Origin of the sequence: Novosphingobium sp. AP12, from assembly GCF_000281975.1 — a bacterium.
GTDB lineage: Bacteria > Pseudomonadota > Alphaproteobacteria > Sphingomonadales > Sphingomonadaceae > Novosphingobium.
This window is the reverse complement of record NZ_AKKE01000130.1, coordinates 1-47,091: the sequence shown is the minus strand read 5'-3', so window position 1 is coordinate 47,091 and position 47,091 is coordinate 1. Positions and strand designations below refer to the sequence as shown.

52 protein-coding genes, 1 tRNA gene and 1 pseudogene are annotated in these 47,091 nt (G+C 67.1%); 34 read left to right on the top strand and 20 right to left on the bottom strand.

The genetic code is table 11. The features are described 5' to 3' along the window. Positions 1-172: 172 nt before the first annotated feature. From PMI02_RS19225 to PMI02_RS19205, 5 genes are all read left to right on the top strand, one after another. Positions 173-586: an EthD domain-containing protein gene (locus PMI02_RS19225; protein ID WP_007685963.1), complete on the top strand. Its 414-nt coding sequence runs from the start codon at positions 173-175 to the stop codon at positions 584-586. Positions 587-652: 66 nt separating this feature from the next. Next, positions 653-1,900, top strand: a complete 1,248-nt coding sequence (locus PMI02_RS19220; protein WP_007685962.1) for an MFS transporter — start codon at positions 653-655, stop codon at positions 1,898-1,900. 80 nt (positions 1,901-1,980) lie between these two features. Further along, positions 1,981-3,339, top strand: a complete 1,359-nt coding sequence (locus PMI02_RS19215) for an SRPBCC family protein (protein ID WP_007685960.1) — start codon at positions 1,981-1,983, stop codon at positions 3,337-3,339. A 175-nt stretch (positions 3,340-3,514) separates the two neighbouring features. Further along, positions 3,515-4,426, top strand: a complete 912-nt coding sequence (locus tag PMI02_RS19210; RefSeq protein ID WP_007685959.1) for a VOC family protein — start codon at positions 3,515-3,517, stop codon at positions 4,424-4,426. A 193-nt stretch (positions 4,427-4,619) separates the two neighbouring features. Next, a complete protein-coding gene (locus PMI02_RS19205; protein ID WP_007685956.1) occupies positions 4,620-5,270 on the top strand; it encodes a glutathione S-transferase family protein in 651 nt (216 codons plus the stop codon). 137 nt (positions 5,271-5,407) lie between these two features. Here PMI02_RS19205 and PMI02_RS19200 read toward each other — a convergent pair whose 3' ends face one another. Beyond that, entirely contained in the window at positions 5,408-6,010 is a 603-nt protein-coding gene (locus PMI02_RS19200) for a TlpA disulfide reductase family protein (protein ID WP_007685954.1), read from the bottom strand. 19 nt (positions 6,011-6,029) lie between these two features. Here PMI02_RS19200 and argH point away from each other — a divergent pair, with 19 nt between their 5' ends. The 7 genes from argH (at position 6,030) to PMI02_RS19170 (ending at position 12,021) form a co-directional block, all read left to right on the top strand. Continuing rightward, entirely contained in the window at positions 6,030-7,406 is a 1,377-nt protein-coding gene (argH, locus tag PMI02_RS19195) for an argininosuccinate lyase (protein ID WP_007685952.1), read from the top strand. Positions 7,407-7,410: 4 nt separating this feature from the next. After that, on the top strand, positions 7,411-7,665 hold the full coding sequence (locus tag PMI02_RS19190) for a lipoprotein (RefSeq protein WP_007685951.1): 255 nt from the start codon (positions 7,411-7,413) through the stop codon (positions 7,663-7,665). A 14-nt stretch (positions 7,666-7,679) separates the two neighbouring features. After that, the gene (lysA, locus tag PMI02_RS19185; RefSeq protein ID WP_007685950.1) at positions 7,680-8,939 is read left to right on the top strand and encodes a diaminopimelate decarboxylase; all 1,260 of its coding nucleotides are present in this window, start codon (positions 7,680-7,682) and stop codon (positions 8,937-8,939) included. Between the two features lie 4 nt (positions 8,940-8,943). Then, a complete protein-coding gene (locus PMI02_RS19180; RefSeq protein ID WP_007685948.1) occupies positions 8,944-9,732 on the top strand; it encodes a bifunctional precorrin-2 dehydrogenase/sirohydrochlorin ferrochelatase in 789 nt (262 codons plus the stop codon). A gap of 246 nt (positions 9,733-9,978) precedes the next feature. After that, positions 9,979-10,125 (top strand): hypothetical protein, encoded by a 147-nt coding sequence (locus PMI02_RS27315; protein ID WP_157222600.1) that lies wholly within the window; start codon positions 9,979-9,981, stop codon positions 10,123-10,125. A 10-nt stretch (positions 10,126-10,135) separates the two neighbouring features. After that, positions 10,136-11,113 carry a hypothetical protein gene (locus PMI02_RS19175; protein WP_007685943.1) on the top strand — a complete coding sequence of 326 codons (978 nt, stop codon included), beginning with the start codon at positions 10,136-10,138 and terminating at the stop codon, positions 11,111-11,113. Continuing rightward, positions 11,101-12,021 (top strand): hypothetical protein, encoded by a 921-nt coding sequence (locus PMI02_RS19170; RefSeq protein WP_007685941.1) that lies wholly within the window; start codon positions 11,101-11,103, stop codon positions 12,019-12,021. The genes PMI02_RS19175 and PMI02_RS19170 overlap by 13 nt, the downstream gene beginning before the upstream one ends. Positions 12,022-12,027: 6 nt before the next feature. On the opposite strand, the gene ruvX is transcribed toward PMI02_RS19170, so the two are convergent. Genes ruvX through pyrE form a run of 7 tightly spaced genes read right to left on the bottom strand, consistent with a single transcriptional unit; the run spans position 12,028 to position 17,496 of the window. After that, positions 12,028-12,537 (bottom strand): Holliday junction resolvase RuvX, encoded by a 510-nt coding sequence (gene ruvX, locus PMI02_RS19165; protein WP_007685938.1) that lies wholly within the window; start codon positions 12,535-12,537, stop codon positions 12,028-12,030. Continuing rightward, a complete protein-coding gene (locus PMI02_RS19160; protein ID WP_007685936.1) occupies positions 12,507-13,637 on the bottom strand; it encodes a DUF3089 domain-containing protein in 1,131 nt (376 codons plus the stop codon). Before PMI02_RS19160 ends, ruvX begins: the two co-directional genes overlap by 31 nt. Then, a complete protein-coding gene (locus PMI02_RS19155; protein ID WP_007685933.1) occupies positions 13,638-14,753 on the bottom strand; it encodes an AI-2E family transporter in 1,116 nt (371 codons plus the stop codon). After that, on the bottom strand, positions 14,753-15,694 hold the full coding sequence (gene lepB, locus PMI02_RS19150) for a signal peptidase I (RefSeq protein WP_007685930.1): 942 nt from the start codon (positions 15,692-15,694) through the stop codon (positions 14,753-14,755). Before lepB ends, PMI02_RS19155 begins: the two co-directional genes overlap by 1 nt. Before the next feature lie 20 nt (positions 15,695-15,714). Next, a complete protein-coding gene (gene acpS, locus PMI02_RS19145; protein WP_007685928.1) occupies positions 15,715-16,125 on the bottom strand; it encodes a holo-ACP synthase in 411 nt (136 codons plus the stop codon). Between the two features lie 14 nt (positions 16,126-16,139). Next, positions 16,140-16,895: a pyridoxine 5'-phosphate synthase gene (locus PMI02_RS19140; protein WP_007685925.1), complete on the bottom strand. Its 756-nt coding sequence runs from the start codon at positions 16,893-16,895 to the stop codon at positions 16,140-16,142. Positions 16,896-16,911: 16 nt separating this feature from the next. Beyond that, positions 16,912-17,496, bottom strand: a complete 585-nt coding sequence (pyrE, locus tag PMI02_RS19135; RefSeq protein ID WP_007685923.1) for an orotate phosphoribosyltransferase — start codon at positions 17,494-17,496, stop codon at positions 16,912-16,914. Between the two features lie 206 nt (positions 17,497-17,702). Between pyrE and coxB the strand changes: the two genes are divergently transcribed. The 7 genes from coxB (at position 17,703) to PMI02_RS19105 (ending at position 23,897) form a co-directional block, all read left to right on the top strand. After that, complete coding sequence (gene coxB / locus PMI02_RS19130; RefSeq protein WP_007685921.1) at positions 17,703-18,776, top strand: cytochrome c oxidase subunit II; 1,074 nt, start codon at positions 17,703-17,705, stop codon at positions 18,774-18,776. A gap of 27 nt (positions 18,777-18,803) precedes the next feature. Beyond that, the gene (gene ctaD, locus PMI02_RS19125; protein ID WP_007685918.1) at positions 18,804-20,489 is read left to right on the top strand and encodes a cytochrome c oxidase subunit I; all 1,686 of its coding nucleotides are present in this window, start codon (positions 18,804-18,806) and stop codon (positions 20,487-20,489) included. A gap of 204 nt (positions 20,490-20,693) precedes the next feature. Then, positions 20,694-21,584, top strand: coding sequence for a heme o synthase (locus PMI02_RS19120; RefSeq protein WP_036504559.1), 891 nt, complete (start codon positions 20,694-20,696; stop codon positions 21,582-21,584). A gap of 11 nt (positions 21,585-21,595) precedes the next feature. After that, positions 21,596-21,718, top strand: a complete 123-nt coding sequence (locus PMI02_RS28205; protein WP_007685915.1) for a hypothetical protein — start codon at positions 21,596-21,598, stop codon at positions 21,716-21,718. 4 nt (positions 21,719-21,722) lie between these two features. Beyond that, on the top strand, positions 21,723-22,325 hold the full coding sequence (locus PMI02_RS19115; protein ID WP_007685913.1) for a cytochrome c oxidase assembly protein: 603 nt from the start codon (positions 21,723-21,725) through the stop codon (positions 22,323-22,325). A gap of 86 nt (positions 22,326-22,411) precedes the next feature. Then, positions 22,412-23,233, top strand: a complete 822-nt coding sequence (locus PMI02_RS19110) for a cytochrome c oxidase subunit 3 (RefSeq protein ID WP_036504563.1) — start codon at positions 22,412-22,414, stop codon at positions 23,231-23,233. 91 nt (positions 23,234-23,324) lie between these two features. Beyond that, the gene (locus PMI02_RS19105) at positions 23,325-23,897 is read left to right on the top strand and encodes an SURF1 family cytochrome oxidase biogenesis protein (protein WP_007685909.1); all 573 of its coding nucleotides are present in this window, start codon (positions 23,325-23,327) and stop codon (positions 23,895-23,897) included. Here the strand turns inward: PMI02_RS19105 and PMI02_RS19100 are convergent. Then, positions 23,894-24,781: a LysR family transcriptional regulator gene (locus PMI02_RS19100; protein ID WP_007685908.1), complete on the bottom strand. Its 888-nt coding sequence runs from the start codon at positions 24,779-24,781 to the stop codon at positions 23,894-23,896. The two genes, PMI02_RS19105 and PMI02_RS19100, sit on opposite strands and share 4 nt — an antisense overlap. A 98-nt stretch (positions 24,782-24,879) precedes the next feature. Between PMI02_RS19100 and PMI02_RS19095 the strand changes: the two genes are divergently transcribed. The 4 genes from PMI02_RS19095 to PMI02_RS19080 are packed head-to-tail and all read left to right on the top strand — an operon-like array spanning position 24,880 to position 29,082. Then, positions 24,880-26,481 (top strand): carboxyl transferase domain-containing protein, encoded by a 1,602-nt coding sequence (locus tag PMI02_RS19095; RefSeq protein ID WP_007685906.1) that lies wholly within the window; start codon positions 24,880-24,882, stop codon positions 26,479-26,481. A 2-nt stretch (positions 26,482-26,483) separates the two neighbouring features. After that, positions 26,484-26,795: a DUF3088 family protein gene (locus PMI02_RS19090; RefSeq protein ID WP_007685904.1), complete on the top strand. Its 312-nt coding sequence runs from the start codon at positions 26,484-26,486 to the stop codon at positions 26,793-26,795. Continuing rightward, positions 26,792-28,633, top strand: coding sequence for an acetyl/propionyl/methylcrotonyl-CoA carboxylase subunit alpha (locus PMI02_RS19085; protein ID WP_007685901.1), 1,842 nt, complete (start codon positions 26,792-26,794; stop codon positions 28,631-28,633). The genes PMI02_RS19090 and PMI02_RS19085 overlap by 4 nt, the downstream gene beginning before the upstream one ends. Then, on the top strand, positions 28,633-29,082 hold the full coding sequence (locus PMI02_RS19080) for a MaoC family dehydratase (RefSeq protein ID WP_007685899.1): 450 nt from the start codon (positions 28,633-28,635) through the stop codon (positions 29,080-29,082). The genes PMI02_RS19085 and PMI02_RS19080 overlap by 1 nt, the downstream gene beginning before the upstream one ends. Before the next feature lie 51 nt (positions 29,083-29,133). On the opposite strand, the gene PMI02_RS19075 is transcribed toward PMI02_RS19080, so the two are convergent. Beyond that, positions 29,134-29,916, bottom strand: a complete 783-nt coding sequence (locus PMI02_RS19075) for an IclR family transcriptional regulator (RefSeq protein ID WP_007685897.1) — start codon at positions 29,914-29,916, stop codon at positions 29,134-29,136. A gap of 115 nt (positions 29,917-30,031) precedes the next feature. Between PMI02_RS19075 and PMI02_RS19070 the strand changes: the two genes are divergently transcribed. The 5 genes from PMI02_RS19070 (at position 30,032) to PMI02_RS19050 (ending at position 36,095) form a co-directional block, all read left to right on the top strand. Beyond that, positions 30,032-31,618, top strand: coding sequence for an acyl-CoA synthetase (locus PMI02_RS19070; protein ID WP_007685895.1), 1,587 nt, complete (start codon positions 30,032-30,034; stop codon positions 31,616-31,618). A gap of 29 nt (positions 31,619-31,647) precedes the next feature. Beyond that, complete coding sequence (locus PMI02_RS19065) at positions 31,648-32,790, top strand: MaoC family dehydratase N-terminal domain-containing protein (protein ID WP_007685892.1); 1,143 nt, start codon at positions 31,648-31,650, stop codon at positions 32,788-32,790. 99 nt (positions 32,791-32,889) lie between these two features. Continuing rightward, positions 32,890-33,900, top strand: a complete 1,011-nt coding sequence (locus PMI02_RS19060) for an alpha/beta hydrolase (protein WP_007685890.1) — start codon at positions 32,890-32,892, stop codon at positions 33,898-33,900. Positions 33,901-33,904: 4 nt separating this feature from the next. Beyond that, positions 33,905-35,119 (top strand): CaiB/BaiF CoA-transferase family protein, encoded by a 1,215-nt coding sequence (locus tag PMI02_RS19055; protein ID WP_007685888.1) that lies wholly within the window; start codon positions 33,905-33,907, stop codon positions 35,117-35,119. A gap of 55 nt (positions 35,120-35,174) precedes the next feature. Next, positions 35,175-36,095 (top strand): SDR family NAD(P)-dependent oxidoreductase, encoded by a 921-nt coding sequence (locus PMI02_RS19050; RefSeq protein WP_007685886.1) that lies wholly within the window; start codon positions 35,175-35,177, stop codon positions 36,093-36,095. Positions 36,096-36,099: 4 nt separating this feature from the next. On the opposite strand, the gene PMI02_RS19045 is transcribed toward PMI02_RS19050, so the two are convergent. Both PMI02_RS19045 and PMI02_RS19040 read right to left on the bottom strand, forming a co-directional pair. After that, positions 36,100-37,197, bottom strand: coding sequence for a GGDEF domain-containing protein (locus tag PMI02_RS19045; protein ID WP_007685884.1), 1,098 nt, complete (start codon positions 37,195-37,197; stop codon positions 36,100-36,102). Positions 37,198-37,703: 506 nt separating this feature from the next. Continuing rightward, positions 37,704-37,773 (bottom strand) — tRNA-Ser (locus tag PMI02_RS19040). A gap of 38 nt (positions 37,774-37,811) precedes the next feature. On the opposite strand from PMI02_RS19040, the gene PMI02_RS27750 reads away from it, so the two are divergent. The 6 genes from PMI02_RS27750 to PMI02_RS19020 all read left to right on the top strand — a co-directional run bounded on the left by PMI02_RS27750 (position 37,812) and on the right by PMI02_RS19020 (position 40,325). Beyond that, on the top strand, positions 37,812-38,441 hold the full coding sequence (locus tag PMI02_RS27750; RefSeq protein ID WP_007685879.1) for a hypothetical protein: 630 nt from the start codon (positions 37,812-37,814) through the stop codon (positions 38,439-38,441). Positions 38,442-38,458: 17 nt separating this feature from the next. Then, positions 38,459-38,794 carry a hypothetical protein gene (locus PMI02_RS26000; protein ID WP_052025667.1) on the top strand — a complete coding sequence of 112 codons (336 nt, stop codon included), beginning with the start codon at positions 38,459-38,461 and terminating at the stop codon, positions 38,792-38,794. 103 nt (positions 38,795-38,897) lie between these two features. Next, positions 38,898-39,443, top strand: a complete 546-nt coding sequence (locus tag PMI02_RS19030; protein WP_007685876.1) for a hypothetical protein — start codon at positions 38,898-38,900, stop codon at positions 39,441-39,443. Between the two features lie 15 nt (positions 39,444-39,458). Continuing rightward, complete coding sequence (locus PMI02_RS27310) at positions 39,459-39,605, top strand: hypothetical protein (protein ID WP_007685874.1); 147 nt, start codon at positions 39,459-39,461, stop codon at positions 39,603-39,605. Between the two features lie 118 nt (positions 39,606-39,723). After that, the gene (locus PMI02_RS19025) at positions 39,724-39,918 is read left to right on the top strand and encodes a hypothetical protein (protein WP_007685872.1); all 195 of its coding nucleotides are present in this window, start codon (positions 39,724-39,726) and stop codon (positions 39,916-39,918) included. Positions 39,919-40,001: 83 nt separating this feature from the next. Continuing rightward, entirely contained in the window at positions 40,002-40,325 is a 324-nt protein-coding gene (locus tag PMI02_RS19020) for a hypothetical protein (RefSeq protein WP_007685870.1), read from the top strand. 278 nt (positions 40,326-40,603) lie between these two features. Here PMI02_RS19020 and PMI02_RS19015 read toward each other — a convergent pair whose 3' ends face one another. From PMI02_RS19015 to PMI02_RS18980, 8 genes and pseudogenes are all read right to left on the bottom strand, one after another. Next, entirely contained in the window at positions 40,604-40,996 is a 393-nt protein-coding gene (locus PMI02_RS19015; RefSeq protein ID WP_007685868.1) for a hypothetical protein, read from the bottom strand. Next, entirely contained in the window at positions 40,993-41,460 is a 468-nt protein-coding gene (locus PMI02_RS19010) for a lysozyme (RefSeq protein ID WP_007685866.1), read from the bottom strand. The genes PMI02_RS19015 and PMI02_RS19010 overlap by 4 nt, the downstream gene beginning before the upstream one ends. A gap of 42 nt (positions 41,461-41,502) precedes the next feature. Continuing rightward, a complete protein-coding gene (locus PMI02_RS19005; RefSeq protein WP_238539114.1) occupies positions 41,503-41,841 on the bottom strand; it encodes a hypothetical protein in 339 nt (112 codons plus the stop codon). A 41-nt stretch (positions 41,842-41,882) separates the two neighbouring features. Beyond that, positions 41,883-42,434 carry a hypothetical protein gene (locus tag PMI02_RS19000; RefSeq protein ID WP_007685862.1) on the bottom strand — a complete coding sequence of 184 codons (552 nt, stop codon included), beginning with the start codon at positions 42,432-42,434 and terminating at the stop codon, positions 41,883-41,885. A 49-nt stretch (positions 42,435-42,483) separates the two neighbouring features. Further along, positions 42,484-44,526, bottom strand: coding sequence for a hypothetical protein (locus tag PMI02_RS18995; RefSeq protein WP_007685861.1), 2,043 nt, complete (start codon positions 44,524-44,526; stop codon positions 42,484-42,486). Between the two features lie 14 nt (positions 44,527-44,540). Continuing rightward, the gene (locus PMI02_RS18990; RefSeq protein ID WP_007685858.1) at positions 44,541-44,813 is read right to left on the bottom strand and encodes a hypothetical protein; all 273 of its coding nucleotides are present in this window, start codon (positions 44,811-44,813) and stop codon (positions 44,541-44,543) included. Positions 44,814-44,816: 3 nt separating this feature from the next. Beyond that, complete coding sequence (locus PMI02_RS18985) at positions 44,817-44,996, bottom strand: hypothetical protein (protein ID WP_007685855.1); 180 nt, start codon at positions 44,994-44,996, stop codon at positions 44,817-44,819. Then, positions 44,993-47,091, bottom strand: a pseudogene (locus PMI02_RS18980) (hypothetical protein); the annotation flags it as partial. The gene PMI02_RS18985 and the pseudogene PMI02_RS18980, both read right to left, overlap by 4 nt.

Here is a 47,091-nt window from a genome sequence, read left to right as displayed (position 1 = left end):
GCGGGCCCGGCGGCGCGCAGCCGATCCAGCTGGGCGGCGTGGGCGACATGTGCGGGCCGATGAACACCTTCAACGGCGTGGCCGTCGCTCCGGACGGCACCGTCTACCTCTCCGCCGACGCCGAGGGCTCCGTCCTCGCGCTGCGCCGCGTCTGATCCGGGAGACACCCAAGATGCTCAAGCAGATCTGCTTCTTCCGCAAGCGCCCCGACATGACCATGGACGAGTTCATGGACTACTACGAAAACCAGCACTCGCAGCTCGCCAAGAAGATGGGCGCATCCCCTGCGATCCCGGGCGCGGTACGCTACGTGCGGCGCTACCTCGTGCCCGAGAAGAACCCGGTCACCGGGCAGGTCCACGACAGCGGCTACGACTGCATCATGGAAATCTGGTGGAACAGCCGCGAGGATTTCGAGCGCTCGCAGGCGATCATCTCCTCGCCCGAGCGCCTGCCGATGACGAAGGCGGACGAGGAACGGCTGTTCGCCGGGCACGAGAACCCGGTGGCGACCTGCATCGAATACGATTCGCCGATGGGCCCGAACGGCGAGGCCACGCAGGTCGAGCTGCGGTACGGGGACTAGGACCATCCTCCCGCCGCTGCGCGTTCGGGCGCAGTTGGCTCTCAGTTGAACGGAAATCGTATTAACATGCATGCCCCCGCCCCCCCCACCGCCCGCGAGGAATGGCGCGCGAACCCGTTGCTGCCGGTGGCGGCGGGGCTGGGCTATGCTACCAGCGTCATCCACATCTACGGCATCGGCCCGTTCTACGGCCCCACCGCCGCCGAATTCGGCTGGAGCCGCACCGAGGTCACTTTCGGCCTCACCATCGCCACCCTGGTGCAGGCGGTGGGCGGGGTGTGCATCGGCCTCGCGGTCGACCGCTTCGGCCCGCGCCGCTTCGGGGTGATCGGGCTGGTGCTGCTCGGCCTCGCCTTCGCGCTGCTGGGGAGCGCCAATGGATCGCTGCTCAACTGGTATCTGCTGTGGGGCCTGATCGCGCTGGCAGCGCTGCCGGTGCAGGCCTCGGTCTGGACGAGCGCGGTGGCTTCGCGCTTCACCGCCTCGCGCGGGATGGCCTTCGCGGTGACGCTGTGCGGCGCCTCGATCGCGGCAGGCGTGTTCCCGCCGATGGCGACCGCGCTGATCGGCGCGCTCGGCTGGCGCGCGGCCTTCCCGGCACAGGCCGCGATCTGGCTGGCGGTGGCCTTCCCGGTAATCTTCGTGTTCTTCCACGGCAAGTACGACAAGGGACGCCGCCAGAAGGTCGAGGACCTCGGCACCAGACCCGCCGACCTACCCGGCGCGAGCCTGAAGGAAGGCCTGCGCTCCAGCGTCTACCACCGCCTGTTCGTCGCCAGCCTGCTGTTCACCTTCACCATCATCGCGCTGGTGGTCCACTTCACCGCGATCCTCGGCGATGCCGGGGCGAGCCCGATGGCGGCGGCGGGGATCGCCTCGTTCATCGGCTGGTTCTCGCTCGCCGGGCGGCTGGGGACGGGCATGCTGCTCGACCGCCTGCCCGCCTCGCTGGTGGGCGCGGCGGTGTTCATGCTGCCGGTCGCGGGCTGCCTGCTGCTCCTGCTCGGCGGCGGGTCGTTCATGGCGATGGCCGGAGCCTCGGCGCTGATCGGACTGACGCTGGGGGCGGAGATCGACGTCGTCGTCTACCTCCTCACCCGCCATTTCGGCCTCCGCAACTTCGGCGGCCTCTACGGGGGCCTGCTCGCGGCGCTGTCGATCGGCACCGCCATCGGGCCGCTCGCCGCCGCGCAGTTCTACGACCGGACCGGCAGTTACTCGGGCTTCCTGTGGCTCGCGCTCGGCTTCATGGCGGCGAGCAGCGTGGCGATCGGCACCCTGCCGAGGGGGCGCGCCGCCTACGCGGCCCATTGACGGAACCGCACCGGCGATTTGCCCCTCCATGCCAATAATGAGATAACGACCGCAAATCGGTACAAGGATGCGAGGATACCATGGGTGAGTTTGGCAAGATCGTTCAGGCGCCGGAAGAGCTGGTCGCCCCGGTCAACGTGCCCCCCGAGGCATACATCTCCCGCGAATATGCCGAGGCGGAACGCAGCAAGCTGTGGCGCAAGGTCTGGCTCCAGGCCGGGCGGATGGAAGACATCGAGAAGGTCGGGTCCTACATCACCTTCGACATCCTCGACGATTCGGTGATCATCGTGCGCGCCTCGGAAAGCGAGATCCGTGCCTTCCACAATGTCTGCCCGCATCGCGGCCGCAAGCTGGTCGACACGCCCAAGGGCATGCGCAACGCGCGCGGCAGCCGCCCGAACTTCATCTGCGGCTACCACGGCTGGACCTTCGGCCTCGACGGCAAGAACACCTACGTCGAGCACCAGGACGACTGGCAGGGCCATTTGTGCGACGGTCTCGCCGACCTCGGCAAGGTCAAGGTCGAGAGCTGGGGCGGGTGGATATGGATCAACCTCGATCCCGAGGCCGGGCCGCTCGCCGAATATCTCCACCCCGCCGCCGGGATGCTCGATCCCTACGGGCTGGAGAAGATGCGCCCGCGCTGGCGCAAGTGGGTGGTGTTCGAATGCAACTGGAAGGTCGCGATGGAGGCCTTCTGCGAGACCTACCACGTCTCCTCCACCCACCCCGAGTTCATGGAATTCGGCCAGTTCCGGGGCTGGGCGCGCAACCAGGGGCTGCACTCCAACATCGGCTACGAAGCGCCCAAGGGCCAGGAGGAGGACTCGGGCAAGCTGCGCCTCGGCGCCGGCGAGGACCCGCGCGTGACCACGGCGGACATGCAGAACTTCACCTGGGCCAACGCCAACACCAACACCACCACCACGCTGGTGGCGGTGGCGAACCGCCTCAAGGACGAACTGCCCGAAGGCACCCCGCCCGCCGAAGTCTCCGCCTACTGGATCAGCACCGCGCGCAAGGAGGACGAGGCGCGCGGCGTGGTCTGGGCGCAGGTCGACCCGCAGCACACCGCGCAGGCCGGCACCGCCTGGCAGATCTTCCCGAACTTCCAGATCGGCCACGCCGTCAACAACATGCTCTGCTACCAGGCGCGCCCCTACAAGGGCGACCCGGACATGTGCATCTTCGAGGCGGCGGTCTACGAACTCTACCCCGAGGGCGAGGCGCCGGAAACGGAGTGGGAGTACACCGAGCCCGGCGACTGGCCGCCGGTGCTGCAGCAGGACTTCAACAACATGGCGGCGGTCCAGCAGGGCATGAAGAACGTCGGCTTCCGCGGCGCGCAGCCCAATCCCTACATGGAACGCTCGGTCGGCTCGCTGCATATGAACCTCGCGAAGTTCATGGGAACGGGCTCGCCCAAGACGTATTAAGCGGGCGGCCCGTCAACAGCGTCGTCCCAGCGAAGGCTGGGACCGCCGGGTACTCTTGAGGAGAGAGTTTGCCGACAGCCGCAGGGAGGCTGGCGCCCGGCCGCCCGTTGGGCGCGGCGTTGCCAGCGATCCCGGCCTGCACTGCGATGACGACACGAAACGGAGAGGCCGGTCCATGCAATTTCCGCTCGTCCACGTAAGCTGGGCGCTCGCCGACAACGCGGGTCGCCAGGAATGCGACGCTTTCTTCCAGGACGTGCTGGGCGCGCAGACTGCCTACGAGATCCTCGTCACGCCCGAGACGGCCGCGCTCGGCCTCGACCGCGAGGAATCGCTGATGATGGTCGGCGACACCATGGTCATTCCGATCGCCCCTGCCGGCCGGGGCGCGCAAGACGGCAATCCGCTGGGCGACATGCTGCGCCGCTCGGCCGCGCCGATGCGCTGGATCGGGCTGGCGCTCAAGACCACCGACCTCGCCGCCGCCGACGCCTGGTTCGCGAGCCGCGGCTTCAAGCGGCACTACGATCCGGGCATGGAGGCGCACTATTTCCTCGTGCCGCGCGGACAGGCGCTCGGCATGCGGCTGGAAGTCGTGCGCCAGGACATGCCGAACGACCCGCGCCGCGATCCCGAGTGGACGCCCGCCTGGTGGCGCGACGCGCACCCGCTCGGCATCGAGGGCCTGCAGGCGATCGGTGTGAGCACGCCCTCGCTGGCCGAGGCGCGGGCGTTGTTCGCGGGCAAGCTCGAATGGCCTGAACTCGGCGAGCGCGACCTTCCCGATGCGCGCGTTGCCGCCTTCGCCATGGGCGACACCGTGATCGAGGCGCTGGAAGGCGAGGAGGGCTCGCCCATCGCCGATCATGCGCGGGACGCGAAGGGCCTCCACCACCTCGTGTTCAAGGTCCGCGACGCCGCCTCCGCCGCGACGTGGCTGCGCACCAAGGGGCTGCCGCTGATCGGCGATGCCGAGGATCGCTTCGCCATCCACCCGGACAAAGCCCACGGGAGGCTGATCTGGTTCACCGAGGTCACGCCGCAGGGCTATCCGCAGGTGGGCTCGAAGCTGGGCGCGGGAGCGTAACGTCGTCGCAGCGAAGGCTGGCAGCGCCGCGCCCACCTATCGGCAGGGCGCGCTCCGCCGGTCGTCCGACGGAAAGCCATCGCATCGAGAGTACCAGGCGGTCCCAGCCTTCGCGGGGACGACGGTATCGGCTTGACACCGCCCCTCGAAACGCCTGCTTTGAATGCCATCGCGTAACCGGCCGGAGCCTGCCATGACGCCCACGATCACCGCATTCGAAGCCTCTCCCGACGGCGGCCACGGGCTCGCGCGGGACATGCCGGTGCGCTGGGCTCTGGAGGAAGTCGGCCAGCCCTACGACGTGCGCCTGGTCTCGTTCGCCGCGATGAAGGAGCCAGCGCACCTGCGCCTCCATCCCTTCGGCCAGATCCCGACATACGAGGAAGGCGGCCTCGCCTTGTTCGAATCGGGCGCGATCGTGTTCCATCTCGCTGCGCATCACGGCGGCCTGTTCCCGGACGATGCGGACGGCCGGGCACGGGCGATCATGTGGATGTTCGCGGCGCTCAATACCGTAGAGCCGCCGGTGGTGGAACACGACATGGCGCCGTTCCTCGACGCCGGCAAACCCTGGTATGACGAGCGCCTGTCCATGCTGGAAGACCGCGTCCGCGTCCGGCTGGGCGAACTGTCCGCCCGGCTCGGCGCGGCGGACTGGCTCGATGGCGAGTTCAGCGCGGGCGACCTGCTGATGGTGTCGGTGCTGCGCCGGCTGGCGGGTTCGGGCCTCGTCGAGGAATACCCCAACCTCGCCGCTTACGTCGCTCGCGGCGAAGCGCGGCCGGCGTTCCAGCGGGCCTTCGCGGCGCAACTGGCGGTGTTCAACGCCTCGTCCGGCGGATGACGGGCATCGGCGCGCCCGATTTTCCTACATCGCCGACGCCTGCTACCATCGCGGCGGCTCTTTGCATCGTCGATTCACCCACCGCCCGGCGGCCTTACAGGAAGGCCGCCGCACGCATGTGCTTCATCAACTAAACCCTACTTAGCCTCGGCGATCAGCTTCAGCGCCTCGGGCGAGGTCCAGTCGTTGCCGCCGGTGTAACGCCAGACTTCCTTGCCCTGCGCGTCGAACAGCACCGTCACCGGCAGGTTGCCGCCGTACTGGAAGCCGAGGTCGCCCTGCTCGTCGATCCACGGCTGGATCTGCTCCAGCTCGCGGCGGCGCAGGATTTCGACGACCTTGTCGGCCTGGCCGGTATCCTGCGAGATCGGCAGGACCGTCACGCCCAGTTCCGGCTCGCGCGCGATCAGCTTGGCGAGCGTGGGCATCTCGGCGATGCACGGCGCGCACCAGGTCGCCCACAGGTTGATGAGCAGCGGCTTGCCCTTGAACGAGGACAGGTCGAGGCTTTCGCCGGTATTGTCGACGAGGCTGACGGTCGGCATCGCCTCGCCCTTGTGCGAACGGTCGAGCTTGTCGGACTTGGCGGGAGCTTGCGCCGGACCCGCCTGCTGCGCGCCTTCGGAAGCCTGCGGTTGCGCCTGCTTGTCGCTTTGCCTATCGCAGCCCGCGATCAGGAGGGCCGAGGCCCCGGCGAGCGAACACAGGACGAGCGACTTGAGCGATGTGAATGACGGCAAGGCTGGGGGCTCCAATGCAATGTGGGGCGGGCGGTTCGCGCAGGGACCGTCGGCGATCATGCGCGAGATAAACGCCTCGATTCCCTTCGACAAGGCATTGTGGCGGCAGGACATCGCGGCGAGCAAGGCGCACGTCGCGATGCTGGGCGCCTGCGGCGTTGTTTCGGGCGAGGACGCGGTGACCATCCGCGACGGCCTCGACGCGGTCGCGGCCGAGTACGAAGCCAACGGCGTGCCCGAGGACTGGGACCTCGAGGACATCCACATGACCACCGAATCGCGCCTCGCGCAGTTGATCGGGCCGGTCGCCGGACGCCTCCACACCGCGCGCTCGCGTAACGACCAGGTCGCCACCGACTTCCGCCTCTGGGTCCGCGACGCCATGGACCAGGCATTGTCGGGTCTGGAGGCCCTTCAGGTCGCCCTCGTCACCCGCGCCGGCGAGCATGCGGACAGCATCATGCCCGGCTTCACCCATCTGCAGACCGCGCAGCCCGTCACGCTCGGCCATCACCTTATGGCCTATTACGAGATGGTCGGCCGAGATCGCTCCCGCTTCACCGACGCCCGCAAGCGCATGAACCGCAGCCCGCTGGGTGCGGCGGCGCTGGCCGGCACCGGCTTCCCGATCGACCGGACGATGACCGCGCAGGCGCTCGGCTTCGACGGGCCGACCGACAACAGCCTTGATTCGGTGTCCGACCGCGACTTCGCACTCGACTACCTGATGGCCGCCGCGCAGTGCTCGCTGCACCTCTCGCGCCTCGCCGAGGAGTTCATCATCTGGGCCAGCCAGCCGTTCGGCTTCGTGACGCTGCCCGATGCGCTGTCGACCGGCAGCTCGATCATGCCGCAGAAGAAGAACCCCGATGCCGCCGAACTGGTGCGCGGCCATGCCGGGCGCATTTCGGGCTGCCTCGTCTCGCTGATGATGACGATGAAGGGCCTGCCGCTCGCCTATTCGAAGGACATGCAGGACGACAAGCCGCCGGTGTTCGAAGCCGCCAGCCTGCTGGCTCTGTCGATCGCGGCGATGACCGGCATGGTCGCCGAGACCGGGTTCCGCACCGACCGGATGCGCGGCGCTGCCGAACTCGGCTTCGCCACCGCCACCGACCTCGCCGACTGGCTGGTGCGCGAGGGCGACATTCCCTTCCGCGAGGCGCACCACATCACCGGCGCCGCAGTCAAGCTGGCCGAGGGCCGGGGCGTCGCGCTCGACCAATTGCCGCTGGGCGACCTCAAGGCCATCGACAGCCGCATCGACGAGCGCGTATTCAAGGCGCTCTCGGTCGAGGCATCGGTCGCCGCGCGCAAGTCGCACGGCGGTACCGCGCCCGACCAGGTGCGACTGCGCGTGGCCGAGGCCCGCGCGGCGCTCGGTCTGGAGAAGTAGTTTGATGCGCAAGATGGCGGTTATCGTGATGGTCCTGGCGCTCGCCGCCTGCGGGCAGCGCTCGCCGCTGGCGCTCAGACCCGGGCAGCAACTGCCGCCCGCGCCTTATGGCCGGGCGGACAAACCCACGGCGACCGAACTCCTGACGGCCTCGCCCGTAGCCATTCCCGAGCGCAGCGTCGAGCTGCGCACCCGCTCCGAGGAGCGCGCGGACGATCCCTTCGATCTGCCGCCGCCCGAAGCGCCCCAGCCCCAGTAAGGCAGCGAAAATTCATGGATCATTTCGGAATCGTAGACGGCGAACTCCACGCCGAGCAGGTGCCGCTCGGCCGGATCGCGCGTGAGGTCGGCACGCCGGTCTACGTCTATTCCCGCGCCACGCTCTCGCGTCATGCCAAGGTATTCCGCGAGGCGCTGTCGGCGCTGCCCAAGGTTCACATCGCGTTCGCGGTGAAGTCGAACCCCAATCTCGCAGTGCTGCGCCTGCTCGCCAGGGAAGGCTACGGCGCCGATGTCGTCTCCGAGGGCGAGATGAACCGTGCGCTGGCTGCGGGCATGAGGCCTGAAGACGTCGTCTTCTCCGGCGTCGGCAAGACCCGGATCGAGCTGGTTGCCGCCCTGCGCGCGGGGATCGGCCAGTTCAACCTCGAGAGCGAGGAAGAGGGCGTAGAGCTGGCCGAGCTCGCCAGTGACATGGGCGTCCGGGCGACTTGCACCCTTCGCGTGAACCCGGACGTCGATGCGAAGACCCACGCCAAGATCTCCACCGGCAAGGCGGAGAACAAGTTCGGTGTCGCCTACGACCGCGCCGCGGGCATCTATGCTCGCCTCTCGGCGCTGCCGGGGCTGGAGATGCGGGGGCTGGCCGTCCACATCGGCAGCCAGATCACCGACCTCGAACCCTCGCGACAAGCCTTCCTCAAGATGGGTGCGCTGATGGGCGACCTGCGCGCCCAGGGCCACAACGTCACTCACATGGACCTCGGCGGCGGTCTCGGCGTGCCCTACAAGGCCGGCGACAACCTCCCGACACCCGCCGACTACGGCCGCCTCGTCAGTGAAGTGGCGCAGGACTGGGACGTCACGCTGATGTTCGAACCCGGCCGGGTCATCACCGGAAACTCGGGCGTGCTCGTGACCGAAGTGGTGCGGGTCAAGCAGGGCACCGGCAATCCGTGGATCGTGGTGGATGCCGCCATGAATGACCTCGCCCGCCCCGCCATGTATGACGCCTGGCACGACTTCGCCGCTGTGAATCCCACGGGCGAGGCCATGGTCGCCAACATCGTCGGGCCCATCTGCGAAAGCTCGGACACCTTCGCCATGGGCCGGGACATAGACGCAGTGAAGGCCGGCGACCTCGCCGTGTTCCGCACCGCCGGGGCCTACGGCGCGACGATGGCCAACACCTACAACAGCCGCGCGCTGGTGCCCGAGGTCATGGTCGACGGCGAGAAGTGGGCAATCGTCGCCAGCCGCATCGAACCCGCCGCCATCCTCGCCGCCGAGCAGGTGCCGGACTGGCTGGATTGAACGCATGATCGAAACCCTCCCCCTGTTCCATCGCATCGCCGGACGCCCGGTCGTGGTGCTGGGCGAGGGCGAGGGCGCCGAGGCCAAGCGGCGGCTGGTCGAGCGGGCGGGCGCGGTGGTAATCACCGAGCTTGCCGAAGGTATCACCGCGGGTGCGCGCCTCGCCTTCATCGCGCATGAGGACGCATCTGCCGCCGAAACCGACGTGGCGCGCGCACGCGCGGCGGGGATGCTGGTGAACGCCACCGACCGCCCGGCGCTCTGCGACTTCACCGTCCCCTCGATTCTCGACCGCTCGCCGGTGCTGGTGGCGATGGGCACGGGAGGCGCGTCGGCCGGGCTGGCCAAGCAGCTTCGGCTGCGGCTCGAGGCCCTGCTGCCTCAGTCGCTCGGCGCGTTGGCGACGGCGCTGGGAACCGGGCGGGCCTCTCTCCGTCGGCGCTTCCCCGAGGCCGGCGAGCGTCGCCGCGCGCTCGACGATGCGCTGACGGCGGGCGGCGCGCTCGATCCGCTGGTCGAAGGTAGCGCCGCGGCCGTCCCGGCATGGCTGGAGGGCGCGTCTTCCGGCGAGGCGGGCGTGGTGGAGATCAAGCTGCGCAGCCAGGACCCTGATGACCTCAGCCTGCGCGAGGCGCGGCTGCTCGGCGCTGCCGACGTGGTGGTGCACGATTCGCGAATCGGCACCGCCGTGCTCGATCGGGCCCGTGCCGACGCCGTGCGGATGGTCGGCGGGCTGGCGCCAGCAGGCGAGAGGGCCAGCAGCCTCACGGTGATCCTAAAGGCGCCTGCCTGAGGCGTTAACCCTCGGGCACCGCAGCGAAACCGTGATGACGGCGTCATCATGGGGGCTGCATCAACCAAGTACTTCCTGTCTCCGTAATGCAACTATTTGTCGAAACCGGGTTACTTCGACTCAGAGGTTGTCGATGACATTTTTTTAATTCAGCATATGGCTCGAGGATGCGGCAGGAGTCTCGGGATGGGACCTTCGAGCACGGCAGTAATACACGCAGATGCAGTGGCGGAGTGGCGACGGGTGATGCCCGTCGATCGCGCCGCGCTTCCGGATCTCGCCCTGCCGATGGGCGTGTTCGGCAGCCAGAGCGATCGCGCCCGGATCGACGCCAACGACGACAACCACGCCGAACTCATGTCGTGCCTCTATCCTTTCCACCGGGAGGGCTGACGCCGTCCTTATGGAACTGCGCGGCGCGCTGGCCAGTCTTCGACAGGACGACGTCGAATGGGAACGCGGACAGCACGCTCTCGCCAAGACGCTCGGCGCCTGGCAGGTAGAGCCTGTGGTCGCGCCCGTGCTGGCGGCGATGAAGCGCTTCGGCGCCGGCGTCCCACTCGATCGGTGCAACGCCCTCGCGCAGCTGTTCGAGGGGCCGGCGGCGCGGGCCCAGGCCTTCGCGGATAGCCTTGTCGCTGCGGGACTGGCGGCGCTGGACGGGCATCCGCTCGGCCAGTTACCTTTACGCCATGGCGACCGCGACGCCGCGCCGCTGCTGGTCCTCGCCGAGACGGGCGGCGCCACGCTGGCGCTCGCCGCCTACGATGGCGTCCCGCTCGCCGCTCTACCGCGTCCGCGGACCGCCCGCTTCCGACCGGCCGAGACGTGGAGCCGCGTGCTCGCCGGCACAGGCGCGGCCGACCATGTCCAGCGCGGCGAGGGACAGGCGGGAGGCGCCCCGCTGGAGACCCGGCGCGTTATCCTCGCGCCGGGTACGACGCATTACTGCTTCGGTCCGCGCGAAATGGTCGAGATGCGCCAAGTCGACGGCGCGATGGTGGCGCTTCGGCTGGAGCGCCGGCTCGACGAGCATGGGCCGGTGCGCGAATATGCGCTGGCCGATGGCGCGCTGGTCCACCAGGCCAGCGCACGCCGCGACGACAGCCGCGACGAACTTGTCGTGGCCCTGCTCGGCCGGATGGAGCGGATCGACGCAGTGCTACAGATGGCGCGCGTGGCGCTTGGCGGCGGGGGTGATGCGCTGCGCTGGCAGGCGCTGCGAGAAGTGATCGCGCTCGACGCATTGGCGGGGGTGGAACTGCTCGCACAGGTCGCCGCCGACCCGGAGGATTCGCTGGCCGAACAGGCGGGCTCGCTGTTTGCGGCGCTGCTCGCGGCGCGGCCGGATCTGGGAGGCGCGACGTCATGGCTCACCTGATTGCTGCCCCAGACCCAACCTCCGCCACTCTCGCCGAAGTGTGCGATGCCCTTGCCGTCTGGGGTTTCGATCCCGCCGAGGACGAAAGCGTCGCCCATGCCGCCAACTGGCTGCGGCGGCTGGGCAATGACCGCGATTTTCTCGGCGACGTGCTCATCGATCTGCTGTCCGGCCGTGCGCCTGCGGGCGGCGTGGGTGAACTTTCGGGCATTGGCGGCGGCGGGGGCGCAAGCAACCGCGTCATCCTGGCCGCACCGGGCCGGGGGCACTACTCGATCAGCGCCAGCATCTGGCCGTCGGCGGACGAGCAGGCTCTGCGTGCCAGCGGCCCCGACGTCTTCGGCTACGGGCTGGCACGAGACTATAACCACGATTTCCTGACGCTCGGCTACTTCGGGCCGGGCGCGACGTTCGACGAGTACGAATATCTCTACCCTGCGGTCGCAGGCTGGAGCGGAGAACCGGTCGAACTGCGCGAACTCGGCCGCTCGCAGTTGGAGCCTTGCCAGATGATCCACTGCCGCGCGCACCGGGACATCAACGTGGTGCATCCGCCGGCTTCGCTCTCGGTCGCGCTGACGCTGTCGCACGAGCACGCGGCGAACGGATGGATGGACCACTACCTGTTCGACCTGGGGCAGGGCCGCGTCGCGCGGGTGCTGGGCCACGGGCCGAGCGAGACTTTCCTGCGGATCGCCGTCGCGCTGGGCGGGGAGGAGGCCGTCGATCTCGCCACTCGTTTCGGGCGCCATCACCCGAGCGACCGCATGCGCCTCGTCGCCTGGCGCGCGCTGGCGGGAGCGGCGCGGGGGGGCGAGGCGGAGGAGCGTGTCTGGCGTGAGGCGGAGCGCAGCGGCAGCCGCGTCGTCGCGGCAACGGCGGCAAGGCGGCGCGAGATGCTGGCCTGATCGTCCCTAGAACATGCCCCCGGCGAGCGCGTCGACCGCGCCCTGGAGGATCACCGCCGCGGCCGCCGAATCGATGCGCGTGGCCCGCTTGGCGCGGCTCATGTCCTGGTCGATGAGGCCCCGCTCGGCGCTGGTGGTGGACCAGCGCTCGTCCCACAGCAGGATCGGCAGGCCCAGCACCGCGAGGTTGCGGGCATAGGCGCGGCTCGACTGCGCGCGCGGGCCTTCGGAGCCGTCCATGTTGAGCGGCAGGCCGATGACGATACCCTTGATCGAGCGCTCCCGGATCAGCTCCTGCATGAGTGCCTTGTCCGCGCCGAACTTGCCGCGCTTGAGCGTCTTGCCAGGTGAGGCGATGCGCCAGCCGGCATCGGCGAAGGCAGTGCCGATGGTCTGGGTGCCGAGGTCTAGACCCATGAGCCCGCCGCGTTCCGGCAGCATGTCGCGGAACGCGGGCGCGCCGGTCGTGATCAGGGCTGCGGCCCCTACTTTGGCGGGTTGTGTGCTTTCTGCCATGCGGCCACGCGTCTTTCGAAATCGGCCCGGAGATTGGCCCAGAACAGCGTCACGTCATAGAGGTGGTAGTTGTTTCCGGGAAGCACGTAGGGCCCCATGTCGAGCTTGGGCGGCTCGCCGATGTGGAGAAAATGGTCGGGTCCGCAGGCAGCCGGGACGACGGCAGGCGCCAGCGTGCCGCCGCCCGCCTTGAAGTCGGGGACGAGAGTGCCGAGATTCGCACTCGCGTCTGAGCCGGCGTTGGACGTGCCGGTGAGCGGGTTGGTGCACAGGAACGCGCTGCCTGCCACTGACTGCCCGTCGAGCCCGGTGCGGCGGCCGTAGGCGCGCATCAGCATCTCGGTGTCGGCAGGGTCGGCGACGGTGAGCCAGCTGACGACGCAGCCCGCCTGGTCCGCGCGCTCGCAGGCGGGCACGCCCATGCGCGGAAGGTCGTGGTCCAGCGAGACCGGCCAGCCGATCACCCAGGCACCGACCAACCGGTCGGCCAGAGGCGTACCGGCGACGCGGTCGCGCAGCAGGCGGCGCAGCAGGAACGCTCCCTGGCTGTGCCCGGCGAGCGCAAAGGGGCGGCCCTCGGGAAGGCTGCGCGTGAACACCTCGAAGGCGGCGAGAACGTCGCGGTAGGCGAGGTCGATCGCCTGCGTCGCCTCGGGCTTTGCGGTGAGGAAGGCGCCGACCGCCGATTGCCGGTAGCGCGGGGCCCACAGCGCTTCGGCCCCGTTGAATGGGCTCGCCATGCCTTGCACGAACAGGGCGGCGCGGTCACGGCTGGTCTTGTCGCCCAGCGAGGCGTTCCAGGCGTCGCGGGCGATGTAGCTGGTGGGGTGGATGAAGAACACTGCGACCGGCAGCTTCTGCGCGGGCGGGGTGACGCCGGGCGGGAGCCAGGACGCCGGGTCGTTCTTCAGGCCGGGGCGCGAGACCCACATTGCCGGGTCGTCCCAGGCGCTGGACACCATGGCGCTTTGCGGGGTGAAGGAGACGCTCGGCACGAAGGCCATCTCGGTCAGGTCGTCGGACCAGACGCGCAGGGCGACCATGAGGAGCAGGAGCGCGAGGGTGACGCCCGCGATCAGGTACAGAAACTTGCGCGCCACTCAGGCCTTCTCCAGCTTTCCGACGTCCTCGGCCGGTTCGCCCCCGCCGTTGCGCGCAGCTTCGCGTTCGAGCCAGATTTTGATCATGGCCACCAGCGGATCGGCGAGCGCGAGGCCGAGCAGGCCGAACAGCACGCCCATGATGAGCTGCGCGGCCAGCACCAGCGCGGGCGGCAGGTCCACGGTCTTGCGGGCGATGTAGGGGACGATCAGGTAGCCGTCGATCAGGTGGATCAGCAGGTAGACGAAGATCGTGTAGACCCCCATCTCGGCGCTGACCGAGAAGCCCACGAGCACCATGATCGCGCCCGAGATCGGCGCGCCGAGGTTGGGGAGGAAGGCGAGCAGACCGGTGATGAGGCCCAGCAACACGGCCATCGGTACGCCGAACAGCTGGAGCATGAACCAGGTGAACAGGCCCTCGACCGTCATGCCGATGACGCGGCCGAACAGCAGTCGGCGCAGCGCGCGGCCCATGACCTGCGCGGTCGTCTCAAAGTGGTCGCGCCGGTCGACCGGAAGCATCCAGCCCACGCCCCTGCGGTAGAGGCGCGGCTCCATCGCGATGTAGATGCCCAGCACCAGGATCAGGAACAGCGTCGTGATGCCGCCGAGCAGGCCGCCCAGCACGGCGGTCACCTGACCGATGCCGCCCATCGCCTCCTGCGCGATCGAGCGCACGTCGCGCACCCGGATTTCCATGCCATGGCGCGAGAGCCAGGCGAGCCCGCGATGGAACTGGCTTTCGATGGTGTTGGGCAGCTCGGCCGCCTGCTGGGTGATCTGGCTGCCGGCGAAGCGTCCCAGCCAGAGCATGAACAGCATCGCCGCCAGCAGCACCAATGCTACCCGCCAGCCGCGCCCGATCGGGAGGACTCGGCCGATCATGCGAGCGCCGCCGTCGATCAGCGCGGCGAAGACGATGCCGCCGAAGATCACCAGCAGCGACTGCGACAGGAACACGCCGAGCGCGAAGAGCGCGACCATCCCGATCCACACGAAGGCCTTGCGCGCCTCGTGCCGGATCAGCGGATCGGAAATGTCGGTCGGGCCGGGGCGGGTCGGAGTTGCCGTCTCTTCCCCCGCTTCGTGGTCGGGGCCGCCCGTGCTGGCCATCAGCGCGCGGCCTCGGGCTGGATGCGGGTACGGTCGATCGGCGGGCGCAGGCTGGTGAAGGCGCGACCGTCACGCAGCGCGCTCCACCAGGTCAACGGGTTCCAGCTCTGGGTGCCGTCGAGCGAGAAGGTGATGAATTCCGCGCGCCCGCCGATATCGGAGAGCGGCACCGGACCGCCGAGCCCGCCATCGCCCTCGCCCCGAGCGTTGACGTAGAACGGAGTGCGGCTGTCGGCCGAACGATCGCGGTCGTCGCCCATCAGGAAGACATGACCTTCGGGCACGGTGATCTCCGCATAGTTGTCGAGGTCCTGCGTGATATAGTCGATCACCTGATAACTCGCGCCGTTGGGCAGGGTTTCACGGTAGGTCGGCAGTTCGTAGACCTCGCGGCCGCTGGGCAGGCGGGTGCGGTATTGGCCGAAGCCGTCGTAGCAGTGGCCGGGCTCCTGCCCCTCGCAGGTGAGCGCGTCGTCGGCGGCGATCTGCACGGGCGGTTCGATCTCGCGGGGGATGAACCTGCCGTTGAGCCGGATGCGCCCGTCGATCACGGCGATGCGGTCGCCGGGGCGGGCGACAACGCGCTTGATGAGGTCGGCCTTGCGGTTGCCGGGCACGACGATGACGATGTCGCCGTACTCGGGTACCTGGCCGAGAATGCGCCAGGTCGCGCGGGGCAGCAGGTGGAAGCTCAGCGACGACCAGTTCCAGCCGTAGGGGTATTTCGACACCACCAGCCGGTCGCCCACCAGCAGCCCCGGCATCATCGAGATCGAGGGGATGTAGAACGGCTTGGCCACGAACGAGTGGAACGCCAGCACGCCCAGCAGCATCAGGAACAGGCCGCGCAGTTCCTGCAGCCAGTTGGTCCCCGGCTTGGCGTCGCCCGCGGGGGTGGGTGCGGGGGCGTTGCCCGGTAGCGGGGCGGTCTGGTCGGTCATGGTGAGGGATGGAACTCGGTTCAGGCGGGAGCGGAAGGGCGGGCTTCGATGATGACGAAGGCCTGCGCCCAGGGATGATCGTCGGTGAGCGTCAGGTGGACGACCGCCTCGTGCCCGGCGGGGACCATCGAGTCCAGCCGCGCTTTCGCCCCGCCGGTGAGCGCCAGCGTCGGCGCGCCCGAGGGGGCGTTGACGACGCCGATGTCCTTCATGAACACGCCCGCCTTGAAGCCCGTGCCGACCGCCTTGGAGAAAGCCTCCTTGGCGGCGAAGCGCTTGGCCAGCGTGCCCGCGACCGTGTGCGGACGGCGTGCGGCCTTGGCCTGCTCGACCTCGGTGAAGACGCGCTTGATGAACCGCTCGCCGAAGCGGTCGAGCGAATTCTGGATCCGCTCGATGTTGCACAGGTCCGAGCCGAGGCCGATGATCATGCCGTCTTATCCATTCACCGAACCTCGTCCATCAGCGCGCGCATCTTCTTCACGCTGGTTTCCAGCCCGGTGAAGATCGCCTCGCCGATGAGGTAGTGTCCGATGTTGAGTTCCGCCAGCTGCGGAATGGCCGCGATCGGCTGGACGTTCTCGTAAGTGAGGCCGTGGCCGGCGTGGGGCTCGATACCGTTCTTGGCGGCGAGCGCGGCCATGTCGACGATGCGGCGCAGTTCGTGGGCAACCTGATCGTCATCGGCATGGGCGTATTCGCCGGTGTGGAATTCGACGACAGGCGCGCCGAGCTGCATCGCCGCTTCGATCTGGCGCGGCTCGGGAGCGATGAACAGGCTCACGCGGATGCCCGCGTCGGTCAGGCGCGCGACGATCGGGGCGAGCCGGTTGTGCTGGCCGGCGGCATCGAGCCCGCCCTCGGTCGTGCGCTCCTCGCGCCGCTCGGGCACGATGCAGGCGGCGTGGGGCTTGTGGCGTAGCGCGATCGCCAGCATCTCGTCGGTCGCCGCCATCTCGAGGTTGATCGGCAGGCCGGTGGCATCGAATACCCGCTGCAGGTCCTCGTCGCGGATGTGGCGGCGATCCTCGCGCAGGTGGACGGTGATGCCGTCGCCGCCCGCGCGCGCCACGATCTGGGCGGCGCGCGCGGGATCGGGATGCTCGCCGCCGCGCGCGTTGCGGATCGTCGCGACGTGGTCGATGTTGACGCCCAAACGAAGGCGGCCAGGACTGTGGACGTTGTTGTGCACGCTGCTCACATTCGCGCCTTTCGAATTACGCCTGCGCCCGGCTGCCTGGCTTGATCGCAGGGCTGGCGGCGAGCTCGGCGGGCAGCTCGTCGGGCGCATAGGTCGGGAAGTTCAGCGCCACGAGCGGGAAGAACGGCACGCCGAGGTCAACCGATCCGGCCGAACGGTCGACCAGCGAGGCGGCCGCGATCACCTGCCCGCCCGCTTCCTCGATAGCCTTGATCGCCTCGCGGCTGGACAAGCCGGTGGTGACCACGTCCTCGACCATCAGCACCTTGTCGCCCGGCTCCAAAGAGAAGCCGCGGCGCAGTTCGAACGTGCCGGTGGGGCGCTCGACGAACATGGCGTCTACCTGCAGCGCGCGGCCCATCTCCTGCCCGATGATGACACCGCCCATCGCGGGCGAGACGACCTTGTCGATCTGCTTGCGGATGTCGTGCGGGAGGTTCGCGGCAATCGCCACGGCGAGCCGCGCGGCGCGGGCCGGGTTCATCAAGACACGGGCGCACTGAAGGTAGTGCGCGCTGTGCCGGCCCGAGGAGAGCAGGAAGTGTCCTTCCAGCAATGCCTTGCTGGCACGGAACTCGGCGAGGACCTCTTCTTCGGTCATTACGGACAATACCTCCGGAGCGATTTGCTTTGATCTGACGCACTTCGGTTGCGCCTTGCTTCAAAATTTCCCCTAGAGGCGCTTGAGACACGCGGCAAGCGCGCGTATACGCCCGGCCAAAGGGGGCGAAAGCCTCCAAAACAGGGGTGCGCGCGAGCCGAGGCGAATCGGCTGCGCGTTCGAAGGAAGTGGAAGCGCAAAAAACCATGACATTCGGTAAAACTATTCATGGCCTGGGGCAGGCAATCGGAGGTCTCGGGCTATCCGTGGCCGGTCTCCTGACTGCCGTTGTCCCCGCTTTTGCGCAGGATGCGGCGTCTTCCGCGCCGGCAGCGCCTTCCGCTCTCGCCACCGGCGCCGCGCAAGGCGCGGCAGTCGCCTCGGGCGCGGGCAGCTACACTCCGATGAAGCCGGTCGAGGGTATCGGCATGCCGATCGACGGCGCCTACGGCCTGCAGACCCAGTTCTCCAAGACCGGCGAATATGGCGAGTGGATCCACGACATCATCCTGATGCCGATCATCACCGCGATCTGCGTGCTGGTGCTGGCGCTGCTGGTGGTCATCGCGGTGCGCTTCAACCGCCGCCGCAACCCGGTCGCCTCGAAGACCAGCCACAACACCCTGCTCGAAGTGGTGTGGACGCTGGTCCCGGTGCTGATCCTGATCGGTATCGCGGTTCCCTCGATCGACCTCATCGCGAAGCAGTACAAGCCCGCCCCCGAAGGCGCGCTGACCATCAAGGTCACCGGCAACCAGTGGTTCTGGACCTACGGCTACCCGGATAACGGCGACTTCGAGGTCATCTCGAACATGCTCAACATCCCCGGCCAGCCGGTGATCAACAACGGCGTGCGCGAAGTCGGCTCCAAGCCCTGGGACGGCCCTTCGCACCTCGAAGTGGACAACCGCATGGTCGTGCCGGTGGGTGAACCCATCCGCCTGCAGATCACCGCCGCCGACGTGATCCACTCGTTCGCCGTGCCCTCGCTGTGGTTCAAGCTCGACGCCGTGCCGGGCCGCATCAACGAGAAGGTCCTCGTCGTCGAAAAGCCGGGCGTCTATTACGGCCAGTGCTCCGAGCTTTGCGGCGCGAAGCACGGCTACATGCCGATCGCGGTCGAGGCCCTGCCGCGCGCGCAGTACAACGCCTGGGTCCTGACCCACGCCGGCGGCGCCATCGACACCGGCAAGAAGCCGGCGGCGGCCGCGGCAACACCGGCTCCGGCAGCGGACGCGTCGGAGGCTCCGGCCCCTGACGCCACCGCCGAAGCCGAATAATAGAAAATTCCAGGACAGGGCCCCACCATGGCAACCACTGCTGATCACTTCCAGGCTCACTCGGAAGACCACGGCCACCACGACCATGACCACAAGCCGGCGTTCTTCGCCCGCTGGTTCATGTCGACCAACCACAAGGACATCGGCACGATGTACCTGATCTTCGCGATCATCGCGGGGATCGTGGGCGGCGCCATCTCGGGCATGATGCGTGTCGAGCTGGCCCATCCGGGCATCCAGTACCTCGATACCTTCGCGCGCTGGTTCGGCGCGGTGAACCCGGACTTCAACACGACGCTGCACACCTGGAACGTGCTGATCACCGCCCACGGCCTGATCATGGTGTTCTTCATGGTCATGCCGGCGATGATCGGCGGCTTCGGCAACTGGTTCGTGCCGCTCATGATCGGCGCGCCCGACATGGCGTTCCCACGCATGAACAACATCTCGTTCTGGCTGACCGTCGCGGGCTTCTTCTCGCTGATGTGCTCGGCCTTCGTGCCCGGCGGCACCGGCAACGGCGCCGGCACCGGCTGGACCGTCTACGCCCCGCTGTCGACCAGCGGCTCTCCTGGACCCGCCGTCGACTTCGGCATCTTCTCGCTCCACCTTGCTGGCGCGGGCTCGATCATGGGCGCGATCAACTTCATCACCACCATCCTCAACATGCGCGCGCCGGGCATGACCCTCCACAAGATGCCGTTGTTCGTGTGGTCGATGCTCGTCACCGCCTTCCTGCTGCTGCTGTCGCTGCCGGTCCTCGCCGCCGCGATCACCATGCTGCTGACCGACCGCAACTTCGGCACCACCTTCTTCGACGCCTCGGGCGGCGGTGACCCGATCCTCTACCAGCACCTGTTCTGGTTCTTCGGACACCCCGAAGTCTACATCATGATCCTGCCGGGCTTCGGCATCATCTCGCAGATCGTCTCGACCTTCTCGAAGAAGCCGGTGTTCGGCTACCTCGGCATGGCATACGCGATGGTCGCCATCGGCGTGGTCGGCTTCATCGTGTGGGCGCACCACATGTATGCGACCGGCCTTTCGGTGAACACCAAGATGTACTTCACCGCCGCCACCATGGTCATCGCGGTGCCGACCGGCATCAAGATCTTCTCGTGGATCGCGACGATGTGGGGCGGCTCGGTGACGTTCAAGTCGCCGATGGTCTGGGCGCTGGGCTTCATCTTCCTGTTCACCGTGGGCGGCGTCACCGGCGTCGTGCTGGCGAACGGCGGCGTCGACGACGTGATGCACGACACCTACTACGTCGTCGCGCACTTCCACTACGTGCTGTCGCTGGGTGCGGTCACCGCTCTGTTCGCCGGGTTCTACTACTGGTTCCCGAAGATGAGCGGCCGGATGCACTCGGAATTCCTGGCCCATGTCCACTTCGTGATCTTCTTCATCGGCGTGAACATGATCTTCTTCCCGATGCACTTCCTGGGTCTCCAGGGAATGCCGCGCCGCTACCCCGACTATGCCGAGGCCTACGAGCACTGGAACCACGTCGCCACGATCGGCTACATGGTGATGGCGACCAGCCTGGTGGTGTGGTTCATCAACATCATCTACGCCTACACCGCCGGCAAGAAGGCCGAAGACAACTACTGGGGCGAAGGCGCGACCACGCTCGAGTGGACGCTGACCAGCCCGCCGCCGTACCACCAGTTCGAGACGCTTCCCGTCATCGGCGATACGGTCCACCACTGATGGATCGGGCCCGTCCCGAAGGGGCCGGGCTCCACGATCTCCCCTCCCGCTTGCGGGAGGGGTCGGGGGAGGGCATGTCGCTCTCCCCTCTGTATTTGAAGTAACCCATTGGCTGACGATCGCGACATGGAACAGGCCCTCCCCCAACCCCTCCCGCTGGCGGGAGGGGAGCTGAAAGCCGCCCACCTGGCGGGGGCGACGCCCATGCCCGCCGACTGGCGCGACCTCTTCGCGCTGACCAAGCCGCGCGTTATGAGCCTGGTGATCTTCACCGGACTGTGCGGGCTCCTCGCCGCGCCGCAGAACATCCACCCCGTGCTCGGTTTCACCGCGATCCTGTGCATCGCCATGGGAGCGGGCGGTGCCGCCGCGCTCAACCAGTGGTGGGAGGCCGACCTCGACGCCGGGATGAAGCGCACCGCGCAGCGCCCGATCCCGCAGGGACGCCTCGACCGCACCACCGCGCGTGACTTCGCGGGCGTCCTCTGCGCCGCCTCGGTTTTCCTCATGGGCGTCGCGATCAGCTGGCTGGCGGCCGCCATCCTCGCGATCTCGATCGTCTACTACGCCGTCGTCTATACGATCTGGCTGAAGCCCCGCACTCCGCAGAACATCGTCATCGGCGGCGGCGCCGGGGCCTTCCCGCCGCTGATCGGCTGGGTCGCGGCCACCGGCCATATCTCGCTGATGCCGGTGGTGCTGTTCGCGATCATCTTCATGTGGACCCCGCCGCACTTCTGGGCGCTCGCGCTGTTCGTGAAGACCGACTACGCGAAGGTCGGCATCCCGATGATGCCGGTGGTCGCGGGCGAGCGTTCGACCCGGCGCCAGATCCTCGTCTATGCCGTCCTGTTGCTGCCGCTCAGCGCACTGCCCTGGTGGCTGCCGGGCGACGAGCACACCGGCGCAATCTACGGCGTCTCGGCGCTGGTGCTGTCGAGCGTGTTCCTCGGCTTCGCGGTCCGCGTCGGCCTGCGCGAGCGGACCGGCCCGGACGATGCCATGAAGCCCGAGAAGCAGCTGTTCGCCTATTCGATCCTCTACCTCTTCGCGCTATTCGCGGCGCTCGTCGCCGACCGCTTCATCGCCATCTGATCGGAACCCCGATGCCGGACCACAAGCCCCAGACCGCGGAGCAGATCCGCCGCAGCCGCAACCGCGTGCTGGCGCTCAGCCTGGCCGCGTTCGTCGTGCTGATCTTCTTCGTGTCGATCGCCAAGATGAGCTGACGCGATGACGACTGCCGCCGATCTCCAGCCCGCCCGCAAGGCCCGCAACCGCAAGGTCGGGCTGATGGCGCTGTCGGCCGCGCTCGCCATGCTCGGGCTGGGCTATGCCTCGGTCCCGCTCTACCGCATGTTCTGCGAGGCGACCGGGTTCGGCGGCACCACCAAACGCGTCGACGAGGCGCAGGCGGCGACGGTGCAGGACAGCGGCCGGACGATCTCCATCCGCTTCGACGCCAACGTCGAGCGGGGCATGCCCTGGCAGTTCAAGCCGCTTCAGCGCACCGACACCGTGTCGATCGGGGCGCGCGACATGGCGCTTTTCTGGGCCAGGAACACTTCGGACAAGACGGTGACCGGCACCGCCAGCTTCAACGTCGAGCCCGAACAGGCGGCGCCCTACTTCAACAAGATCCAGTGCTTCTGCTTCACCGAGCAGGTGCTGAAACCTGGCGAGGAAGTGCGCATGCCGGTATTGTACTACATCGATCCGGCGATCCTTGACGATCCGGACAACAAGGACGTCCAGCAGATCACGCTGAGCTACACTTTCCACGTCACCTCTACAGGCGACGCAAAGACACTGGACCGAACTCAAGCAGGCGGTTAAGGCCGCCACGGGAACCGTTTGCGTGATAATCCGCCAAGGCGCGGCGCAGACGGAAGACAGATTGGATGAACGGGGACGAAGGCACCATGGCTGGCACGAAGAACCACGATTACCACATCCTGCCGCCGGACATCGCGCCGCTCGCGACCACCGTCGGCGCCTTCACGTTCACCACCGGCATGGTCCTGTTCATGCACGACATGGCCGGCGGCAAGTTCGTGCCGTGGCTGGGCATGGCGATCCTGCTCGCCTCGATGTTCATGTGGTTCTCCAAGATCGTCCACGAAGCCCACGCGGGCGACCACACGCCGGTCGTCCAGCTCCACCAGCGCTACGGCATGATCCTGTTCATCGCTTCGGAAGTGATGTTCTTCGTCGGCTGGTTCTGGGCCTTCTTCGACTTCTCGCTGTTCCCTTCGGACCTTGCCGAGGTGGTCGGTGGCCAGTGGCCGCCCAAGGCGATCGAGGCGGTCATGGACCCCTTCGCGCTGCCGCTGCTCAACACGCTGATCCTGCTGTGCTCGGGCACTACGGTCACCTGGGCGCACCACTCGCTGATCCACGGCGACCGTGACGGCCTCAAGAAGGGCCTCTGGGCGACGATCCTGCTGGGCGTGTTCTTCTCGTTCATCCAGGGCTACGAGTACCTGCACGCGCCCTTCGGCTTCGGCGGCAACACCTACGGTTCGGCCTTCTACATGGCGACCGGCTTCCACGGCTTCCACGTCATCGTCGGCACGATCATGCTGATCGTGTGCCTCGTGCGCACCTACAAGGGCGACTTCACGCCGCGCCAGCACTTCGGCTTCGAAGCCGCCGCCTGGTACTGGCACTTCGTCGACGTCGTGTGGCTGTTCCTCTTCGTCGCGGTCTACATCTGGGGCGGCTGGGGCTACCCGACGCACTGATCGTTCGACCCGGTCGATACGCAAACGAAAGGGCAGCCGGACTTCGCTTCGGCTGCCCTTTTCGTATCCACTCTCCAGCGCCAGGAACCCCATGCGCCGCATTCCGATCTTCGCCACCATCGTCGTCCTCGCCGCCGTCGGCCTGATGGTCGCCCTCGGCTTCTGGCAGTTGCGGCGGCTGCACCAGAAGGAGGGGCTGCTGGCGCACTATGCGGCGGCCAAGGGCAATCCGGCGCCGGTGGCCTGGACGGCCCGGGGGCCGGGCGACGACCTGCTCTACCGCCGATCGCAACTCGAGTGCGCCAGCGTGGGCGCGCGCAGCGGGATCGCCGGACGCAATGCTGCGGGCGAATCGGGCATCGCGCAGACGGCCCGGTGCACGCTGCCGGGCGGCGGCACGGCGCTGGTGGTGATGGGCTGGTCGCAGCAGCCGCTGGCGGGCGAGGGCTGGAGGGGCGGCCCGGTCAGCGGCGTGATCGCGCCGGGTCCGCGCCTCGTCGCCGACCCGCCGGTCGCCGGGCTCCAGGCCAACGCGATCCCTGACCCGTCGGAACTGCCGAACAACCACCTCTCCTACGCAGGCCAGTGGTTCCTTTTCGCCGCGACCGCGCTGGTGATCTACGTGCTGGCGCTCAGGCGCGGAAAGACGGCGACCAAGGCCTAACCCCTGTTGTAATGCGCCCGGACCAGGCCGACGAACGGGCTGGCCAGCGCCTCGGCGATATGGGCCTCGCTGGCGTGGAGCAGGCCGATCTCGCGCACCAGTTCGAAGTCGCGCACTGGGACGAAGTGTTCGGGCCCGGAGGCGAAGCACTCGGGCATCATGCCCACCCCGGCACCGCTGCGCACGACGGCCAGAACCCGCTCGTCGCTGGTGGTCTTGAGCACGAAGCGAGGGCGCACCCCGCGTTCGACGAAGAAGCGGTTGATCTCGGGCAGGGCCTCGCAGTGGCGGCGCAGCGCCATGCGGTCGCGCGCGAGTTGCTCGGCCTCGACCTCGCTTTCGCCCGCGAGCGGGTGGTCGGGGGGGAGCACCATCATGTAGCGTTCGCGCGCCAGGACCTCGGGATGGAAACGCGCGTGGTGGGGGCGCACGGCGGTGAGCGCCATGTCGATCCTGCCGCGCTCCAGGCGATCGGCTATGTCACGTTCGGTGCCGTCAAGGATTTCGAGTGTTTCGCCCGATCCGAGCGCACGGTGGAGGGCCAGCCAGGCCTCGATCCACGGCGTCGGGATGGTGTTCAGCACGCCGATGCGCAGCAGGGTCGGGTCGGTCACCTCGCTCAGTTCGACCAGCGCGTGCTCGTATTCCGCCGCGATCCGCCGCGCGCGGACGAGGAAACGACTGCCGGCCGGGGTGAGGGCGACGCCTTGCCCCGCCGTTCGCCCCCTGTCGCGGTCGAACAGGCGGGCGCCCAATTCGCGCTCCAGCTTGGCGATCCCGGAGGACAGCGTCGGCTGCGTCACGCTCACTCGCTTGGCGGCGCGGCTGAAGCTGCCGGTCTCGGCGACCGCGAGGAAGTAGCGCAGGAGGTACTGGTCGATCATAGACCGTGTCTATGGCAAGCAGCGGAAACTTTCAATTTCCGCTCGCGTTCGCAGGTCGTTAGATAGACGCGATAAATCGAAATAGAGAAGGAAGAGGCATGAGCGCGCCGGTCCTGCAGACCAATGTCAACCTCGACAGTCCCGAGGCCAAGGCGCGCGATGCCCACAACCGCGCCCTCGCCGCCGAACTGCGCGAGCGCGTCGCCAAGGCCGCGCTGGGCGGCGACGAGCGTTCGCGCGAGCGCCACCTGTCGCGCGGCAAGCTGCTCCCGCGTGACCGGGTGGAACGACTGCTCGATGCGGGCTCCGCCTTCCTCGAGATCGGCCAGCTTGCCGCCAATGGCCTCTATGGCGACGAGGTGCCGGGCGCGGGCCTGATCGCCGGGATCGGGCGCGTCTCGGGCCGCCAGTGCATGATCTTCGCCAACGACGCGACGGTGAAGGGTGGCACCTACTTCCCGCTCACCGTCAAGAAGCACATCCGCGCGCAGGAGATCGCGCAGGCCAACAGCCTCCCTTGCGTCTACCTCGTCGACAGCGGCGGCGCCAACCTGCCCAACCAGGCAGAGGTCTTCCCCGACCGCGACCACTTCGGCCGCTTCTTCTTCAACCAGGCGCAGATGAGCGCGGCGGGCATCCCGCAGATCGCCAGCGTCATGGGCAGCTGCACCGCCGGCGGCGCGTACGTGCCGGCGATGAGCGACGAGAGCGTGATCGTGAAGGAGCAGGGCACGATCTTCCTCGCCGGGCCGCCGCTGGTGCAGGCCGCAACGGGCGAGGTAATCTCGGCGGAAGACCTTGGCGGCGGCGACCTGCACAGCCGCAAGTCCGGCGTCACCGACCACCTCGCCGAGGACGACGAGCACGCGCTGACCATCGTGCGCGACATCGTCAGCCACCTCGGACCGGCGCACCGCCACGACCTCGTCCAGCAGGAATCCCGCCCGCCGAAGTATGCGGCGGAGGAGTTGTACGCCATCGTCCCCGAGGACGTGCGCGCGCCCTACGACGTCCACGAGGTGATCGCCCGCATCGTCGATGCATCCGAGTTTCACGAGTTCAAGGCGCTCTACGGGACGACGCTGGTCTGCGGCTTTGCGCATATCCACGGGCTGCCGGTGGCGATCCTCGCCAACAATGGCGTGCTGTTCTCGGAGAGCGCACAGAAGGGCGCCCACTTCGTCGAACTGGCCTGCCAGCGCCGTATCCCATTGTTGTTCCTGCAGAACATCTCGGGCTTCATGGTTGGCGGAAAGTACGAGGCGGAGGGCATCGCCAAGCACGGCGCCAAGCTGGTCACCGCCGTCGCGACGGCGCAGGTGCCCAAGCTGACGGTGCTGATCGGCGGCTCGTTCGGCGCCGGCAACTACGGCATGTGCGGCCGCGCCTACGACCCGCGCTTCCTGTTCACCTGGCCCAACGCGCGCATCTCGGTGATGGGCGGCGAACAGGCGGCGAGCGTGCTGGCGACGGTCCACCGCGACGCCGCAAAGTGGTCGGCCGAGGACGCCGAGGCGTTCAAGGCGCCGATCCGCCAGAAGTACGAGGACGAGGGCAATCCCTACTACGCCACCGCGCGCCTGTGGGACGACGGCGTGATCGACCCGGTCCAGACCCGCGACGTGCTCGGCCTCGCGCTGGAGGCGTGCCTTGAAGCGCCGATTGCCGACAAGCCGCAGTTCGGCGTGTTCAGGATGTGATGATGGCCGCGAAAGACCGCCTTTTCGTCCTCGACATCGACTACGCCGATCCTGCGTTCGCGCCGCGCAGGTTCTATTGCAAGGACTCCGTCACGGTGGAGGGCCTGCTCGCCCTGTTCCCCGAGCGCGCCGGCCACATCGAACTGGTCCGCGTACCTTGGCCGCGCCCGCGCGCCGCGGTGGTCGAGGCGCTGGGCGAGGCGAATCAGAACCTGCCCGCGCTGGCCTTCGCCGAGGGCGGGTTCGCCAACGACATCGAGGCGGTGCTCGCAGCGCTGCATACCCGACACGGCTTTCCGGAGCGTCATCCATGATCCAGTCATTGCTCATCGCCAATCGCGGCGAGATCGCCTGCCGTGTCATCCGCACCGCGCGCGAACTCGGCATCCGCACCATCGCCGTATACTCCGACGCGGACGCGCAGGCGCTGCACGTGCGCGAGGCGGATGAGGCGGTCCACATCGGCCCCTCGCCGACCCGCGAGAGCTATCTGGTGGGCGAAAAGATCCTCGCCGCTGCCAGGCAGACCGGGGCCGAGGCCATCCACCCCGGCTATGGCTTCCTTTCGGAGAACGCCGAGTTCGCGCAGGCCGTGATCGACGCCGGCATCGTCTGGGTCGGGCCGAACCCTTCGTCCATCACCGCGATGGGGCTGAAGGACGCCGCCAAGACACTCATGGCCGAGGCCGGCGTGCCGGTGACCCCCGGCTACATGGGCGCCAACCAGGAGCCCGACTTCCTCGCCGCCGAGGCCGCCAAGATCGGCTATCCGGTGCTCATCAAGGCGGTGGCGGGCGGCGGCGGCAAGGGCATGCGGCTGGTCGAGGACCCGGGCGATTTCATCGACGCGCTTGCCTCGTGCAAGCGCGAGGCGGCGGCCTCGTTCGGCAACGCTCACGTGCTGATCGAGAAGTACATCGCCAGCCCACGCCACATCGAGGTGCAAGTCTTCGGCGACAAGCACGGCAACGTCCTCCACCTGTTCGAGCGCGACTGCTCGCTCCAGCGCCGCCACCAGAAGGTGATCGAGGAAGCCCCTGCGCCCGGCATGGATGCCGCGACGCGCGAGGCGCTCTGCGCGGCTGCCGTGCGGGCCGCCAAGGCGGTCGACTACGTCGGCGCCGGCACCATCGAGTTCATCGCCGACGGTTCGGGCGCGCTCGACGCGGAGCGCATCTGGTTCATGGAAATGAACACCCGCCTGCAGGTCGAGCACCCGGTCACCGAGGAGATCACCGGCGTCGACCTCGTCGAATGGCAGCTGCGCGTCGCCAGCGGCGAGGCGCTGCCGCTGTCGCAGGAGGACCTGACGATCGACGGCTGGGCGATGGAAGCGCGCCTCTATGCAGAGGACCCGGCCAAGGGATTCCTGCCGAGTATCGGCCGCCTCGAACTCCTGCAGTTCGGCGAGGCCGAGGGCGGCCGCATCGACACCGGCGTCTACGAGGGCGCGGAAGTCTCGCCCTTCTACGACCCGATGATCGCCAAGGTCATCGCCTGGGGCGAAGACCGCGAGGAAGCGCGCGAACGCCTCGGCGAGATGCTGGAGGACAGCGCGGTCTGGCCGGTGCGCACCAACGCCTCGTTCCTCGTCAAGGCGCTGCAGCACCCCGACTTCGCGGCGGGCAAGGTCGATACCGGCCTGATCGGCCGCGACGGCGAGGCACTGGCCGAGCCGCCCGTGCCCTCCGCCGACGTGCTGCAGGCTGCGGCGCAGGCGCTGGTCCCTGTGACGCTGGCGCCGGGTCTGAGGCTCAATGCCCCGGCCGCGCGCTCGGCATGGTTCGTGCTGGACGGCGAGAAGGTCGAGATCGAACTGGTCGGTGAAGGCAGCGACGAGCCGGCCACCGGCGTCCTCGTCACCGAGCAGGGGCAGGCCTGGCTGCTCGCGCCCTGGCGGCGCGACGGCGCGCACGGGGCGGCTGCCGGATCGGGCGCCATCCTCGCGCCGATGCCGGGCAAGGTCATCGCCGTGGATGTCGCGCAGGGACAGGCCGTGACCAAGGGCCAGAAACTGCTCACGCTCGAGGCGATGAAGATGGAACACACCCTGACCGCGCCGTTCGACGGCGTGGTGGCAGAACTCAACGCCAGCGCGGGCCAGCAGGTGCAGGTCGATGCGTTGCTGGTGAAGATCGAGGAGACGGAATAATGCCGGGACGCTTCTTCGACGAATGGCAGCTGGGCGACCGGATCACCCACCAGCCCAGCCGCACCGTCACCGAGACCGACAACCTGCTGTTCTCGGCGATGACGCACAACATGCAGCCGCTGCACCTCGACGCCGAGGCGGCCAAGGCCAGCGAGTTCGGGCAGATCCTGGTCAACTCGACCTTCACCTTCAGCCTCGCGGTGGGCCTCTCGATCGCGGACACCACGGTCGGCACGCTCGTCGCAAACCTCGGCTTCGACAAGGTGGTAACGCCCAAGCCGACCTTCATCGGCGACACTGTCACGTGCTCGAGCGAGGTGGTCGAAATGCGCGAAAGCAAGTCACGGCCGGGGCAGGGGATCGTCGTGTTCAAGCACGAGCTGACCAACCAGCGCGGAGAGACCGCGTTGTCGATGCTGCGGACGGTGTTGTTGAAGAAGAAGGGGTAGGCCGGATTCGCCGATAGCCGTCGTCCCCAGGTTCGAGGGGACGACGGTTCGTTACCCCTCCAGCTGCTCGCCCAGGGACCGCGCCGCGCCCTTCAGCGCCTCCTTCAGCCGCGGCAGTTCGCTCCGCAACGCCGCCCCGATCCCGATCGCGACCAAGGCATGCCCGGGCCGGCGCGTGTCGTCGCGGCCACCTTTCCAGACCGGCGCGGCGATCACGGTGACGCCGGCGATGTAGTGTCCGGCATCTACCGCCACGCCGCTCAGGCGCGCTTCCTCGACCTGGGCGAGCCATTCTTGCCAACTCGGCGCCTCGTCCCAGCGCAAGTGCTCGAAGCGCGGCTCCAGCTCGCTTACCGGGTAGTTACCAAACGCGGCGATGCAGCGACCCGTGGCCGAAACGAGAGCCGGGAACCGGCTGCCGACCTGGGTGGAGAGCTGGAAGTTCTGCCCCGACTGCGACATCGCGGTCACGATGATATGGTCGAGCCCGAAGACCTGTACTCCCAGCGTGGTGATCCCGAACTCCCGCGCCAGGCGGTCCAGCGGGGCCTGTGCGAGGTCGTTGAACTGGTCCCGCCGCAGCCACGCACGGGCGAGCGTGAGCACGCCCGCGTCGAGAGTGTAGCGCTTGGTGTCGGCGTCGAAAGCCACCAGTTCCTCGGCCACCAGCGCGCGCAGCACATAGAGGCAGGTGCTGGGGACGAGGCCGAGTTCGCGCGCGATCGCCTGCACGCCCATCGGTACGCCCCGCTTGCCGAGCAGGCGCAGCACCGCCGCGGCGCGGGCGATGGCGGGGGCCTTGCTGGCCTTCATGGTGTCGCCAAGTTCCGTCATTCAATATACAGAATAACATTCAATATTTACAAAAACAACCGCGCCGTGCCACACCGTGCTGAACACAAGAACAATCTGCGGCGGGCGCGAGTCGGCCGAACGAATGGGACGGTCGATGGCCAAGGTTATTACGGGTCTTACCGACTACACGCGCTATGCCGATGCGCAGGCGCACGCCTCGTCGGCGGCGCTGTGGGAGCTGTTCGACGGCGACCGCGAGCATCTCAACATCGCGCACGAATGCGTGACGCGCCATGCCGACGGGTCGGGCCGCGCGGCGGTGCGCATAGCTCACGGCGACGGTGCCGACGAGATCATCAGCTTTGACACCATATCTTCGGGCGCGGCGCAGTTCGCGCACTGGCTCGACGCCGAGGGCATCCAGCCGGGCGAACGCATCGCCTTCATGCTCGAGCCCTCGCTGCCGTTCTACGTCTGCCTGTTCGGGGCGATGCAGACCGGCGCGATCTCGGTACCGCTGTTCACCCTGTTCGGCCCCGACGCACTGCGGTTGCGGGTAGGCGACTGCGAGCCTTCGGTGCTGATCACCAATGCCGAGAAGGCGGACCTTGCCCGCTCGGTCGCGGTCGATGGCAAACCCCGTGTGGTCGTCGCCGACGAGGCGTTCCTCGCCTCGCTGTCGAACCTGCCGACCACGTACACGCCGAAGACCCGTGCCAACGACATGGCCGTCTTCCAGTACACCAGCGGCACAACGCGCGAGCTGCCCGAGGCGGTCAAGCACTCGCACCGCACGCTGGTGACGCTGATGTTCGCGGCGCTCTACGGCACCGGCATCCGGCCCGGCGACGAGTTCTTCTGCCCCTCCAGCCCCGCCTGGGGCCACGGACTGTGGCATGGCACGCTCGCGCCGCTGGCGATGGGCGTGACGACCGGGACCTTCGCGGGCCGCTTCGATCCGGTGCGGCTGATGAAGGCGCTGGACGACTTCGGCATCACCAACATGTCGGCAGCGGCGACGCACTACCGCATGATGAAGAACAGCGGCGCGGCCGCAGAATTCAATTTCCATTTCGACAAGCTGTCGTTCACCGGCGAGCCGATCGACCCCTCGACGCTGGAGTGGATCGACCAGTGGTTCAAGGTGCCCGCCTGCTCGATGTACGGCACCACCGAGATCGGCGTCGTGCTGGTGAATTACCCCGGCGCGGACGATTTCACGGTCAAGCCCGGCACGCTGGGCAAGGCGGTTCCGGGGCAGAAGCTGGAGGTCCACCGCGTCGACGGCACGGTCTGCGATCCGGGCGAGATCGGCGAGCTGATGCTCTGGCGGGGCGGCGGGTGGATGACCACCAAGGATCGCGCCAAGACGGATGAAGACGGCTACTTCTACCACTGCGGCCGCGCCGACGACGTCATCATCTCCGCCGGCTGGACGATGTCCGCGGTCGAGATCGAGAACACCATGCTGCGCCACGACAACGTGATGGAGTGCGGCGTGATCGGCGTGCCCGACGAGCAGCGCGGGCAGGTGGTGAAGGCCTTCGTCGTCGCCAACTGCGAAGGCTCGGACGCGCTGGTGCGTGAACTGCAGGACTTCACCCGCGAGCGCCTCGCCCAGCATGAATTCCCGCGCATCGTCGAATTCGTCGACGAGCTGCCCAAGAATCCCGCCGGCAAGGTCCACCGCAAGATGCTGCGCGACCGCGAGGCCGCGAAGGCGGCCGAGGCCATGGCCTGACCCAATTCGAAAGTTTGAGGAGTAGAGAAATGGCTACCACAGCAGAACCGAAGAACAAGTTCCCCAAGATCACCGAGGAAGGCCTCGACGACCTGCGCAAGCGCATCGGCGTCAAGATCGAGAACACCGTCGAGCCGTGGAACTACGAAGCCACCCGCGACGCCATCCGCCACTACGCGCACGGCATCGGCGACGACAACCCGCTCTGGTGCGATCCCGAGTACGCGGCGAAGACCAAGTACGGCACGATCGTCGCGCTGCCTTCGTTCCTGTTCACCACCAGCCGTATCATCTCGGGCTACTGCGGCGGCCTGTCGGGCGTCCACGCCATGTGGGCGGGTGCCGACTGGACCTGGCACAAGCCGGTGCTGCGTAACGACACGATCAGCGCGGTCGCCTCGCTCAAGGACCTGGTCGAGCATCAGACCAAGTTCGCCGGCCGCTCGTTCCAGCAGATCTACCACGTCGACTTCTACAACCAGCACGGCGACCAGGTTGCCGGCGCCGACAGCTGGGTGTTCCGCACCGACCGCGACGAAGCGCGCGAGCGCGGTACCAAGTACACCGAGGCGCGCGGCCGCGTTGAGCCCTTCACCCAGGAACAGCTCGACGAGTTCTACGAGATCTACGACCAGGAAGAGCATCGCGGCGCGATCCCGCGCTACTTCGAGGACGTGAACGTCGGCGACAAGCTGCCGCCGATGATGAAGGGCCCGATGACCGTCACTGGCTTCATCTGCTACGCGCAGGGCTGGGGCGGCCTCTACATCCGCGCCAACAAGCTGGCGTACAAGATGCAGAAGGCGCACCCGGGTCTGGGCATCCGCAACCGCTTCAACGTGCCGGACTGCCCCGAGCGCGTCCACTGGGACGAGGCCTTCGCGCTCGAAGTCGGCGCGCCGGGCGCCTACGACTACGGCCCGGAGCGCTGCTCGTGGCTGACCCACCACATGACCGACTGGATCGGCGACGACGGCTTCCTCCACAAGTCGAGCTGCCAGATCCGCCGCCACAACCCGGACGGCGACGCGATGATCCTCACCGGCGAGGTGACGCGCAAGTTCGTCGAGAACGGCAAGAGCTACGTCGAGGTCGCGCAGAAGGCGACCACGCACCGCGGCGAGCTGTCGGCGTTCGGCACCTCGGTGGCGGAACTGCCGACCAAGGGCTGACGTTGCGTTTCCCCTGCCGCCGGGCCTAGTCTCGGCGGCAGGGGACGCCAGTTTGCGGCACCGGGCGAAGATCCGTGGCCGCATGAACCGGAGAGATGCGTGGACGGCAGCAGACCGACATTACAGCCCGACGGCACCGTCCGCGTGCCCGGCTTCGACCTGCCCGTCTCCGCCCTCGTCAGCGCGGAGGCTGCGGCGGCGCAGCGCGCGCGCGCCGATATTCCGGCCTTCGATGCAGCGGGCCAGGAGCCCGATATCGCGGTCCGGCGCGACGAGATCAACGCCTACGCGGCCCAGTCCCTGCCCCGCCTGCGCGAGAGTTTTCCGGTCGAAATCCTCGCCACCGAGATCGGCGGTGTCGAGGTGCTCGACGTCACCCCGGCGGATGGCAGCCATGACCCGACCCGCGTCCTCATCAACCTACACGGCGGCGCCTTCACCGTCGGCTGGGACGGCATCGCGCTGATCGAGGCGATCCCGATGGCCGTGCTGGGCGGCTACCGCGTCGTGACCGTCAACTACCGCATGGCGCCCGAGCACAGGCACCCGGCCGGGGTCGAGGACGTCGCCGCTGTCTACAAGGCGCTGCTCGCAGATTATGCGCCAGGCCGGATCGGCATCTACGGCGGCTCGGCGGGCGGAGCGCTGACGGCGCAGGCCGCCGCCTGGCTTCCCGCGCATGGACTGCCCCAGGCGGGTGCGATCGGTGTGTTCGGAGCGGGCGGCGTACCGTTCGGCGTCGGCGAATCCGCCTATCTCGCCGGCTACATCGACGCCTCGTTCCCGCCGCCGCCTGCCGACGGCAGCGCCCCCATCGACATTACCCGGGGCTATTTCGAAGGGTGCGACGCCAAGGATCCGAGCGCCTGGCCGGCCTACGACCTCGCCGTCATGGCGACCTTCCCGCCCACGCTCATCATCACCGGCACCCGCTCGATGGACCTGAGCCCGGCAATCTACACCAACTCGCAGCTGCTCAAGGCCGGCGTTTCCTCGACGCTGATCGTCGGCGAGGGCATGGGTCACTGCTACTACTACAACCTTGGCCTTCCCGAGGCGCGGGACGCCTACGACCAGATCGTGGCGTTCTTCCGCCGGAACCTGGTGTGAAACGATGAACGAGCCCGCAGCTTCCACCTGGGCGGGACCGCTCGCCGGAGTCCGCGTGATCGACTTCACGCGCGTCCTCGCCGGGCCCGCCGCCAGCCTAGCCCTGGCCGACATGGGCGCGGAGGTGTTCAAGATCGAACCTCCCGGCACCGGCGACGAGACCCGCACGTTTCCGCCGACCCGCGACGGAGAGAGCCACTATTACCTCGCCGTCAATCGCGGCAAGAAGTCGATCGTCGTCGACCTCAAGAGCGCGGAGGGACTGGCGCTGGTCAAGGACCTCGCCGCGCGCTGTGACGTGCTGGTGGAAAACTACCGCCCCGGCGTGATGGAGCGGCTGGGGCTGGGCTGGGAGGAACTGCGCGCGATCAACCCGCGCCTGATCTACTGCTCCATCTCGGGCTACGGGCAGACCGGGCCGCTCAAGGACCGGCCGAGCTTCGACATCGTGCTCCAGGCCATGTCCGGCGCCCTGTCGATGAACGGCGAGCCGGGCGGACTGCCGACCAAGCTGGGCATCCCGCTCGGCGACCTCGTCGGCGGCATCAACGGGCCGATCGGCATTATCTCCGCGCTCTACGAGCGCGAGCGCACCGGCGTGGGCCGCCACATCGACGTCAGCCTGATGGACGGCATGATGGGCATGCTCGGCTACATCGCGCAGCTCGCCTTCTTCAACGGCACCGACCCGCAGCGCGTCGGATCGCAGCACCCCAACCTCGTGCCCTACGGCATCTTCCCGGCGCGCGAGGGCTCGATCGTCATCGCCTGCCTGACGCCCGGTTTCTGGGGCCGCGTCTGCCGCTCGATCGGCCGGGGCGAGCTTTGCGACGACCCGCGCTACGACACGCTGGAAAAGCGCCGCGACGCGCGCGAGGAGGTCAACGCGATCGTCTCCGCCTTCACCTCGCAGCACAGCGTCGACGAACTGGTCGCGATCTTCACCGAGCACGAAGTGCCGCACGCCCCGATCCTCGGCGTGACCGAGGCGCTGGCGCAGCCGCAGGCGGTCGCGCGCGGAATGGTGGTCGAGACGCAGCACGCGGCGCTCGGGCCGATTCCCATCGTCAATCGCCCGATCCGCTTCACCGACGCCGAGCAGCCCGTGCCCGAGGCGCCGCCGGTCCTCGGCCAGCACACCGACGCGGTCCTCGCCGAGGTGCTCGATCTATCGCCCGAGCGGATCGCGGCGCTCCGGGCCTCGGGCATCGTTGCCTGAGCGCGCGGCGTCGGTAAGGTCGCGCGTACAAGCCAAGTCACCGGGATAGCCAGCCATGCCAGACCTTCGTTTCGATGGGCGGGTCGCCGTGATCACCGGCGGCGGGCGGGGTCTCGGCCGCGCCCATGCATTGCTGCTGGCCAGCCGGGGCTGCAAGGTCGTGGTCAACGATCCCGGCGTCTCGATGGCGGGCGACGTCACGGCGGAAGGCCCGGCCGAAGCGCTCGCCGCCGAGATCCGCGCCGCCGGGGGAGAGGCGATCGCCAACACCGACAGCGTCGCCACGCCCGAGGGCGGCAAGGCGATCATCGACGCCGCGATCGGCGCCTTCGGGCGGATCGACATCCTCATCCACTCGGCCGGCAACGTGCGGCGGGGATCGCTGAGCGAACTCGCCTACGAGGACTTCACGGCGGTGCTCGATGTCCATCTCAAGGGCGCCTACCACGTCGTGCGCGAGGCGTTCCCGCACATGATGGCGCAGGGGTACGGGCGCATCGTCCTGACCAGCTCGATCAACGGGCTCTACGGCAAGTCGGACAATGTCACGTACTCGATGTGCAAGGCCGGCTTCATGGGCCTGTCCAACACCGCGGCGATCGAGGGGCAGCACAGCAACGTCCGCTCGAACCTCATCGTCCCCGCCGCCGTCACCCGCATGTCCGAAGGGATCGACACCAGCAAGTTCCCGCCGATGGAGCCCGAGCAGGTCGCGCCCATGGTGGCTTACCTGTGCCATGAAGACTGCCAGGCCACCGGCGAGATGTACGTGGCCATGGGCGGGCGACTTGCCCGCGCCTGGGTGGCCGAGAACGCCGGGATCTACCGCCCCGAATGGTCGCTGGAGGACGTGGCCGACGAGATCGGGGCCATCCGCGAGAGCGGAGAGACGCTGGCCTTCCCCCCGGTCCCCGACGGCCAGCTCGAGCATCTGCTCCACGGCTTCGGCATGATCCGCGCAGGCGCCGCCGGCTGACCGCCTAGAGCGCGATCGCCGAGGGAGGCCGGTTGCGCTTGGCCTGGTAGAGCCTGGCGTCGGCGCTGCGCAGCAGGGTCTCGAGGTCGGTCCCGCTCTCGCTGGAGAGGACCGTGCCGACGCAGGCGGATATCTCGATGACGTCCTCGCCCCGCCGGAAGGGCTGGGCAATGGCCGCGACGATGCGCCGCGCGAGCAGGTCCGCCTCCTCGTTGCGGTTGAGGCCGAACTGGACGATGCCGAACTCGTCGCCGCCAAGGCGCGCCACGATGTCGCCGCTGCGCACAGCGCCGCGCAGGCGCTCGGCGACGGCGGCGAGGAGTTCGTCGCCGGCGGCATGGCCGTAGCGGTCGTTGACCGGCTTGAAGCCATCTAGGTCGAGGTAGTGGACCGCGACCACGCTGCCCGGGCCCAGCAGCATGGCGTTCTCGTCGAAGTACTCGCGCAGAGCGAGGCGGTTGGGCAGCGCGGTCAGTCCGTCGCGGCGGGCGAGCGAGACCGAGGTGAGCTGCTTGCCGATCTCGGTCTTTATCAGCCGGTGCTGCGCGAGCACGGATTGCGAACCGCCGACGAGGAAGGCCAGTGCGATGAGGCTCATGCCTGCGTGGATCGGCTCGAGGCGCAGCGCGGAGGCGGCGATGGCGGGGCCGATCGCCATGACCATGCTGGGAATCGCGATCCGAGGCCTGAGCCCCGTCCCGGTGGCAACGCCCGCGCAGTAGCCGACCAGCACGCAGATCGTCAGCATCTCGGTCGCGTTATTGCCGCGGAGGAACACGTAGCCGCCGAGCATGCCCAGCAGTATGGAAAACAGGTAGTAGGGGCCTGCGAAGCTCAGTTCCAGCCGGCGTGCAGCCGCACGGTCGAGCGCGGCAGTCATAGCCTTGCCGCGCAGGGCAAGGGCGACGCTCACGCGGAGCAGACAGGCGGTGAACGCGGCGATGCCGATCACCCAGAGCAGTCCATCGTGGGCGCTGCGGCCGATCAGCGCCACATAGAGCCCGGTAATCCCCAGCATGATCTTCGACGGGAGGACGTTCGCATAAAGACTGCGAACCAACTCGACGTAGACTTTTTCGGCAAGGGCGTCGGTTGGCGTCATGTCTCACGCGTCGTAACCAGTAAACGCGCAGCAATACACGAAATTTCCCGGCATGCGAGAAGTCGCAGAGGCTATGTCACCTCGGTGTACGATTGTGGGCCGGGTGGTGCGGGACTGCATCAACGCACTTGCGCGATCGAAGAAACGCGCATTCGGAACTTCCCGAACGATTCGCTGTTGTATTGTTCGAGAGGTTGCCAAAAGCGACGCAGAAAAACAGGTTCGTCATGCTTAACGCCCATGAAGTCGTCATCGAAGTCCCGAAATTCGACGTGCCGGTGATACTGGCCTTCAACGCGGCCCTGTGGGTGGTCGTCATCGGGATGGTCGCCGCCGTCATCTGATGATGGAGGTTACTGTTCTGCGTGGCGCTCGATCCGCCGGTGTACGATCTTAGCGCCTGAGGCGAACAGCATCGCTGACCGTGGCTGACCAAAAACCCGCCCACGCCAAACCCGAGTCGATGCCCTGACTGCCATTCAATGGCGACAATGCCGTCGTTTGAATGGTGGGCGGTGAGGGGCTCGAACCCCCGACCCTCTCGGTGTAAACGAGAGGAAGCCGTCTGAAACGCACGTTTTACGTCAACCGACGATAGAACGGAGCGCGAACCGATGACGAACAATAAGGCATCCGCTGACCATTTGCTGACCACTTCTGTTCCGGAGGTGTTCCCCGAATGCTCGAAGTGCGACGACACCGGCTATAAGGATCACGCGGGCTTCGCGCTAGATCCATGTCCCCATGGCGACCCAACCGAGCCCCTAGAACAGATCGTCGCCGAGGCGCTGACCAGCCGCGAGCACGGCCCGGTGACGGCCAGCGAGATTGCCAAGACGATTCGCGCGGCTGGTGTCGACGCTGATTTCCAGAGCGGCGTGGATCGGTGGATGGACGCGTGCTTCGGTGCGGCGATCAAGGCTGACCAGTTGGAGCGCGCCGACCGCTTTATCGAGGAAGCGCTGGAACTCTCTCAGACCTTCCCCGCCTTCACGGCCGAGCGCGCCCATGCTCTGGTCGACTACGTCTTCGCCCGAAGCGTCGGAGAGCCGCACCAAGAGGTGGGCGGCGTCATGGTTACCCTCGCCGCCCTCTGCAACACCGCCGGGCTGAGCATCCACTCTGCTGCCTATGACGAGCTGGCGCGCGTCTGGACGAAGGTCGAGGCGATTCGCGCGAAGCAGCGGCGAAGCCGACCGGGAGCGCCCTACCGGTGGCGGCACCCGCCGCGCCCGACGCAATAACTCGTGACGATCGCCTGATGGCCGCCAAAGCCCTCGGGTACCGCTCCATCGAGGACGCCACAGACTATAGGAATTCGAGCAAGCAGGACCGCGAGTTTGCGGACATGTGCGAGTGGTTCTCTCTGCATCGAATGCGGCACCAGGCTCCCCGCGTGCCAGCCGCGGCCCGATGGAGGCACAAGAAGCGGGGCACCGAGTACGAAGTAGTAGCGGTCGGCGAGCTGCAGATGAGCAGCAACATGCTCGTCGATGGGTCAAGTGTGGTGATCTACCGCGGCGACGACGACCGGCACTGGGTCCGCTGCGAAGACGAATTCCACGACGGCCGGTTCGAAAAAGTCGAGACTACATGATGCCGGTCAGCGAAATGATTTCCGCGGCGATGGCGGCGCGCCCACAACCTACTGCGACAGAATCAACTTTTGAAACTGTCCGTGGCCTGATAGTCGCGACGGCATGAGCGAATTTTCCTTCGAAACGATCAGCGAAAAAGACGGTAGCTGGCAGGCGCTATGCGCCGACTGGAAAAACCAGTGCGAGGAGGCAGGCGAATGCTACGAGGACTACGCGCCAGATAGCTTTGGCGTACTTTCGAAGATCGCAGATGGGAGCCTAGTCCACGCAGACGGGCCCGGGACGGTTACCGCCGCAGCTACGTTGAAGCATGTCGAATCAGGGCAATATTACCTAGCCTGCATGCTGAATTTGGCTCGGTTGCCGCGCACTGACGGCATGACGTTGCGTGTTCGCCACCTCTTGGTTTCACCCTCCCTGGATTTCGGACAGGCGAGTTTGAAACTCTATTCCCAGGTGTTGGTTCATACACTGATGGGTGTTGTTAACACTTCCGAAAGTTCTATGGGAGCTAATAACATCCGGTTTCATTTGCGCAGCCCCAACGACGCTGAATTTTTTGCAGCGGTTGGCGCAGCGCTTGACGGCGAAAAGATTTTTCGCTCTGTGGAAATGAAGGGTTCGTGGTTATATATCACGAAGGTCTGAGCTGAGGAGAAACACATGCTGGCCAACGAACCGAAGGTTCTCGCTGCGATTGAGAGGGCTGTGAACGCCGCCATCGACCAGGTCGGTGTCGAAGGCGTGCGCGCTTTGTCGATGTTTCCGTCATCGCAGAAGCAGCCGGTAGTTTTCAAACTCGCTGCTTAAATAACGGAATTCAGAAGGCCTCGCCGGTTCGCCGAGCGAGGCCTTTCTGTGTCTGCCACCCTATCCACCTCTCGAATGGGAGCGTAGGCTAGGCGTTGCATCACATTGGATCGCGCCGATGACCGAACTTGAATCCCTCCGCTGCGCCACCGAAGACGAAGTGATCGCCGCACTGGAGGGCGCTTACGTCAGCCTACCGATCACGACGCCAGCCGCGCTGCTCGAGGCGTTCAACCTGATCATCGATCAGAAGCTCGGCCAGACGGCCGGCGATGGGGTTATGTGGCCGGGGCTGCGCAGGCCGGCGAACTGATCCACAGGCCTGCCCACAGTATTAGAACGTAGCGAGAACATTGCACGTTGACCCGACTCGTGGAGAGGGCGCCATGATCGCGGATGGGCTACGCATTCATCGATACGGTCGGCATCCTCGGCAACATCCTCAGCACGGGCCGCGAGATCCAGGTGGAGTGCGCCGAGTGCAAGGGGCTGCATCGCTTTACGGCGGCCGAGATCGCCGGGCTCGCTGAGAAGGTGGGGCGCGAGTTCAATCTCTTGAACCGCCGCTGCCGGTGTCGCCTGACGCCCGGATGCACCGGGTGGAACCGCTTCTTCTTCCGCTCCGGGGTCTATCGGCCGCTGTTCACGCCGGAGCAGTCTGGGCGCTGGAGCGATGAGGCACGGGCCGCGAGGATGAGCTTGCCGCCCACAACCTTGTGATCTACCGTTGCTCATCTGTGGCTGGGGCAGCGGCCACGGCAAGCGCATCCCCTAAGCAGTCTGGGCCGCTGCAGCGCGAAAGGCCCACCTGATTACGCGCCCTCGGCTGCAACCGGGTCGGGGCCGCTCAGGGCCGGCGGTGCGCGCAAAGGCCCATTCTACCTCGCAATGATCGTTACGGCTTGAGCGTGGCTCGCGCGTCCACCGACCGGTGATGTCGGTTCGCGCAATCCCCGTACTGCGTCACCAACCGCATTTCCCAGAGCAGGCGCTCCGGATCAACGAACGGCAACGGGCGCGCTTCCACCGGCGGGCAGTCCGCTTCCAGATTGGCCTGAGCGACGGGCGTTGGCGGCGCCGATGGCGTCGTCGAGCACGCTGCCAGCAGCATCAGGCACAGCGCAGTCGGCAGGGACCGCGACGTCGCGATAGATCGTGCTGATGCGGCTTTCCCGCACCATGGACTGGCTTTGGTCATCCTGTCGGTCTTTCTCGTAAAGGTCGCCCTGGGCGCGCATGTGCTGGGCCGCTTCGTTGGTGGCCTTCGTGGCATCCGCGAGCGCGTCGAGGGCTTTGCTGTCGTGGCGCCAGTCGCTGACGGTCCAGCCACCCCATGCACCGAGCGCGAGCAGCGCCGCGCCGATGCCAGCAAGCCAGGGGAGGCGGATCATGACTTCGTGCCGTACAGCTTGGCCTCGTCTGCGCGCCGCTTCGTCAGACCCGCCATCACCCGACCCGCCGCCTTGTTCCAGCGCGAGAATTCGCCTGCAGCGCCGGCATAGTCGCGCGCGCGGTGCTTGCGGAGCAGGGTCGAGGCCGCGAAGTTTGTAGCGCCGACATTGTAGGCGAGCGACACCATGGCATCGAACTGGTTTTGCGTCGTGGGGGTGGTAGCGAGCAGCTTGGACACCTGGGCAGCGAACTCCCCGACATGAGCGGTGAACCGCGCCTGCGCCTTCTCCCGGGTCCAAATGGTGCCCTTGCGAATGTCCGCGCCAGTCGAGCCCCAGCCGATGGTCCAGGGCGCTCCGCCCGTCGCTGGGTCCGGATAGGCCTGGACCCGGCCGTCGCCGAGGTCCTTGGAGTACCCCTCCCATTTTTTGATCAGAGCTTCGCCCTTGGGTCCAAGCTGCATAGCTACGCCTCCTTCGATGTCGGGATGCGCACGACGGCGCGGTCAGGCTTTCGGGGCGGTCCCGAGGAAAGCATCGATCGCCGCCTTCGCGCGGCCCATGACTGCGCTCTTGGCAAAGCCGATCAGGCCCGCTCCCGCCGAGCCTATGCCGATGCCGGTGATACCCGCCTTGAGCAGATCGAGCTGGTGCGCCTGGACCCACAGCACGGTGACCAGCAGGCACAGCGCGGTGATGGCGAAATCGAGCGCCCACTGCGCCCGGCCCTCCGCCTGCAGGCCGATGACCAAGCGGGTGATGATCACGGCGAGAATGCAGACCACCATCGGGCCTGCCGGAAAGGGATAGCCAGCGATCCACCAGACCACCGGCTCGCGAGACACGACACCGCCCATAGCTGCGGCCCCCAGCACCGCGATCAATCTTAGCGCAGACATACGGCTGACAGCGCAGCTACGAAGCTTAGGATAACGACACCGCCGGCTCGGGCGAGCTGCGGCCAGCGGCTCCACATGTCGACAGGAAGCGGAGCCTTGCGCAGCTGATGCTCGACGCCCGGCTCGCCGAGGATGGCCAGGCCCATCCACGCCATGCCGCATGCGACGGCGATCGGATCAATCCAGCGCTTGGCCATCATGACGCGGGCGATCGTCACCGGGTTATCTGGGTTCCACCCCCACAGCTCCATGGCGGCGGCACCGCATCGAAGCGTCAGACCAGCTGCGGCGAAAAGCAGGATGATCCGGTATATGGAAACAGGGTCTTTCGGATGATCCCACCGGCGCTGCATCCAGATCCGGCGCGCCTGCTTTCCCGTCATCATCGCGCCTAGGAACGTGGCAGAGGTCATGACGAACAGGTTGAATAGGAACAGCGACGTGCCGTCATTGAAGCTGGGCGGGATGGCCGTGGCCGGCCCCGCCTCGACGGATTGCGCGACCAGGCTGGTTGCCGCGCCGAGTGCAGTTAGGTTCATAGTCCGCGCCTTGCTCTGGTCTGCATATTGCTGACGGCCCTGTTGGCGATCACGAGGCGAATCTCGCCACCATCACGCGCATGGCGAAAGTCCCGCTGGCCACACTGGCGGCGCTGTGATTGGTCCTGGTGATCGTCAGCGTGTTTGCAGCGGTCAGGGAAACGGTAATTTGCACCCCGCCTGGCATGCCGGCGACATGCACGGACGGTACGAAATCGGTATCGCCGGCCGCGATGCCCAAGGCTGAGCTGGCATAGTTCCAGCTATCCGTCGCGCCGGCTGCCAACGTCGGCAGCGCCTGGTTGACGGTGACGCTATAGATTTTCTTGACCGGCGTTCCGTCCCCGATCAGCAGCTTGCTTACCCGCTCGCCGCTGCGAACCGAGTAGTCTTTCACGGGGCCGAAGACGTTGCCGCCGTGGCTGGCCACTGCTGCCGCACCGGTGCCATCGCCGGTGATGGTGACGACGATCGGAGCGCCAGGCAGTTCCGGGAAGCCTGGCGATGCAGGGCGACCAGCGTAACCCGAACCGCCATTCGTGATCGTGATGCCGACTACCTTGCCATCGACCACGGTTGCCGCTGCGGTCGCACCAGATCCCGAAGCGGCGCCGGTAATTGCGACATTGGCAAAGGTGTAGCCGGACCCTTCGCTCGTCACTCGGATGTAGCGGATGACACCGTCGCGCGCGGAAGTTGGGGTGTCATAATCGACCTGCGCCTCGACCCCTTCCAAACCGACGATGAGACCGTACGTTTGGGGTGACCGACCAGCGTCGGCGCCATCGGTGTTGTTCCCAGTGAGCAGACCTCTGGCCGAGCAGCCTTGCGCCGCCCCCGCAAAGAAGACGCCGGAGCGAAGGTCCGTGGCGTAGCCGACGGCGAGCAGATCGAGGCCATTGCGAAGCACCTTCGATCCGTCAAGATTGACGCCGATCCGTGCGCCATTCACGTAAATGCCGCAGCGGTTATTGTCGTAGGCAGAGGCCTGCACGCGCATCCAATCGCCCTCGATGTAGATGCCATCGACGCCGTTGTTCCAGGCCAGCGCGCCCAACAACTCGGTTACTGCGCTGATGTTAAAGCCCGAGGCAGTGTTAGCACCGGCAATCAGCCCGAAAGCGGCGGTGTCCGGGCAAGCCAGGATGTAGCCATTCCCGCGATTATACAACGAGACGAGTTGCCGCAGGCGGGTGTTTGATTGCGTCGCGCCCTGGGCGCCGCCTGTCTGGGTCCGGAAGCCTGCCCCTGCATGCTGTAGAAAGATGCAATCATCGGCCTGGGCATAGCGAGCACCGTGAAGCACGAGGCCGTCGGCATGACTGTCGAGGTTTCCCTTGTTGCCGAAGAAGGCGAAGCCTGAGACCCGCGCGGCAAGGCGGCTATCTCGCTGCGCCCCCTGATACAGGATGCGCATGAGGGCCTTACCGACTGGGAGAGACGCATCATCCTTGAGCTTCCAGTAAGCCCCCCGAGGGATCGCGCCGTAATTCTCGAAATAGCCCCCCGGGCCGATCAGGTGCAGCGGCGTCGTGATCCGGATTTCGTCAGAGACGACAATCGGTCCAGCATCCCGGAAGTCGATGACGCCCATGCCCACCGAAGCAAAGCGCGCGCGGATCTTGTCTGTCTGATCGACCTCGCTGGGAACGATACCGAGCTTCCGTGCGGTCACCTTTTCCTTAAGGAGATTTTCAAGGTCAGTGGCCACAGGAACGCCAGCGAGCAGGCTGAAGCCGACTTTTTGCGACCCCGACGGATCGGCCAGCTCTTGCCTGCCAACCAGCGCCTCGGCTTGTGGGTCGCTGACAGGAAGCTGACTAGAGTCGGTAGGATAGCCGATCAGCCCCACATCGCCCGGCTCTACGAACGGCCCTTCATCGACGAAGCCAGGCGCGGCGTCGATCCGCCGATACCGACGCCGCAGGCCGGTCAGCGGATCAATGCTGTTGAAACGTGCATCTATGGGCAGGTCGGCTCCCGCTTCAGGCGTGTCCCGCCGATACTCGACGCCGTTCTGGATCGGCTCCATGCCGGCGAATAGCGCGGCATTGCGCTCTAGAAGTGTCGCCAGCTGATCTTCGTATGCCACGGCAAGCCCTCCTTTCAGTCGACCAGCTTGCGCAGGCGGGCCAGTTCGATGTCGCCAATCTTGACCATGGCCGTGCGGGCGCTAGCCCACTGCGTGACCTGGCGCCGCGTGCGTTCCTCGAGGGGGCTGGCAGCCGAAGCAAGGCGATCAAGGAACTCTGTGATCTCGTCGCTGCCCAGCAGCGCGAGGAATTCCTGCATCGGCGCGATCGTGGCTTGAGCCAGTTGGCGTTCAATCTCGTCGCGCTGGGTGCGCATGGTCTCGATCGACGGGTTGTCGTCCTTCATGGCTCAATCCTTCGGCTTGCGGGTGACATGGCCATCGACAACGATGTGCGTGGCATCCCAGTCGGGACGGAATTCTGGGACTTCGACGAAGGGACGGCCATCGACCTGTGCCCACTCGATCGGCCCCGTGGCGCACTCGCTGATGACGCCGGTGGCTGGATCGAAGAAGACGACCGCCGTCATGAGTAGACGATCGTCGTAGCGAGGTTGCGGCCTATGATGGTCATATTGGAAGGTCCTTCAAAGGCGACTTCGACGCTGTAGGTACCCGCCGCCAAAGTGTTCGAGCCGGCGAGAACCGCCGAGATTTCACTGGTCGCGCCGCCGACCGAGAAGACCTGAACGCCGCCGATCCGAAGCGTCAGGTTCGAGTTGGAAACTGAACCGGCGTAACTGATCGCCAGTGCGGCGAGGGCTTGGATGGAGCCAGGCGCAAGGAGCGTGACGGTGCGCGTGAGCACTGTCAGCTTAGTGCCCATACCGGCGCCGGGTACCGGCGTTGAGGCAGCGACCGCAGCGAATTGCGCACTGTTGCCCGATCCAGCCTTCAGCCGGTCCACCTCAACGTTCGGCATCTTCACGGTGTCGCCGTCGATCTCGAACACGGCCTGGCTGAAGGTGCCAGCCGCATCCCAAACCCGGAAGTAGTCGGCGACAAAGTCGAAGCCGCCTTCGACCCCGTCATTATTGGCAAGGAAGCCGATGACATGGCCGTTGCTATCCAGCTTGACGCCGTAGCGCAGGAACAATCCGTCAACGGATTCTGCCAGGATCACGATCTCGGCGGTCTGGCCTTCGAACGTGGTCTCGAGCGCGAACAGCTGGGAGGCCAGCGCCTCATCCTCGCTCACACGCGCAGTTTGCTCTTCCAACACGAGGGCGCTGACATCGGCAATGCCGCCAGAGAGAGTTGCTGCCAGCGCGGCCCGCGCCGTCGCCTCGGCTTCGTCTGCGGTAACGCGCGCGTTTTGCTCGACCAATATCGCTGCATTCAGGTCGTTCACGGCGCCGTCTAAAGTGGCCGCAAGGGCCTGACGTAGATCGGCCTCGGCGCTGTCAGCGTCGGCCCGGGTCGAAGCCTCGCTGACGATCGCTGCCTGCAGGTCAGAGACCAAGCCGCCGACATCGGACTGAAATAGCGAGATGGCCAATTCCCGTGCAGCCGTTTCGGCCGAGTCTGCAGAAGCGCGAACGACCTGCTCCAGTTCGATCGCCGCCATGGCCGCATCAATACCGTCGGTGGCGGTTGCCTCGATCGAGGTCAGCATCTCTATGAGCGCCTCGCCCTGTTCGGTGCGTTCGCTGATCTCCTGCCGGACGCGGGTTCCAATTTCGCTGCCATCGAGATGCGTCAGCCGTTCCCACCTGTCCTTCCGCTCTTCGGCGAGGATCTGCATGTTGTAGGTGGCGAGCAGGTTGTTGCGCTGCCGCTCGACGAGGGATTTGGCGCCCTCCACGATGTCTGCCGCGGTGGTGGTGGATGCGAGCGCCTTCAGCGCATCCATCGCGTCCTGCGCATTGCCATCGCCTACGGGCGTGCCCGGGGGGGCGCCCACAGTAGCGTTCTCCTCCGGCTTGGTGCCATCCGGATCCGCAATGTCCGGCCAGTCGACGGCAGCACCCAGCGGCAAGGCCTTTTCGGCAGCGCTGAGACCTTCGATTGACAGCGCCAGCTTGCTGACGTTCTCGCCGACCTCAATCGAGAAATCCTTGAAGAACCCGTAGATCGTCAGGCTGTCGACGCCGTCCTCGCCGATCCACAGACATGGCCGCGCACGCACCGCGGCGATGCGATCAAACACCACGTCGATCGCCGCTGTATCGATCAGCGCATTCGCCGACATGCCCTTGGCCCAGGCGCGCTCAACGATCGTCACCTCGCCGAATTCGTCGACGTCCTTCCGGCTGTAGTCGGTGATCCCTGCGGTCGGGCTCGCCTCAGTCACACCGAGCCCCGCGAGGCCGCCGACCAGCAGCGTACCCACCGCCACCTGACCCACGCCGGCAATGGTCACAGTGACCACTCCACCTGCCCCGGGGAGATCGAGGAAGGTGATCGCGCCCTCGGTGGCCGCAACCGTGCGATCGTAGCCACCAATCTGCACACGGATAGTCGCCGCGACGACGTCGAGCAGCGCCACCGCATCGATGGCGCCGGCGTCGATCGAGACGGTGATCACGTTGGCGGCAGTCGTCGCCGTGCCCAGCGCCTGGTCAAACATGGCCCAGCGATTCGTCGGACCAATGTCGAGCCACTGGGGAGCGGCGGCCGCCGGAT

Coding starts and splice junctions, on each gene's coding strand:
- PMI02_RS19225 (WP_007685963.1), top strand. CDS start 173: ATGCTCAAGCAGATCTGCTTCTTCCGCAAGCGCCCCGACATGACCATG.
- PMI02_RS19220 (WP_007685962.1), top strand. CDS start 653: ATGCATGCCCCCGCCCCCCCCACCGCCCGCGAGGAATGGCGCGCGAAC.
- PMI02_RS19215 (WP_007685960.1), top strand. CDS start 1,981: ATGGGTGAGTTTGGCAAGATCGTTCAGGCGCCGGAAGAGCTGGTCGCC.
- PMI02_RS19210 (WP_007685959.1), top strand. CDS start 3,515: ATGCAATTTCCGCTCGTCCACGTAAGCTGGGCGCTCGCCGACAACGCG.
- PMI02_RS19205 (WP_007685956.1), top strand. CDS start 4,620: ATGACGCCCACGATCACCGCATTCGAAGCCTCTCCCGACGGCGGCCAC.
- argH (WP_007685952.1), top strand. CDS start 6,030: ATGTGGGGCGGGCGGTTCGCGCAGGGACCGTCGGCGATCATGCGCGAG.
- PMI02_RS19190 (WP_007685951.1), top strand. CDS start 7,411: ATGCGCAAGATGGCGGTTATCGTGATGGTCCTGGCGCTCGCCGCCTGC.
- lysA (WP_007685950.1), top strand. CDS start 7,680: ATGGATCATTTCGGAATCGTAGACGGCGAACTCCACGCCGAGCAGGTG.
- PMI02_RS19180 (WP_007685948.1), top strand. CDS start 8,944: ATGATCGAAACCCTCCCCCTGTTCCATCGCATCGCCGGACGCCCGGTC.
- PMI02_RS27315 (WP_157222600.1), top strand. CDS start 9,979: ATGCCCGTCGATCGCGCCGCGCTTCCGGATCTCGCCCTGCCGATGGGC.
- PMI02_RS19175 (WP_007685943.1), top strand. CDS start 10,136: ATGGAACTGCGCGGCGCGCTGGCCAGTCTTCGACAGGACGACGTCGAA.
- PMI02_RS19170 (WP_007685941.1), top strand. CDS start 11,101: ATGGCTCACCTGATTGCTGCCCCAGACCCAACCTCCGCCACTCTCGCC.
- ruvX (WP_007685938.1), bottom strand. CDS start 12,537: ATGGCAGAAAGCACACAACCCGCCAAAGTAGGGGCCGCAGCCCTGATC.
- PMI02_RS19155 (WP_007685933.1), bottom strand. CDS start 14,753: ATGGCCAGCACGGGCGGCCCCGACCACGAAGCGGGGGAAGAGACGGCA.
- lepB (WP_007685930.1), bottom strand. CDS start 15,694: ATGACCGACCAGACCGCCCCGCTACCGGGCAACGCCCCCGCACCCACC.
- acpS (WP_007685928.1), bottom strand. CDS start 16,125: ATGATCATCGGCCTCGGCTCGGACCTGTGCAACATCGAGCGGATCCAG.
- pyrE (WP_007685923.1), bottom strand. CDS start 17,496: ATGACCGAAGAAGAGGTCCTCGCCGAGTTCCGTGCCAGCAAGGCATTG.
- coxB (WP_007685921.1), top strand. CDS start 17,703: ATGACATTCGGTAAAACTATTCATGGCCTGGGGCAGGCAATCGGAGGT.
- ctaD (WP_007685918.1), top strand. CDS start 18,804: ATGGCAACCACTGCTGATCACTTCCAGGCTCACTCGGAAGACCACGGC.
- PMI02_RS19120 (WP_036504559.1), top strand. CDS start 20,694: ATGCCCGCCGACTGGCGCGACCTCTTCGCGCTGACCAAGCCGCGCGTT.
- PMI02_RS28205 (WP_007685915.1), top strand. CDS start 21,596: ATGCCGGACCACAAGCCCCAGACCGCGGAGCAGATCCGCCGCAGCCGC.
- PMI02_RS19115 (WP_007685913.1), top strand. CDS start 21,723: ATGACGACTGCCGCCGATCTCCAGCCCGCCCGCAAGGCCCGCAACCGC.
- PMI02_RS19110 (WP_036504563.1), top strand. CDS start 22,412: ATGGCTGGCACGAAGAACCACGATTACCACATCCTGCCGCCGGACATC.
- PMI02_RS19105 (WP_007685909.1), top strand. CDS start 23,325: ATGCGCCGCATTCCGATCTTCGCCACCATCGTCGTCCTCGCCGCCGTC.
- PMI02_RS19100 (WP_007685908.1), bottom strand. CDS start 24,781: ATGATCGACCAGTACCTCCTGCGCTACTTCCTCGCGGTCGCCGAGACC.
- PMI02_RS19095 (WP_007685906.1), top strand. CDS start 24,880: ATGAGCGCGCCGGTCCTGCAGACCAATGTCAACCTCGACAGTCCCGAG.
- PMI02_RS19090 (WP_007685904.1), top strand. CDS start 26,484: ATGGCCGCGAAAGACCGCCTTTTCGTCCTCGACATCGACTACGCCGAT.
- PMI02_RS19085 (WP_007685901.1), top strand. CDS start 26,792: ATGATCCAGTCATTGCTCATCGCCAATCGCGGCGAGATCGCCTGCCGT.
- PMI02_RS19080 (WP_007685899.1), top strand. CDS start 28,633: ATGCCGGGACGCTTCTTCGACGAATGGCAGCTGGGCGACCGGATCACC.
- PMI02_RS19075 (WP_007685897.1), bottom strand. CDS start 29,916: ATGACGGAACTTGGCGACACCATGAAGGCCAGCAAGGCCCCCGCCATC.
- PMI02_RS19070 (WP_007685895.1), top strand. CDS start 30,032: ATGGCCAAGGTTATTACGGGTCTTACCGACTACACGCGCTATGCCGAT.
- PMI02_RS19065 (WP_007685892.1), top strand. CDS start 31,648: ATGGCTACCACAGCAGAACCGAAGAACAAGTTCCCCAAGATCACCGAG.
- PMI02_RS19055 (WP_007685888.1), top strand. CDS start 33,905: ATGAACGAGCCCGCAGCTTCCACCTGGGCGGGACCGCTCGCCGGAGTC.
- PMI02_RS19050 (WP_007685886.1), top strand. CDS start 35,175: ATGCCAGACCTTCGTTTCGATGGGCGGGTCGCCGTGATCACCGGCGGC.
- PMI02_RS19045 (WP_007685884.1), bottom strand. CDS start 37,197: ATGACGCCAACCGACGCCCTTGCCGAAAAAGTCTACGTCGAGTTGGTT.
- PMI02_RS27750 (WP_007685879.1), top strand. CDS start 37,812: ATGACGAACAATAAGGCATCCGCTGACCATTTGCTGACCACTTCTGTT.
- PMI02_RS26000 (WP_052025667.1), top strand. CDS start 38,459: ATGGCCGCCAAAGCCCTCGGGTACCGCTCCATCGAGGACGCCACAGAC.
- PMI02_RS19030 (WP_007685876.1), top strand. CDS start 38,898: ATGAGCGAATTTTCCTTCGAAACGATCAGCGAAAAAGACGGTAGCTGG.
- PMI02_RS27310 (WP_007685874.1), top strand. CDS start 39,459: ATGCTGGCCAACGAACCGAAGGTTCTCGCTGCGATTGAGAGGGCTGTG.
- PMI02_RS19025 (WP_007685872.1), top strand. CDS start 39,724: ATGACCGAACTTGAATCCCTCCGCTGCGCCACCGAAGACGAAGTGATC.
- PMI02_RS19020 (WP_007685870.1), top strand. CDS start 40,002: ATGGGCTACGCATTCATCGATACGGTCGGCATCCTCGGCAACATCCTC.
- PMI02_RS19015 (WP_007685868.1), bottom strand. CDS start 40,996: ATGATCCGCCTCCCCTGGCTTGCTGGCATCGGCGCGGCGCTGCTCGCG.
- PMI02_RS19010 (WP_007685866.1), bottom strand. CDS start 41,460: ATGCAGCTTGGACCCAAGGGCGAAGCTCTGATCAAAAAATGGGAGGGG.
- PMI02_RS19000 (WP_007685862.1), bottom strand. CDS start 42,434: ATGAACCTAACTGCACTCGGCGCGGCAACCAGCCTGGTCGCGCAATCC.
- PMI02_RS18990 (WP_007685858.1), bottom strand. CDS start 44,813: ATGAAGGACGACAACCCGTCGATCGAGACCATGCGCACCCAGCGCGAC.
- PMI02_RS18985 (WP_007685855.1), bottom strand. CDS start 44,996: ATGACGGCGGTCGTCTTCTTCGATCCAGCCACCGGCGTCATCAGCGAG.